This window comes from Methylibium sp. (assembly GCF_013817345.1).
Classification (GTDB): Bacteria; Pseudomonadota; Gammaproteobacteria; order Burkholderiales; family Burkholderiaceae_C; genus Methylibium.
The window spans coordinates 1-55,721 of the sequence record NZ_JACDCW010000015.1 but is presented as its reverse complement, the minus strand read 5'-3'; the positions used below and the strand labels follow the sequence as shown (position 1 = coordinate 55,721).

Below are 55,721 nucleotides of genomic sequence, written 5' to 3'. Positions count from 1 at the left end.
AGCCTGCCTTGCTCCGTCTCCTCTCCATAGAGAGCGAGCGCTGCCTGAGCAAAGCCGCGGGCGGGCGGCGGGCGCAGCGCCTGTGCGGCGGCGAGCAGCGCAGGGCTCGTGGCTGCGCGCGCAGCGCGCTTCGTGATCTGACTCGTCGCAGTTGTTTGAGCGCAGTGAGCAAAGCGAACGCAGCGAGTTCTGCGACGCAGCCACGAGCCCGAGCAGCACAGCGCAGTCGGCCCGCAGGGCCGACCGCCGCACTGAAGCGAAGCCCGCCGCCCGCCCGCGGCTTTGCTCATCACGCCAAACAACCGCATGACATTGCGGACTGACGGCCCCCAACGAGCCGAGAACAGACAGTCGTTTCATCTCAGGCATGCACCTGCGCCTGTCCCGCCGGCAGCGCCGAACGACGCACCAGGCTCAACACCCGCGCAGCGCGGGCGGGTTCCACGTTCTTCGGCGCCACGGCCGCATACACCTCCGCCAGTTCGCGGGCCACCCGCTCCCAGGTAAACAGGGAGCGCACGCGGCGGATGCCGGCACGACCCAGCGCCTGCGCCAGCGCCGGGTTGGCATGCAGATGCACCAGCCGCTCGGCCAGGGCCTGAGGGTCCTTGGGCGGCACCAGGTAGCCGGTCACGCCGTCGGCCACGGAATGCTGTATGCCGCCGACCGCACTGCCCACCACCGGCGTGCCGCAGGCCATGGCTTCGAGCGGGGTGATGCCGAAGGGCTCGTACCACGGCGTGGTCACGAACACGTCGGCGGCAGCGTAATAGTTGGCCAGTTCGTCGCGCCGCCGCTGGCCGGTGAACGTGACGCGGTCCGTCACGCCGCACTCGTCTGCCACGCCGCGCAGCCGGGCGATCTCCGGCGTCTTGCGGTCGTCGGGGTCGCGCGATTCGCCGCCCACCACGAGCAGCCGCACCCGCATTTCAGGGGGCAGCAGCGCCATCGAGCGAATCACGTTGTCAATGCCTTTGCGCGGCACCAGCCGGCCAAGCTGCAGCACCACGAATTCGTCGTCGCTCAGTCCCAGTGCACGGCGCGCGGCTGCCTTGGAGCCCGGCGAAAACTCGGTCAGATCGACCCCGCAAGGCACGGTCGAGATGGCGCGCGGGTGCGCGCCGTACAGCCGCACCAGATCGGCCTCGTCCTGCGGGCATTCGGCGATGACGCGGTCGGCGCGCCGCACGATGCGTTTTTCGATGGCGATGCGCGCCGGCGGGAAAGCGTCGGCCGCCTTCTGATGCTCGCGGCGCACCAGCCCCAGCGCATGAAACGTCATGACCAGCGGCAGGCCGAACAACTCCTTCAGGCGCATTCCCACGAGGCCCGACATGAAGAAGTTGGCATGCACCACGTCGTAGCGCGCGCTGTGCTGCACGAGCCGGCGCGCCGAGCCGGTGAACGACGGCATGTGCGGGAGCAGCTCTTCCTTGGGCACGAAAGCGGCCGGCCCCGCGTCGATGTGCAACACGCGCAGGCCCGAACGCACGTCCACCGTGCTGGGCAGTTGCGGGTCGTCGCGCCGCGTGAACACGTCGACCTGGTGCCCGGCGCCGGCCAAGCAGCGGGCGACGTTGGCCACGTAGATGTTCTGACCGCCGGCATCGACGCTGCCAACCGTCGCCAGAGGCGACGCGTGTTCGCTGATCAGCGCAATGCGCAGGGGCTCTGGGCACATGGTGAGAGTCGCCGAAGTTTGATGAGCAGCGTTCGGCAAGCCGCGTGCCGAAGCGCTTCTCGCCCGCCGGCGCGAGAAGCGCTTCTCGGCTCGCCGCCTTCGACCGCGCCCGGCCGCGCCGGGCGGCTTGCGGCAACTTCGTTTGCCGGGCGGCAAAAGCTGCCGTGAGGGCGCCAGAGCCAGCGCAAGCTGTGGCAGAGTCACCGAACACAAGACGCGGTTCGAATCCACCGCACCGGAGGGGACACCTTGATGACGGAGAAGCAGCGATCCGCCGCAGCCGAAGGCAGCCGGCCGCTCGCCGTGCCGCGCGCGATCACGCTTCGCTCGCACCTCGTTCGGCTCACCCTGGCCACCTTGCTGCCGGTGATCGCGCTGGCCGTCCTCGGCGCGCTCTTGTTTGCGCAGCACGCCAAGCAGACCTTTGAGCGCGGGGCGCGTGATCGCACCCTGGCGCTGGTGACCGCCGTCGACGCCGAACTCCGCAGCTCGATTTCGGTGCTGGCCGGGCTGGCGCAATCGGCGCACATCGACGCCGGCAATCTGCAGGCCTTCCACGACCAGGCGGCTCGGGTCGCTGCCAGCCGGCCCGACTGGCTCACAGTGAACCTCGCGCCCCCTTCCGGCCAGCAGATCATCAATGTGCTGCGTCCTTATCCGAGCGATCTGCCGTCGATCGCGGAACGCAGCAGCTTCGACCGCGTGCTTGCGACCGGCCGTCCAGCGGTCGGCGACACCGTGTTCGGCAATCTGACCCGACAGATCGACTTTCCCGTGCGCGTGCCGGTGCTGCGCGACGGCCGGGTCGAATACGTGCTGAGCGCGGTCGTGCGGCCGGAGGCGATCACTCAGCTTCTACAGGCGCAGCGCCTGCCTGCGGACTGGATCGGGGCCGTGTTCGACGGCAGCCGGCGCATCGTCGCACGCACGACCGACGCACCCGCCAGCGTGGGACGGCCGGCCGCACCGACGATGCAGGCCGCGCTCGACCGCGGCTCGGAAGGCTGGTTCCTCGGCCGCACGCGCGAAGGCATCAGCATGTACACGCCCTTCAACCGCTCTTCGGTGAGCGGCTGGACGGTCGCCATCGGCATCCCCGAGGGGCAGGTGGACCGCGCGGCCACGCGAGCGATGGGCTTCGTGGCGCTCGGCGCCGTTGCCGCCTTGCTGCTGGCGGTGATGCTGGCCACCCTGTTTGGCCGGCGGCTCGCCCAGCCGATCGCCGAGCTGGCCCACGCGGCGCGCCACCTCGGTGAGTCAGGCCACGAAGAAGGCCACCCGGAAGGCCACGGCATCGACACCGGCACGCCGGTGCGCGAAGTGGCCGAACTCGAGCGCGCCTTCGCGAGCGCAGCGCAAGCCGCCCTCGACAGGGAAGAAACGCGCCAGCGACTCCTCGCCATCACCGGCAACGCCACCGTCGCCTTGTTCGTGATGGACACCCGCCAGCACTGCACGTTCATGAACCCGGCCGCCGAGCAGATGAGCGGCTTTACGCTCGTCGAGCTGACCGGCCGCCCGCTGCACGAAGTCATCCACCACAGCCATGCCGATGGGCGCCCTTACCCGATCGAAGAGTGCCCGATCGATCGCGCCATGCCGCTGAACGACCGGCAGCAGGGCGAGGACTGTTTCATCCACAAGAGCGGGCGCTTCTACCCCGTGGCCTACACGGCCAGCCCCATCCACCAGGACGACGAGAACGGCGTGGCCGTCGGCACCATCGTCGAGGTGCGCGACATCACCGCCCAGAAGGAAGCCGAGGCGGCGCGGCGCGAGCTCCTGGAACGCGAGCAGCACGCGCGCACCGACGCCGAGGAAGCCAATCGCGCCAAGGACGAGTTCCTCGCCATGCTGGGCCATGAGCTGCGCAACCCGCTCAGCGCCATAGGCAACGCCTCGCACCTGCTGGAGCGGGAACCCGGCGGCGAACACGCCGAGCGGGCGCGCGGCGTGATCAGGCGCCAGGTCGACCACCTCGCGCGCCTGGTCGACGACCTGCTCGACGCCGGCCGCGTGGCCACCGGCAAGATCATCGTGGCACGTTCGCCGCTCGATCTGGCCGAACTCGTGCGGCGCACCGTCGCGGTGGTCGGCGCCGACGGCCGGGCCGAGCAGCACCGGCTGAGCGTCGAGCTTGAGCCGGTGTGGGTCGATGGCGACGAGACGCGGCTCGAGCAGGTGGTGAGCAACCTGCTAACCAATGCCCTGCGCTACACGCCGGCCGGCGGCAGCGTGCGCATCGCGCTCGCCGCCGAGAACGCCGAAGCGGTGCTGACGGTGGCCGATTCCGGCATCGGCATCGCACCGGCCATGCTGGAGCGCGTCTTCGACCTGTTCGTGCAGGGCGAGCGCGGCATCGAGCGGCGCCAGGGCGGCCTGGGCATCGGCCTGACCCTCGTGCGCCGGCTGGTCGATCTGCACGGCGGCAGTTGCCGGGCGGCCAGCGCCGGCCCGGACTGCGGCAGCACGTTCACGGTGCGGCTGCCGCGCATCGGCGCGCTGCACCGCACGCCGGAACCGGCATCGCCACCCGTGTCCGGACCGCGCCGCGTGCTGGTCATCGAGGACAACGACGACGCCCGCGAAATGCTCGCCGCCACGCTCGAGCTGGCGGGCCACGAGGTGCTGCAGCGCGCCGACGGCGTCAATGGCGTGGCCGCGGCGTGCGCGCTGCGCCCGGACGCGGCGCTGGTGGACATCGGCCTGCCCGGCCTCGATGGGCACGACGTGGCCCGGCAGATCCGCGCCAGCGACGCCGGCGGCGACATGCTGTTGATCGCCCTGACGGGCTACGGCCAGGACGAGGACATGCGCAAGGCGCTGCAGGCCGGCTTCGATGCGCACCTCGCGAAGCCGGCCGATGCCGACCGGCTGCTGCACCTCATCGCGGCAGGCCGCGGCTCTTCAGCGGGCGGAGTTCGGTGCGAATGAAGCGGCTCGGGAATCAGCGCAATGCGCTGTTGCGGGAGGCCGCATCGCCGAGCGCCGTGGCCGTGCTGCTGTCGCGCAGGCTCGCCGGGCTGCCGTCTGCGGGGCCAGGCGCCGTGTCTTCGCGATAGCCGGGCCGCTCCTGCGGCTCTACCTGCGAGGCGATGTGGTGGGCATCGACCGGCACGCCGCCGCCCTCGCCTTCCCAAGTCTGCAAGTGTTCGGGTTTGGCGGCCGGGCGCGACGAGAGCGCCTGCGAGCGGCGAAAGCCGGCGTAGCAGCCGGCGGCCAGGGCGCCCAGCGCCATGGTGATGGCGAGTTTGCGATTGCGCATGGAATCTTTCCGAAGTTCGAGCGGGCTCCAGCATGGCACGCCCGGGCGCCGGCGTCGGTGGCGCGACACACCGCTGGCGGGTGCGTGAGGCCCCCCAGTAGCCATCGGGCGCCCGCCCATCAATCCCAGTACGGTATCGATCCGTAGTGGCGATGCACGTCACGGTGCCACTGAGCATCGGGCGTGCTGGGCCAGTGTTGCTTGTCGAAGGCCGGGGCGGTGTCGAAAGTCGAACGCTCGGCGTCGAGGATCAGCCAGCCGCGTTCGACGTTCAGTTCGAGCGCGCTCCATGGCAGCGCGAACAGGCGCTCGCCCAAGCCCATGAAACCGCCATAGGCCATGACCACGTAGGCGATGCAGCCGCGGTCGACGTCGAGCAGCAGTTCGCTCACCGTGCCGAGCAGTTCGCCGCCGCGGTTGACGACCCGGTCGCCGCACAGCGTGCCTGCGCTCATCAGACGCTCACCAGGGCCGTTGGGCCGCTGCGGCGACCGCGCCGCACCGTGGGCGCGGTCGGTTTGCGGGCTCGATGTGGTCGCCATCGCCATCGCCAGCAGTGGTCGGGCGATGCCGAAGCGGCTCACGGCCACGCTCGGCAAGCCGGCGCAGCACGGCCCGGCCCTCTTCGATCGGGTCTTGTGTCGACAGGCGAAGGATTCATGGAGAGCTCCAGGATGACAAGGCGCGCGTCTCGCCGCACCGTTTCAAGAAGCCTCAGCAATCTGCATTCCCGTACGTCAGCCCACCGATGCTGCGGGTTTCGCCGCGCCGGCGTGCAGCAGCGAACCGAGGCGTGGGTTCGGCTGGTTCGGCATGCCACCCATTTCCAGCTTCGGGTGCTTTTCTTGCCTATGGCCCGACATGACGTTCCCACGGCCCGACCGATTCAAACTCCGCTGGCCCACCGCATCGCTCGGCATCTGGCTCGTGGCGGTGGTTCTGCTCGCCACGCTGCCGATCACCGGACTGATGGCCTGGCAGCTCGCCAAGACGGCGCACACAGCGCAGGAGCGCGTCAACGACGAACTGAAGCTCGCGGCGCACTCGGTGGCCGACGCTGTCGAGCGCGAGCTCGCCGCATCGGTCGATGCGCTGGAGAGCCTCGGTCATTCCGACGCCCTGCAACGCGGCGACGTGGCGCAGTTCCAGCGCACCGTTGCCACGCATCCGCAGCAGCGGCCGGGCTGGATGAGCATCTACCTCATCGACCGCGAGGGCGCCCTTCTGTTCGATACGCGAGAGCCGGCCCTGCGCCCGGACCAACGCCAAGCCGACCCGCTTGGCCTGGAGCGCGTGCTGCAAGCCCGCGAAGCTCAGATCTCCAACCTCGTGACCGGGCGCTTCCCGGGCGCCAATGCAACCGCCATCGAAGTGCCGGTCCTGGTGAACGGCGCACCCCGCTACGTGCTCGGCGCGTGGATCGACGCGGCGGTCTGGCAGCAACTCATCGAAACCGGCAGCGGCACGGTCGGCAGCTTCACCAACCTGTTCGACCGCAACAACCGGCTGATCGCCCGCACGCTCTCGCCGAGCACCAGCGTCGGCAAGCCGCTGCCGGCCGGCACGGCGGCCACCATGCGCAGCAAGCTCTCCGGGGTGAAGCGCGTGGCCATGCTGAACGGCGGCGAAGCCTATGCCGCCTGGCGCCAGGTGCAGCTCGCGCGCTGGGGAGTGAGCGTCGCCGTGCGCGCCGAGCCGCTCGACCGCACTCACCGCGAGGCGCTGAACACGGCCATCGCCATCGCCCTGGTCTGCCTGATGCTGGGCATCGGGCTGGCCTTGCTCCTGGCGCGGCGCATGACACGGCCGCTGCACCGGCTGGTCAGCCATGGCGCGGCAACGCCTTTCGAGCCGATTGCCGTGCGCGAGATCGCGCAGCTGCGCGATTCGCTGCTGTTCGCGAAGGCGCAGGACGCTCTGGCCCGCGACCGGCTGCGCGCCAAGGCCGACGAGTTCGAGACCTTGTTCGAGAGCAGCCCCGTCGGGCTGGCCTTCGCGCAGGACCCGCAATGCCGCGTGGTGCTTCACAACGCCGCGATGAGCCGGCTGTTCGGCGACTCGACGGCGCCGCAGGCCGCCGCGGTGCAGGTGCTGCAGCAAGGCCGCCTGCTCGGCCACGCCGAGCAGCCACTGCAGGTGGCGGCCGCCGAAGGCAGCACGATCAGCGACTGCGAACTCGAGATCCGCATCGAAGGGGCCGAGCCCCGGTTCGTGATCGCGCACGCCTTGCCGCTGCTCGATGCCCAGGGACGCCCACGCGGCGCCATCGGAGCGGTGGTCGACATCACCGAGCGCATGCGCGCCGAGGCGCGCCTGATGGAAGCCGACCGGCGCCTGCGCGAGAGCCAGCGCCTGGTCGATCTGGCCCAGGAAGCGGGCCATGTCGGCTTCTTCCACTACGAGTTCGAACGCGACGCCCTGGCCTGGACGCCCGGGCAGGCGATGCTGTTCGGCCTGGACAAGACGCCGCCTTTCGAAAGCAGCCTGGGCGACTGGGTGCAGCGCATCGACGCCGAAGACCGCGGCCCGGTGCAGGACACGCTGCGCGCGATGCTCGCCGCGAAGCAGGAGAACGAGACGGTCGAATTCCGCGTCGCGCTGCCCGGCGGCCATTTGCGCTGGCTGTCGAGCCGCCTGCTGATGAGCTACGACAGCCGCGGCCGGCCCGAACAGATGGTCGGCGTGAGCGTGGACATGACCGACCAGAAGGACGCCGAGCGCGAGCGGGCGCTGCTCATCGAGAGCGAGCGCGCCGCGCGCCTGCTGGCCGAGCAGGCCAGCCGCGCGAAAGACGAATTCCTCGCCATGCTCGGCCATGAACTGCGCAACCCGATGAGCGCCATCGGCTCGGCGGTCGAACTGCTCAACCGCGTGGACGCGGGCAGCGAGGTGGGCGTGAACGCGCGCAACATCATCGAGCGCCAGACCCGCCACCTGGCCCGCCTGCTCGACGATCTGCTCGACGTGGGGCGCGTCATCTCCGGCAAGATCCTGCTGTCCAAACACGCCATGGACCTGTGCACGCTGGTGCAAAGGCAGGTCGCCACGCTGCAGATGAGCGGCGTTTTCGAGAAGCACGATCTGCAGCTCGACCTGCAGGAGGCCTGGACGCTCGCCGATGCCACGCGCATCGAGCAGGTGATCAGCAACCTGCTCACCAACGCTGCGAAGTACACGCCCACCGGCGGGCGCATCGAGGTCGGCGTGCGGGTCGAAGGCGACGTGGCGCTGCTCGAAGTGCGCGACACCGGCGTCGGCATTCCGGCGGAGCTGTTGCCGCGCATCTTCGACCTGTTCGTGCAGGGCGAACGTTCGCTCGACCGCCGCGCAGGCGGGCTCGGCGTGGGCCTGACGCTCGTGCGCCGGTTGGTCGAACTACACGAAGGCCGCATCGAAGCGGAAAGCTCGCCCGACGGCAGCGTGTTCCGCGTTCGCCTGCCGGGCATCGCCGCGCCCGTGCGAGCCGCCCCGAGTGCTGCGCTGCCACCCTCGCGGCGGCGTCGCATCGTGGTGGTGGAAGACAACGAGGATGCGCTCGAAGCACTGCGCGGTCTGCTCGAGCTCGACGGTCACACCATCTCCACTGCGCGCGACGGCGAGCAAGGCCTGGCGGTGGTGCTCGACGAAAGGCCCGACGTCGCCATCGTCGACATCGGCCTGCCCCGACTGACCGGCTTCGAAGTCGCCCTGCGCAGCCGCGCTGGCGGTTACGCCGGACAGATGATCGCCGTGTCGGGCTACGGCCAGGGCAGCGACGTGGAGCAGGCGCTGAAGGCCGGGTTCGACGCGCACCTGGTCAAGCCGGTGGATGCGGAGGCCTTGCGCAAGTTGCTGGTGCACGGCTGAGCACAAGACGAGATCATCGACGCGGTCGCGGGCCTTTCGGCCAAGTCGAAGGCATACCCGTGGCAGGCGCACGCGCGCGGTCTGGTGGCTCACCTGGTGCTGGGCACGGCCACCGAGCTCGCTCTCAACGCAATGGAATCGCCGGGGCGCGCCGAGCGCCCGGCTCGCCTTATCTCGATCACTGGACCAAGCCGCACCCGATGAAGATTTCGGCAAACGGGTCGTCGTGACCACCGGCGCGTCGAGCGGCATCGGCAGCGCGACGGCGCTTGTCACGCCTTTGCGCTAGGGCGAGAGCCGGCCGGAATCCTCGTCCTCCGCATCGTCCACGCCGTCCTCGTCTTCGTCTTGCGCATCCGCCGCCAGAAGATCCAGGTCATCGCCCTCGCCGCGACGGGCGCTGCCGTCGGCGAGCAGGTCTTCGTGCGCACTGCTCTCCCCGGTCATGCCACCCGGATCGCTGACGATGCTGTCGGGCGCGATGTCGGCCGCCTCGCGCCGGCCGGCATCGCCCGCCGCACTGCGCCGCTCGCCTGTGCCTGTGTGATCGCTGTCGGCGCCAGGCGAGAACGCATCGGCCACGGTGTCCGAACGCCGGCTGTCCGGATCGGTTGCTACATCGACGGGCACGCCGGGATCGCCCTCGTCCAGATCGCCGAGGCCGGCCACATCGCTGCCGCTGTCGGAGGTGTCGCTGGGGCCGAGGTCGGCCGCGTCGTGGCCGCGGGGTGTGGAAGGGGCCCGGGTGGTGCCGAGCAGGCTGCTGGTGGCCATGTGAACTGCTCCTTGTGAGTGGTCCCGGCTGCGGACGTTGCTCGCCCCGGCGAACCCCTTGCGGCAAGCGATATGCCGGCGCGCTATCTCGCCCCGAACGCCTGCGTCCAGTAGATGGTCGCGGCGCTGGCCGGCTCGACGGCATACGCGGCGCCCATCTCGGTAAAACGGCCGCTCATGATGTTGCTGCAGTGGCCCGGGCTCGCAAGCCAGCTGGCCATCACCTGCCCGGGCGACCCCTGCCCGGCAGCGATGTTTTCGCCGACGGCGCGCCAGCCATAGCCTTCACGCCGGGCCCGGTCGCCGACCTGCGTGCCGCCCTGGCCTTCGTGCGCGAAATAATTGCGGCTGGCCATGTCGCGGCTGTGGGCCAACGATGCCGCCGCGAGCTCCGCGTTCCATTGCACGGGCGCCGCCGCCTCGAAGCGCTCATCCCCGCAGACCCGCGGCTCGGCACGCGCGTCGTTGACGAGTTCGAGGATGCGCCGTCCTGCCGCTCGCCAGTCACCCAGATCCGGCGACAAGACCGGCTGCGCGAGCACGACGCGCCAGCGCGGGCCCTCGCGCGCAACCCCGATCTCCGAATACAGCGGGCTCGACAAGACGCTGCAGTAGCGCTGCTCGAGCAGCCTCATGGCCGCCTGCGCATCGCCCGGCCCGGCCAGCGTGATCAGCACCGACCGGGACGCGGCATACCCCGCCGCTTTCAACGCATCCTGCAACTCGGCCCCCGCGCTCGCGGGCACGCTGGCCAGCACGGGTGCGGGAGCCAGCGGTCCGGCCATGGCGGTGCGCTGGCCTTCGCAGTCCTGCGGCGAACTGCGATGGGCATTGATGAGGCCGACCAGCGCGCCTGCATCCTGAGCTTGCGCCGCCGCGGCGGAGACGCCGGCGCCGAAGCACAAGGCGGCGACCGCCAGCGCTTCAGCCCGCTTCCACATAGGCCGCATGAAGCTGCGCCGGCATGATTGCCCGGGAATGGACGAGCTGCAGCGCGCGGAGTTCGGTGAAGCCATGTTCGGATGCTTTTCGCCATCGGCAATGCGCACAGCCAAGCACGCCGCGCGCCCGGTGTCGGGTATGCACCTTGCCACTTTCGCTGCAGTGCGGCTGAACGGCTCGCACGCTCACCTTTCAAAAGGAGGTCCCGATGAACCAGTCCAAGAACACCCCGTCGTCCAACCCGCAAAGCGGTCAGCAAGACCAGTCCGGACAAGGCTCCGGGCGCGAAGGCGGCGAGGCCGGCCGGGCCGGCGCAATGCAGCAGGGCGACAGCCAGACCGGCCAGAGCGGTCAGCAAAAGCAGGGCATGCAAAGCGGCAGCCGGCAGCAGGACGTCAGCGGTACGAGTGGGCAAGGTCAGCAGGACCTGCAGCAAGACAACCCCGCCGGACGAGGCGGCCAAGCCGGGAAGCAGCAGCAACCGGGCGGGCAATCCGGCCTGCAGACGGGTGGCGCCTCGGCTCAGGAGGACGATTCCAACCGCACCGGCCTGAGACGGCCGGCGGGCGGCTCGCCGAATACACCGAAGCAGTAAGAGCAAGGCGGTGAGCTAGCACGCCTCGCTCACTGCTTGTCTCATCGGTGCAGGCCTCGCTAGAGCGTCGGCGGCCTTTTGCGCGGTTTTTGCGATTCGCCCGATTTCAACTTGATGACGCTTATCTGCCCGTCGCTTTCCATGAAGGCCTTCTTCACACCAGACCAATCCTCCATGCCTTGCCGCCGCAGTTCTGACTTCAGCTCTTCCACCGACAGCCGCTCGCGGCGCAAGTTGCGGCCCTGCAATTGCCCGTCGCGCACGAGCAGCAGAGGCGACGGCTCGACAATGCTGCGCACACGGTCGAAGCGAAAAGCCGCCCAGTCGAGCAGGTAGTTCCAGCCTGCGATGGTGGCCACAAGGATGAAGCCGTCGGTGATCGATTCGTAGCCGCCGGCCATCGCGTTCTGAGCGGCGTCGGCAATCAGCACGAGCAGCAGCACGTCGGCGATGCCGATCGAGCCGACGTCGCGGCGCATCACGAAGCGAAACAGCACGAACAGGAACCAGTACATCGCGCTGCCGCGAATCATCAGTTCGAGCGGTGGGACCGACAGGCTAAACAGCTCGGCGATGTCGAGGGCCATCACGGCAACTCAGCGGCGATGGAGATCCGCCGCTGAACGGGGCTCAGCCTTGCTGCCGTGTGAGAGTCAGCCGGTCGGAGTCGTAACCCTTGAGCCGTGCGTGATCGACCAGGCGCTGGTAGCGCTCGCCCGCCAGAAACGGCGCTCGCGAGAGCAGCCACAGGTGCTTGCGGTCGGGCGTGCCCACCAAAGCGCTTTCGTAGTCGGCATCGACGTGCAGGATCCAGTAGTCGGCCCACACGAAAGGCAGAAAACGCATCCACTCCGGCGCGAAGCTCACCTCGAGCTTGGCAGGATCGTCGGGGTCGGTCATGCGAGCCTCGCCCTGCACCACTGCCGCGCTGCCGTCTTCGCGCAGGCACTGGTTGATGACCGCGATGCCGTCGTTGTTCAGCAGGTAGGTGGCCGACACGTCGCTCTCGCATTTGGCCTCGCTACGCAAGGGCATGCGGGCGATCTCGAACCAGCGGCCGGTGTAGCGAGGCAGGTCGAGGTTCGTGGCGGTGGAAGGATCGGGCGCGGAGGCGGTGGCTTTCAAGCCGGCCAGAAGCGGCAGGCCGATGCTGACCAACGACAGCATTTGCGGACTGATCCGCTGGCGCAGCGACACCGGCAACAACGGCCAGGCCATCGTCATCAGCCGCGTGAACATGATCGGCCGGCGACGGGTGGCGCCCGCCAGCGCTGCGGCGCCCAGGCCGGCGCGAGCCAATCCTGGTCGGCTGCCCCGCTTGGCGCCGCGAAACAGCAGAAACAGCCCCGCCACGGCGCCCACGCCGATGGCGACACTGCGTCCGGCATGAGCTTTGACTCGCCTCACCGCCCCCTGCGTGCGATCACGAACGCGGCGGTCGCGGTCGATCACGGCGAGTTCGGCGGCATCGATTTGTTCGTCGAGGTCGAGCACCCCGGCGTCGGCGGAGGCAGCGTTCATGGCATCGGCCTCGGTTCGGGTTGGGGCGTCATGGGAGTGCTTGTCGGACCCGGCTGCACAAAGGCCGGCGCACTCGCACTCGCACCCGGCGGCGCCGGCGCGGGCGGTGGGGGCGGCACGGTAAGGCGGCGCATGGTCGCCGGCAGCTTGAGGAACTTTACGAGCGCAAGGGCGCGTTGGACGAGCACGAAGGCAACACCTAGGTTGAGCACGAGCACGATGACCCACGCCCAACCCCACGGCATGCCGAAATGGATCGCGGCTGCCGCCAGGCCGATCCACAGGGCCAGCCAGGCGGTGAAGCCGAGCACCGCCGCAGCAACGCCCAGGGCGATCATCTGGCCGAGCGCGAGGCCCGCGCGTTTCAACTCGAGCGAGAGCAGGTGGACCCGGTCGCTGACCAGCCCCGGCAGATCCTTGATGAGCGCGCGCAGCATCTGCAGCACGCTCTCGCCCTCGCCGCTGCGCGCGGCCTCCGGCGGCGCCGCGCTCATGGCCCGGCCCGTCCGGCCACCCGCAGGGCGCGCGATGCGGCCGCGGGAAGCCTCGAGTGAAGTGAACGGGCGCGCATCGGTTTAACGCGACAGGCGGCTGAGCAACATGCCGACCGCGACAGCGGCAGCCAGCGAAGCCAGCGGGTGCTCGCGCACCGTGGTACGGGCGCTCTCGACCCACTCTTCCTGCATGGCGGTGAGCTGGTCCGCGCGGTCGTGCATCTGCCCGCTGGCGCCGTCGATACCGTTGCTGAAGCGATCGACCAGGGGAGCGGCCTTGGCGGCGAGCGTATCGACCGCCTGGTGCGCGCTTTGAACCACGCGCTCCATGCGCTCGTTGCGGCCCATGCTGTCCGAATTGCCCATCGAGTTGCTGCTGCTGCCGCTGCTGCCCGCGCCGCTCGTCGCTCCGCCGCCCGAGCCGCTGCTTGTGGCGCCGGAGCCGCTGCCGATGCTGCTCCCGGTGAGGCTGCTGCTACCAGGGGTCGATCCGGTGGAGGAAGTGGAAGACGTCGGGGACGTGGACGAAGTGGGGAACGGCGTCTGGGTGGTGGCCATGTGATCTCCTGATGTGTTGGGTGTTTGAAGTGCGAAACCGATCATGCCGGCTCGCACTGGATGCGAAGTCAACAGTAAGTCTTGCCGCAAGCCTTGCGGCTGGCGGCTCGGGCGTGATCAGCGGGCGCTGCCGCGGCGGAACAGGTTGACGATGGCCAGCAGGATCACCGCTCCGATCAGCGAGACGAGTAGCGCGCCGATGCTGAAGGCGCCATCGTTGATGGAGGGCAAACCGAGCAGCGGCGAAATAAGCCAGCCACCCAGAGCCGCACCGACGATGCCGACCACGACGTTGAGGAACATGCCTTGTTGCCCGTCCGTGCGCATGATCATGCTGGCAACCCAGCCGATGATGCCGCCGACGATCAGCCAAACGATGAGGTTGATCATGGTGAGCTCCTTGAGTTGAGATTGATCGGGAGTCGCACCGCCAATCGACGCGCTCCGCAGCGACCCAGAGGCAAGTACTGTGCCGACGGTCGCTTCGTTAGCGCTCCATCCCGGCGCTACAGCCGGCACAGTGCCCTGCGGATCGCACATTGCGCGCCGCTTTGCGAGGGCGCGGTGCGCGCCCGGCGCTTCGCTGCCGTTTTGTGCTTGTTGCAGCAACGAGGCGCTTCGCGCGCTATCCTTGCTGGGTGCCGGTGCGCCTCGCGCGTACCGGGCCGGCATGCTTGCGCCCGTCGCCGTCCGCGCAGTACGACGAGCACGAGCCGGCCGGATCGCAACCGCGCAACTCCCGCTGTTCCCATTTGCCGAAGCGGCAAGCGAGATGCTCCTCCTTGCTCGCCGCCCCCGAGGAAAAAGACCTTGAGTCATGCCCTGATCGTCGAAGACGAGCCCGACGCGGCCGAAATGATGGCCGCGCTGATCGCCACCGAGGATTTCACGGTGGCGACTGCCAACACGCTGCGCGACGCGCGGCGCCAGATCGCGCTGCAGCAGCCCGACATCGTGCTGCTCGACCTGCAGTTGCCCGACGGCAGCGGCATGGAACTGTTCGAGGACGCCGAGCTGATCGCCCACTCGGAAGTTGTGCTGATCACCGGCCACGCCAGCCTGGAGACCTCGATTCAGGCGCTGCGCCTGGGCGCCGCCGACTACCTCATCAAGCCGGTCAACATCAAGCAGCTGCAGGGCATCCTGTCGCGCGTGATGCGGCCTTCGGCGCTAAAGGCCGAGCTGCAGACACTCACCAAGGAGTGGGAAAAGACCGGCCACTTCGGCCAGCTCTGGGGCCGCTCGGCGCCCATGCAGCGCATCTACGAACAGGTAGCGCGCGTGGCCGGCACGGCGGTGTCGGTGTTCATCACCGGCGAGAGCGGCACGGGCAAGGAGGTCGTGGCGCAGACGGTGCACGATCTGAGCCGGCGCCGCAAGCGCCCCTTCCTCGCGGTGAACTGCGGCGCCATCTCGCCCAACCTTATCGAAAGCGAAATCTTCGGCCACGAGAAAGGCAGCTTCACGGGCGCCGAGCGCCAGCACCAGGGCTTCTTCGAGCGAGCCCATGGCGGCACCCTCTTCCTCGACGAGATCACCGAGATGCCGCTCGACCTGCAGGTCAAGCTGCTGCGCGTGCTCGAGACCGGCACCTTCATGCGCGTGGGCTCCACGACGAGCCAGCAGTCCGACGTGCGCGTCATTGCCGCCACCAACCGCCTGCCTGACCAGGCCGTGGCCTCGGGCAAGCTGCGCGAAGACCTGATGTACCGGCTGAACGTGTTCCCGATCGACATGCCGCCGCTGCGCGACCGCGGCGAAGACGTCGGGCTGCTTGCCGAGCATTTCCTCCACGAGGTCTGCCAGCGCGAAGGCCAGAACAAGCGCTTCACGCCAGCCGCGCTGCAGCGCCTGTCGCGCTACCGCTGGCCGGGCAACGTGCGCGAACTGCGCAACGTGGTGCAGCGCGCCTACGTCATGGCTGCGGCCGAAACCATCACCGACGAATGGCTGCCCAACGAGTCGGCGGGCGCCGGCAGCAACGGCGGCGCCGTGCAGGACATCGGCGGCGCGGCATCGATCCGCCTGCCGCTCGGCACCTCGCTGGCCGCGGCGGAACGGCTCCTGATCCTGGCGACCTTGGCGCACTTCAACAACCACAAGGAGCGCACCGCGGCCGTTCTCGGGGTGAGCCTGAAGACGCTCTACAACCGGCTCAAGGAATACGCCAGCGAAGACGAGTCCAGCGACGAGGCGACGCCCGAGCGCTGAGGGCTTGCTCCCTCTCCCTCAGGGAGAGAGCGGGGGTGAGGGCTCGTCGGAACGCCCGGCGCCCCGGTTCTTTCCCGAAGGGGCGAGGAGCGGAAGAACCGCATCCCGTCGCAATTCGGACCACGGCGGTAAATCTGCCGGCAGCAACTGCCGGTAACGGCGCCGGCACGGCAGCAATGACGGGCCGGCGTTCTTGCGTCCGCCTAGCAGGGCGGCAGCGGTTTCGCCGCTCGCCTGCCCCGCTTGCGCCGTTCTGCAACAAACCGGTGGTCCAAAAGAAAAACGGCTGAGCACCGCTGCGACAGGCTCCCCCTCATTCAGGGGGCGACCCCCTAGAACGGCGCCTCGCTTGCCCTTCTTGCAGGCCGAAACCCCAGACGTCCTGCCGATCGACGCCTCGCCTCTGCTGCGAGGGGCAACCCGGGGCTGGGTTCGAAGGCTCCTTACGCCGTGCGCGGCGTGCCCGACCGACCTACCTTCTGGAGACCACCATGCCCTCTCACGTTAATGCCCGCCGATCCGGTCGCCTCGCGCTGACCGCCACAGCGCTCGCGCTGGCCGCCATCGGCACCAGCGCCCTGGCCTCGAGCCACCGCGAAGCGCCCTTTCTCGCCATGAGCGGCCGCGCCGTCGACGGCACCGACCTCTACATGTTCCGCAGCTACGAAGGGGGCCGCCAGGACTATGTGACGGTGATCGCCAACTACATCCCCTTCCACGATCCGCAGGGCGGGCCGAACTTCTACCAGTTCGACCCGGACGCGGTCTACGAGATCCACTTCGACAACAACGGCGACGCCAAGGAAGACCTGACCTTCCAGTTCCGTTTCGACAGCACCTCCAAGTCGACGGCGCTCTCGGTCGGCGGCAAGCAGATCAAGATCCCGGTCATCAACTCGGGGCCGATCGACAGCGTGAACCCGGACACGCTCAACGTGCGAGAAACCTACAGCATCGACGTGGTGCGCGGCGACCGCCGTTCCGGCGAGCGCGGCCAGGTGACCCAGGCGGGCGGCGGCGAGGTGTTCGACAAGCCGGTCGACAACATCGGCACCAAAAGCTTCCCCGGCGGCTACGAGGCCTACGCCGACCTGCACATGTACGACGTCGCCATCCCCGGCTGCGGCAACGGCCGCGTGTTCGTCGGCCAGCGCCAGGAGCCCTTCTACATCGCGGTGGGCAAGATCTTCGACCTCATCAACCTCGACCCCCTCGGCCCGGAAGTGGGAGGCAACCCGAACGACCTCGAGTTCAAGAACATCAGCTCGGTGGTGATGGAGCTGCCCATTGCGTGCGTGGCCTCCGCCGGCGATCCTGTGGTCGGCGCCTACACCACATCCAGCCTTCGCCAGGGCCGGCTGCTCAATCCATCCCCGCCCTCGCGCATCGGCGCTGCGGCGATCTACGCCGGCCCGCTGGCGCAGGTCTCGCGGCTGGGCATGCCGCTCGTCAATGAGGTGATCATCGGCCTGGAAGACAAGGACCGGTTCAACGCCTCCAAGCCGATGAACGACACCGCCTTCCTGGACTATGTGACGAACCCGGCCTTGCCGGCGTTCATCGAGTCGCTGTTCCCGGTTCAGGCGCCCACCAACTTCCCGCGCACCGACCTCGTGACGGCCTTCCTGACCGGGCTCGAAGGCGTCAACCAGCCGCAGAACGTGGTGGCTTCGGAGATGCTCCGGCTGAACACCTCGATCCCCGCCAACCTCGGCACGCAGAACCCGCTCGGCGTGGCCGGCGGCGACAACGCCGGCTTCCCGAACGGGCGCCGGCCGGGTGACGACGTGGTCGACGTGTCGCTTCGCGTAGCGATGGGCGCGCTGTGCGTACTGACCGGTGCCGAGGACACGCTCAACGTCGGCTGCACGCCGGCGGATGCGCCCTCCGGCGGGCTGGCCTTCACCGACGGCGTGCGCCGCACGGCCGCCGAATTCCCGAACGCGTTCCCTTACCTGAACACGCCGATCCCCGGCTCGTTCAACGACTGAAGGGGCACGCCATGACCCAGCACTCTCACAACCGACCGGCCGGCTGGACGGCCGCCACGCTGCTCGCAGCGACCGTTGCCCTTTCCGCCTGCGGCGGCGGGGGCGGCGGTGGCAGCGGCAGCAATGGCGGTGGCACCGCCGGGCCTTCGGAGCCCGGTGCCACCGTGCCCGACAGCGCCATGTCCTCGACTGCCAACCTGCTGCGTTTCATGAGGTCGTGGGCGGTGGACGACACCATCGAGCCCTACGCCCTCAGCGACCAGCCGCCGCCCCGCGACGAGGGCGATGCGGTGTCGGTCAACTGAAGCCTGCTTTCGACGCACGCACTCATGCACCGACATCACTGTTCAAGAACAAGGAGTTTTCATGAAATTCAAACCTCTGGCACTGGCCGCAGCGGTCGCGCTGCCGTCGTCGCTCGCCTTCGGCGCGGACCTCTCGCAAACGCTGGTACTCACGCCCGACAACGGCTCGTTCTCGGCAGGCTTGACGGCCACCCACCTGGAAAGCGCCTTCTTCGTCGATACCTTCAGCTTCGAGCTGCCCGCCATGCAGACGGGCACGGTGACGGCGGAGTTCTTCTCCACCGATCCCAATCTCGATCTGCTCTTCGGCTTCCTCGAAGGCGAGGGCTACTTTTTCGACGGCTTGCCGGGCGCGCAGACGGCTTCGGTCACGGTACCCGGTCTCAGCGGGCTGCAGACCGTGAGCGTGTCCGGCACGGCAGGTGATGCGTTCGGTCCGCCGACCTCGCTTTCGGCCAGCTACACGGGCAGCATCACTTTCACGCCGGATGCGGTGGGCGTGATCCCCGAGCCCGAGACCTACGCGCTGATGCTGGCCGGCCTGGGCCTCGTCGGCTTCATGGCGCGCCGCCGCGGCAAGGCTTGAAGACTAGCGTCTGAAGAAAGCTCAGCGAGCCTGCGGCTCGCTGAGCGGCGCTTCTTCGGCGCTGTCTCTGACGAGTGGCGCGAAGTCGGTCACGTCGGGCAAGTCGGCACGCCAGCAGACGAGCCGGTTGCGCCCGCTCCGCTTTGCGGCGTAGAGCGCCATGTCGGCACGGCGCAGCAGCGTTTCGTGCGGCCCGCTTTCCAGGTCGGCCACGCCGATCGACACCGTTACCGTGTCGAGGGCACGCTCGTCGTGTGTCAGGTGCAGCGCAGCAATCTGCTCGCGCAAATGCTCGAGCCGAGCACTGCTTTCTTCCAGGCGGGCATTCGGCAGCAGCACCGTCAGCTCCTCGCCACCGACGCGGCAGGCCGTGTCGTAGGAGCGTACGAAGCCGAGCAGTTCGTGCGCCACAGCCTTGATAACCTCGTCGCCGGCCTCGTGACCGAAGGTGTCGTTGAAGGTCTTGAAGTGGTCGATGTCGAACAAGGCCAGCACCAAGTTGCCCCCGGACCGTTCGGCACGGCTGATTTCCAGCGCCATCACCTGATCGAAGTGACGGCGGTTGAAAAGCCCCGTCATCGCGTCGCGCACCGCCTGCTCGCGCAGCGACACGCGCAGGTCTAGGTTGACGAGCGACAGCTCGAGCGCATGGGACAGCGTCTCCCCGGCCCAGGTTGCGGTGGCCAGGGCATCTTCATCGAGCGGCGCGTGGGTCACGAGGTGCAGCAGCACGGGCGGCTGCGATGGCGCCATCAGCGGCACGCAGATCGCGTGCGTCATGCCAGGGGGAAGCTGCGAGCCGCTGCCGAAGTGGCCGCACACGGGGCTGACGCGCCGGGTCGCACCGTCGGCGCCGGTCACGTGCACGCGGTTGCGGCGCACCGCCCAGCAGTCGGCCGCCTTGCCGCGCTCGGTCTCGAAGAACTCGCCCCATCGCGCCGCGATGCCGGCGCTGCCGTCGTCGTCGGCCACGCAGATCGCGCCGTCCCAGCGCGGGAACAAAGCCGGGCCGCCTTGCGCGATCACGTCCAGGCCCTGGCCGCGCGTTTCGCACTGCTGCAGCAGTTCGGTGAGCTGTTGCAGGCTCTCCATGAAACGCTGGCCGGCGCTCATGGTCCTGACCAAGTTCTGCAGGTCGTCGCTGCGCGCCTGAGGTTGCGGCTCGACGGCCGCACCGTGCGGCTCGTGCAGCGGTGCCCAATAGCCGAGGGCCACACGCTGGTCCTGCGCAACCGGATCCACGCGCAACTGCAGCAGGCGCCGTTCGCCACTGCCGCCGGCCACTCGCAACTCGCAGGCCTGCGCAAGGCCCGGCTCGGCTCGGGCCTGCTCGACGCAGGCCGCCAACGTCGCGTGGTCTTCGGTGTCGATCCACGCGAGTAGCGTTTCGCCCGACATGCGGCCGTCCGCAACCGGCGCCGGCATTTCCTCGCCGAACGCCAGCGACAGCCCGTTTGCAGGGGCCGTGTACGACTGCGCCTGGGAACTGCCCGACAGATCGGGTCGCAAACGATAAGGCGGCTCGAGCCCGAAACCGAAGCGGCGCACCGGGCCACTGGCAAAGAGCGCGTGCTCGTTGTGCAACGCCTGCTCGGCCTGCCGCAGGGCCTGCTCGGCACTGGCTCGCGCCGCGCTCAGCGTGCGCTCGCGCGCTGCCTGTGCATGGCTCGCGGCCAACGCCCGCTCGCCTTCCAGCCGTTCCAGGCGCTGAGCCAGTTCCACATTGGCGCGTCGCAACACGAGCAGTTCCGCGTGTCGGCGTTGCCGCCGCATGCGCAGGCGCAGGACGCCGAAGACCAACAGCGCCAGCAGCAGTGCAAGGCCGGAACCCACGCCCCATGACACCGCCGCGGTGCTGTCGCCCGGAAGCGCTGCGGCGCAAACGCCCTCAACCGCACTGCCAAACGCCAGCCCCGCTACGAGCCGCGGGCATCGCCCGGGAAGGCGCGGGCCTTGCTTCAGCCGGCCAGAGATCGGCTCAGCCGCGGTCGGCGGGCATCCGGATGTCGATGGCCATTGCGCCTCTTGAGAACCCCGCACGCCGTCCCCCAAATTAAATTGCGTCATGAGGCAAGCGGTGTACCACGCCAGCGGATGCGGTCGAGAGCGGCACGACGGGGCGAATGCCGCGAGCCGGACACCGAGCCGCGCGCCGCGCGAAGATGGGTGCCTGCAGGCAACCCGAGCCCTGGCGCCGAACGACCTGCCCGCGACGAACCAAAGGACCTGCCATGACCTCCCCGCTTCCCGTCCGAACCGAGCGCGACAGCCTCGGCGAAGTGAGCGTTGCCGCCGATGCGCTCTACGGCGCGCAGACCCAGCGCGCCATCGACAACTTCCGCCTGAGCGGCGAGCCGATGCCGCGGCGCCTGATCACGGCGCTGCTGCTCGTCAAGGCCGCGGCGGCGCGCGCCAACCAGCAGTGCAACAGCATGGAGCCAGCACTCACCGAGGCCATCGAGCAGTCCTGCGAGCAGCTACTCGCAGAGGACGGCGAAAAAGCGGGCTTCATGACGCACTTTCCGATCGACGTGTTCCAGACCGGCTCGGGCACCAGCTCTCACATGAACGCCAACGAGGTCGTCGCCACTCTGGCGGCACGCCGCCTCGGCAAGCCGGTGAGCGCGAACGACGACGTCAATCGCGCGCAAAGCAGCAACGACGCCATTCCCTCGGCGATCCACATCGCCGCCGCGCTGGCGCTCATGCACGAGTTGCTGCCGGCGCTGGACCGTCTGCACGCCGTGCTGCGCGAGCGTGCGCCGGGCCTGCGAGAACATGTCAAGACCGGTCGCACCCACCTGATGGACGCGATGCCGGTACGCCTGGACCAGGTGCTCGGCGGCTGGGCCAGCCAGATCGAGGCGGACATCGCCCGGCTGCGCGAGCAACTGCCCGCGCTGCTGCGCCTGGCGCAGGGCGGCACGGCGGTGGGCACCGGCGTGAACGCGCCTCCCGAATTCGCGGCCCTGTTCTGCGCGGCGCTGAACGCACGCACCGGCCTGGCCTTCGAGCCCGCGCCCGACTTCTTTGCCGCGATGGGCGCGCAGGACACGGCCGCATCGCTTTCGGGCCAGCTCAAGACCTGCGCGGTCAGCCTGATGAAGATCGCCAACGATCTGCGCTGGATGAACTCGGGCCCGCTCGCCGGCTTGGGCGAGATCGAACTGCCGGCGCTGCAGCCGGGCTCGTCGATCATGCCCGGCAAGGTCAACCCGGTCATTCCGGAAGCGGTGGCGATGATCGCGGCCCAGGTCATCGGCAACGACACCACCGTCACCATCGCTGCGCAGTCGGGCAACTTCGAGCTCAACACCATGCTGCCGGTCATTGCACGCAACCTGCTGGAAAGCATCGTGCTGCTGGCCAACGGCAGCCGCGCGCTGGCCGACAAGGCGATCGCCGGCTTTCGCGTGAACGACGCCCGGATGCACGAGAGCCTGGCGCGCAACCCGGTGCTGGTGACAGCGCTCAACCCCATCGTCGGCTACGCCAAGGCGGCCGAGATCGCCAAGACCGCCTACCGCGAAGGCCGACCGATCCTCGACGTGGCCGACGAGCTCACCGACCTCGGCCGCGAGCGGCTGGCCGAGCTGCTCGACTCGGCGCGGCTCACGCACGGAGGCCTGTGACGCAGCCGTTGCCCGCGCCCCGATTGCTCTGAACGGCGCGGGACTGCATTGCTGGGCCAGCCCAGCTTGCCGCAGTGTGGCGTAGTGCTCGGTTGAGCCTGGACGGGTCATCCGTCCAGGCTCAGCGCCGTCTACCCTCGCACGACCCGCCGAAAGCGGGGTTTGTCATTCCACGCTTCTTGAAGGCGCAGAGATCCGAAAACCATGAAGATCAACTTCGTCTTGCCCACAGTCAACATGAGTGGCGGTATTCGCGTCGTCGCAATCTACGCGCGAATGCTTGCACAACGCGGGCATGACGTGGTGCTGGTTTCGCCGCCGCAGGCAGTCAAGCGCGCATCGCTCAAGGCCCGCCTCCGGCAGCTGGTCGCTTGGCGCCGACCGACCGCGGCCGGGCCCACCAAATCTCACCTCGACGACTCAGGTCTCGACCACCGGATCCTGGAGCAATGGCGGCCCGTGCAAGACGGCGACCTTCCGGACGCCGATGTCGTCATCGCGACATGGTGGGAGACAGCCGAGTGGGTCGCCGCGCTCGCCCCCGCCAAAGGCAAGAAAGTGTATTTCGTGCAGGGCCACGAGGTGTTTCCGTGGCTGCCGCAGGAGCGCTGTCGCGCGACTTACCGCTTGCCGCTGCGCAAGATCGCCGTGGCGCGCTGGCTCGCCCGCGTCATGCACGAGGAGTACGAGGACGCCGCCGTGCACGTCGTGCCCAACAGCGTCGACCACGACCAGTTCTTCGCCCCGTTGCGTAGCAAGCAGAGTCGCCCCACGATCGGTTTCCTTTGCTCGAACGTCCCGATCAAGGGCATGGACGTCGCGCTCCACGCGATCGAGCTGATCCGCAAGCGCCTGCCGGATCTGCGTGTGCTGTCGTTCGGGAATCACCGATCCGCGCAAGCCTTGCCGCACTTTATCGAGTTCGCATTCGATCCCCCGCAGGACCGACTTCGCGATCTCTACGCGGCCTGCGACGTGTGGCTTACCGCCAGTCGCAGCGAAGGCTTCAACCTGACGGCGATGGAGGCGATGGCGTGCCGCACGCCGGTGGTATCGACACGCACCGGCTGGCCGGAAGAGTCGCTGATCAACGGCATCAACGGCGCCTGCGTGGCAATCGACGATGCCGAGGGCCTGGCCGCCGAGTCGACGAGCCTGCTCGAACTGCCCGACGCGTCGTGGCGCCGCGTCTCGCAAGCCGCATTCGACACGGTCAGCGCATGCTCATGGGAAAAGTCGGCTGATCTATTCGAATCGGCTCTGGCCGATATTGCTCACGTGCATTCCATCGCCGATGAGCCAGCAGCCGCGTAGGAACACCGCTCGTCGGCACCAGCGGACGCGCCCGCTGCCCACCTTGAACGGCGCTTGCGTCGCTACAGCCGGGCGGCGCCTTTGCTTTCACGCCAACAGCCGCGCCAACAGCTCGGCGTCGACCGGCTTGACCAGGTGGGCGTCGAAGCCGGCGTCGCTCGAGCGCTGGCGGTCGCTGTCCTGTCCGTAGCCGGTGAGTGCGATCAGGCGCAGCGCCAGCCAGGCCGGCTCGGCGCGGATGAGCCGGGCGAGCTCGTGGCCGTCCATGACCGGCAGGCCGATGTCGATCAGGGCCACGTCGATGCGCTCCTCGCGCAGCAGCTGCAGCGCCTGTGGCCCGTCGTGTGCAATGCAGGCGCGGTGGCCCCACGCTTCGAGCAGGGTGGCGAGCATGTCGGCGGCATCGGTGTTGTCGTCGACCACGAGCACGCAGCGCGCGTCTTGGGCGTGCGGCGCGGCGGCGCGCTCGACGGGCGGCGCCGTCGGCATGCCCTCCGGCAGCACCGGCAACTCCAGCGTGAAGCAGCAGCCCTGCCCGCGGCCCGCGCTGTGGGCGTGCAATTCACCGTCGTGCAGCCGCGCGAGGCTTTGCGCAATGGTCAGGCCCAGACCGAGGCCGCCGTGCGGGCGGTCCGGGCTCTGCTGTCCCTGCGAGAACAACTCGAAGGCGCTGGTCAGCTCTTCGCGGCTCATGCCGGCGCCGTTGTCGGTGACACACAGATGCAGCCGCTCGCCGACGCGCCGAACCTCGACCTCGATGTTGCCGCCGAGGTCGGTGAACTTCGCAGCATTGGTCAGCAGGTTGGAGACGATCTGTACCAGCCGAACCTCGTCGCCCTGCACCTTGCAGCCCTGGGCCGGCACGCGCACGCCGAGCTGGTGGCGGCGCTGCTCGATCAACGGGCTGGCGGTCTCGACCGCCTTGGCGACCACGCCCCATAGCTCCAACGGCACGCGCTTGAGCTGCACCGTGCCGCGCGTGATGCGCGCCACGTCGAGCAGGTCGTCGATCAGGGCAACCATGTGCTGCACCTGACGCTCGATGATGGCGCGCTCGCGCACAGCCACGTCGCCGCTCTGCAGGCGCATGAGGTGCAAGGCCGTGACGATGGGTGCCAGGGGGTTGCGCAACTCGTGGCCGAGCATGGCGATGAACTCGTCCTTGGTGCGCGTGGCTGTCTCGGCAGCGCGGCGCGCGCCGACCAGCGCGCTCACGTCGTAGGCGACCACCGCAATGCCGCTCACGCTGCCTTCGGTGTCGGTCATCGGCTGGTAGACGAACGCAAAGAAATGCTCCTGGAGCCGGCCGCTGGCCGCTTCGCGCAACTCGATCCTCAACGCGTCGCCGCTGACCGATTCGCCGCTGCGGTACACGCCGTCGAGCAGCTCGAGAATGCCCTGCCCCACGAGTTCCGGAAAGACTTCGACCATCCTGCGCCCGATGGGTACGCGACGGCCGGCCAGTTTTTCGTAAGCCGGGTTGGCGAACTCGAAGCGGTGCTCCGGGCCGACGAGCAGCGCCACCGCAGCCGGCACCTGCTGGAACACCCGGCTCAGCCGCCGGTTGATGGCATCGTCGATCTGATGCAGCTTGGCGCGCATGAGCTGGTTCTCGACCCGCGCCACCAGCTCGCGCGCCGAGAACGGCTTGACCAGATAGTCGTCGGCACCTGCGGCCAGGCCGTCGAGCCGCGCCTCTTCGCCCGAGAAGGCCGACAGAAGCAGCGCCGGCACCGCGCGCAGTTCGGGATCGGCGCGCAGCGAGCGGATCAGCGCCAGGCCGTCCTGTCCGGGCAAAGACACGTCGCTGATGACGAGATCGAACGGGCGCTCGCGCAGCGCCGCCAGCGCCTGCACGGCGTCGGTGGCGAACTGCACCTGCCAGCGCGGCGCCAGCAGGCGGGCCACGTAAGAACGCATGTCGGCGTTGTCGTCGACCACCAGCACGCAGGTCGCCGCCGCGGCCGGGGGCAGCTCCAGATCGAGCTGGGCACCCGCGACGGCCGCAGCACTGCCCGCCAGGCGCTCCAGTTCGTCGAGTCCGGCGTGTACCGAACCGTGCCAGGGCCGCACGTTGTCGTCGCCCGGCACCGTTCCGAATTCGTCGTCGGCGTTGGCGAGCGGCAGCACAACGGTGAAGACGCTGCCCTCGCCGGGCTCGCTGGCCACGTCGATGGCGCCGTCGTGTAGCTGCACCAACTCCCGGACCAGCGCCAGGCCGATGCCCGAGCCTTCGTCGGTGCGGCCGCGTGCGCCCTCCACGCGGTAGAAGCGGTCGAAGATGCGCGGCAAATGCCGAGGCGCGATGCCGCAGCCCGTGTCGCGCACCTGAAGCACCACGCAGTCGTCCTGGTGCTGCAACCGGACCTCGATCTCGCCGTGCTCGGTGTACTTGTAGGCGTTGGAGAGGAAATTGACGACGATCTTCTCCCACATCGTGCGGTCCACCCAGGCCGCGCGCGGCTGGGGCGGGCAATCAATCACCAAGCGAAGGCCGGCGTCTTCGATCGCCGAGCGGAACATCGCGGCAATCTCGGCGGTCGCCGCAGCCAGGTCGGTCGGCTCCAGGCGCGGCTGCATGCCGCCGGCCTCGATGCGGGAAAAGTCGAGCAGGCGGTTGATGAGTTCGCGCAAGCGCAGCGCATTGCGGTGGGCCATGCGCAGCGTCTCCATTTCGCTGCCATCGGCCCGGCCCTGCAGCAGCAGCTCGAGCGGCCCGACCATCAGCGCGAGCGGCGTGCGCAGCTCGTGCGAGATGTCGGAGAAGAAGTCGGTTTTGGCGCGGTCGAGCTCGGCCAGCGCCGCCACGCGCTGGCGCTCGATCTCGTGCGCCTGGGCATTGGTGAGTGCTGCGCCGAGGTGGCTGGCGATGGCCGCGATGAAGCCGCGGTAGCCGACGTCATCGGTGCGCATGGGGTTCAGCCCCGCCACCAGCAGCGCGGCCGGCAGCACGCGCTGGCCGATGCGCACCGGGATGACCACCGCACGTGCGCCGCTCGCCGTTGCACCGCCCGCCGGCAGTACGAGGCTTTGCGCTTCACCGCTTTCCAGCACTCGCTGCACCGCCCGCGCGAGCGGGTCGTCGGCGCCGGGCACGAGCCGCATGGCGCCGCCGCTGCCGGCGGGCAGTGAGCCGCTCGAGGCCAGGAAGTCGGCGCGCACGGCGCTCGCGTCCAGGCCGTAGATCAGGCTGAACGGAAGATCGTTGGGGTTGCGCGCCAGCACCTCGGCGGCGGCACGGCAGATCGCGGCGCCCTCGCCCAGGCCCACCAGCGCATCGGCGAGTTCGTTCAGGGTGCGCAAGCGGCGCTCGTTGAGAACGCGGTCGGTCGTTTCGGTGGTCGCCGTGAACACGCCGCCGATGCCGCCAGACTCGTTGTGGATCGGGCTGAAGGAGAAGGTGAAGTAGCACTCCTCCGGATAGCCGTTGCGCTCGAGCAGGAGGAGCTGGTCGGCCGACCAGGTGGATTGGCCGTGCTGCACGTTGGAAAGCAACGGGCCGATGACCGGCCAGATCTCGCGCCAGCAGTCTTCGCCGCTCTGGCCCAGGGCCCACGGGTGCTTGGCACCGAGGATCGGCCGGTAAGCGTCGTTGTAGAGCACGGTCAACGCCGGGCCCCACCAGATGAACATCGGGAAGCGCGAATGCAGGCAGATGCCGGCGGCGGTCTTCAGGCTCTGCGGCCACTGCGCCGGCGGGCCGAGCGGAGTCGTTTCCCAACGGAAAGCACGCATCAACGCGCCCATCTCGCCCTGCGCAGCCAGGAAATGCGGATTTGCCGACTCGACTGCAGGGTCCGGCATGCAGGCCACGAAGGAGAAGAGGGGAAGCGGAAGATACCGCGCGCCTCCACCCCCCGCAAACAAGAGGTCGCCGATTCGGGTTGTTGGCGTTACCGGACGTAGCGCAAACGGCGACCGTTCAAGGCCACGAGCTTTCGCGCATGGGCAGCACCATCACCTCCGGGATCACCGTTTCCTCGGGCTGCGTGAGCACGAAGCGCACGGTGCGCGCCACGTTGGCCGGGTCTTGCAGCACGCCGGGATCGATGTCGCTGAAACGGTCGAGCAAAAACGGCGTGCGCATGCCGCCAGCCACGACGGCCGAAACCTTGATGCCGCGCGGGCGCAATTCCGCGTGAAGCGCATGCGACAGGCCGAGCAGTCCCCACTTGGTGGCGTGGTAGGCGGCAGCGTTGGGCCAGGCGCGCTTGGACGCGGTCGAGGCAATGTTCACGATGTGCCCGCCGCTCCCGCCGGCGCTGCGATCGCCCATTGCCGCCGCGGCGTACTTGGAGAGGAAGAACGGCCCGGTCAGGTTGGTGCGCACCACGCGCTCCCAGTCGGCGCCCTCCAGTTCGGCGATCGGCACGGTGATGTCGATGGCGGCGTTGTTGACGAGCACGTCGAAGCGGCCGTAGCGCTCGCGCACCTCGGCCACCACCCGCTCGCACTGCTTCTCGTCGCCCACGTCGAGCGCCATCGCCACCGCGTCGATGCCCTGCTCGCGCAACGCGGCGGCCTGCGCCTCGGCGCGCTCCGCAGCCAGGTCGGCCAGCACCGGACAGGCGCCCTCTTCACCAAGCAGCTTGGCGATGGCCGCGCCCAGCCCGCGCGAGCCGCCCGTGATGAGCACCGCCTTGCCGCGCAGCGAAGTGCCGTCGTCGGACGAGGCCGGGTTCGCGGTAGCCGTCGCGGTGTGGGCTGGGGTGGGTGTCATCGGTGGGCTCCCTGTGATTCGGTTGGTGATGCGGGGTGTCGATGCAGGCCGGTCGATGAACTGCCCGAGCAGCGGTTCGCAAAGAGCAGGCGGTGTGCCAGGGGCGTATCGCCTTTCCCCTCGGAGTTGTGTTGCCTCCCTCTCGCTCTGCGAGACGGAGCGACTCAAAAGAAGGGCGCAATTCAATAGAAAAGGAACTCAGGCACTCAGCCGATCCGCCTCTCGCGCCTGCGCATGCCGCCCCTTTGCAATCGCCCGCAGATTGGCCGCAATGCACATCGCGAACGCCTCGTCGTACCACGGGTGAGCCCCGCTGACCGCCACGACGATCCCGTCCAGGCACACGCTGCCCCACAGCAGGCTGTCGCCCGCGCGCAGGGATTGAGGCTGCGCCGTCTGCACGCGGTGGCTGTCCTGGCCGCTGCGCCAGCTCACGCGCGCCTTGGCAAGGGCGAAAGCGGCGTAATCGGCATCCCAGCGCGTGCGATCGCCGACAGCATGCTCGAGCAGCACGGCGGCTTCGAAGCGCGCGTCGGCCGGCGCGAGAGCCGGATCCATGATCACGATGTAGAGAAAGCCGCTGCCGCAGATGGTCTCGTCGCTCATCAGCGGCTCGATCATCGGCAGCGCCAGCCGCAGCGCTTCGCGTGCAGCGTCGGCGTCGGCATAGCGGCTGCCGACAACGGGCGCTTCGTGATCGCGGCTGCCCGCAGCAGTCACTTCGGAATCGCTGCCGATGGCGGTATGGCTTCGGGTCGTCGTGGTCATGAACAGTCTTTCATGGAAAACGTGCGGAGGGCAAGCCGGCCGGCACCTCAGCCTGCCGGCAGGATCGGCTGGCCGGCCGCGTTGCGGCCCGACCGCGCCAGCGTGAAGATCGTTGCGATGAACTCGTCGGGGTTGACCGGCTTGGCCAGGTGCACCTGAAAGCCGGCCTGCAGTGCACGCACGCGGTCGTCGCCGCGGGCCAGGCCGCTGAGCGCGATGGCGGGCACCCTCTCGCTGGGCGGCACGCCGCGTTCGGCTTCGATCTCGCGCACGCGGCGGATCACCGCATGGCCGTCTTCCTGGCCGAGCGCGATGTCGCAGACCAGGAGTTGGGGCCACTGCGGTCGCGGCTGTGCGCCGAGCCAGCCCAGCGCTTCCGCGCCGCTCATGAACGACAGCACTTGCGCCCCTTCGAGCTCGAGTAGATGGCGGATCACTTCGCGCGCGTCGGCGTCGTCGTCGATGGCGAACACGCGCAGGCCGGCCAGCGGCCGGCTGGGCCGCTGCGCGTACGGCACGGTGGCGATCTGCTCGCCGGACTGACTGCCGTGCAGCAGGGACGCCGGCACCACCACCGCGCGCAGCGGCAGCTCGATCACGTAGCGCATGCCGTGGGTGGATGACGGCGCCTCGATGGTGAAGCTGCCGCCCTGGCGCTCGATGGTGCTGCGCAGTTCGAGCGGATCGAGCGGCGTCTCGGTGCCGCGCGGCGGCGTGCCCGTCGAGGCGCCGGCGCCAACTGGCGGCGTCACGGCAGGCGCATGAGCCGCGAGGCCGTGGCGGCCGTCGGTCACGCTCAGGCGCGCATTGGCGCCGTCGCGCTCAAGTTTGAGTTCGATGCGCCCGCCGGGCGGCGTGCCCGCCAAGGCCCACATGCACAACTCACGCATCGCCTGCGCGAGCGTGCTGGGGTCGCCAGTGACGCTGGCGTTCTCGAAATCGACTTCGCTGACCAAGCGCACCTGCCGCGACTCGATCTGCTCGCGCAGGCCGTCGATGGTCTGTGCGAGCAGCACGGCCAGGTTGACCGGCTGGCGCGCGAGCGCGCGCTCGAGCCGCTCGAACTGCTGCTGCTGGCGCTGCAGGTTCCAGAGTTGCGCATACAGGCCCGCGCGTTCGAGCAGCGCTTCGTGGCGGCCGCGCTCGACGATGCGGCCCTTGTCGAGCACGACGATCTCGTCGGCGTTGACGATGGTCGAGAGGCGGTGCGCAATGATCAGCGTGGTGCGGCCCTCGGCGATGCGGTCGAGCTCGCTCTGGATGGCCCGCTCGGCCCGAGTGTCAAGCGCCGAGGTGGCCTCGTCGAAGATCATGATCGGCGGGTTCTTGAGGAACGCGCGGGCAATGGCCACGCGCTGCTTCTCGCCGCCGGAGAGCTTGAGGCCGCGCTCGCCGACTATGGTCTCGTAGGCTTCGGGCAGCGACATGATGAATTCGTGCACCTGCGCGGCCTGCGCCGCGGCGATGATCTCGGCCATGCCGGCGTTGGTGCGCCCATAGCCGATGTTGTGCGCGATGGTGTCGTTGAACAGCACCGTGTCCTGCGGCACCACGCCCATCGCCTCGCGCAACGTCGCCAGGGTAATGCTGCGCAGATCCTGGCCGTCGACCGTGATGCGCCCGCCGTCCACGTCGTAAAGGCGCAGCAACAGGCGCGCCAGCGTCGACTTGCCCGAGCCGCTGCCACCGACGACGGCCACCGTCTGGCCGGCGGGGATGCTCAGGTCCAGATCCCACAGGATCTGGCGGCCGGCTTCGTAAGAGAAATCGACGTGCTCGAAAGCGACCGTGCCGCCGCGCACCTGCAGCGCCTGGCTGGTTGGGCGGTCTTCGATCTCGGCCTTCTGTTCGAGCAGCGCAAACAGCTTTTCGGTGGCCACCAGCGCGTCGCGCCCCTGGCGAAACACGTAGCCCAGCGCGTTGAGGGGCAGGCAGATCTGGATCACGTAGGCGTTGACCAGCACCAGGTCGCCGACCGTCATGCGGCCCTGCACGGTCTGCTCCCCGGCCAGCAGCATCACGGCGGCCACGCCGGCGGCAATGATCGCGCTCTGGCCGATGTGCAGGGCCGAAAGCGCACGCTGGTTGGCCAGACTGCTGTCGACCCACTGGCCGAGCACGGTGGCGTAACGCGTGCGCTCGTAGCCTTCGCGCGCATGGGTCTTCACCGTTTCGAAATTCAGCAGGCTGTCGACCATGCGCCCGTTGGCGTGCGAGTCCAGCTCGTTGAGCTTGCGCTGCTGCAGGGCGCGCTTGCCGGTCATCGCCACGGTGAAGCCGGCGTAGACGAAGAAGGTGACCATGATGACCAGCGTGAACCACAGGCTGTAGCCGATGGCCATCACCGCGAGCACCGCCAGAAACTCGACGAGCGTGGGCACCACCGTGAAGAGCCCCGCGCCGAGCAGGAAGCCGATGCCGGCATTGCCCCGCTCGACGTCGCGGATGAGCGAGCCGGTGTTGCGCTGCACGTGGAAGCGCGGCGACAGAGACATCAGGTGCGCGAAGGTCCGTTCGGCGAACGCGGTCACGGTGCGCTGGGTGACGCGTGCGAACACCAGGTCGCGCAGTTCGGTGAACAGCGTGCCGGCGAAGCGCAGCAGTGCGTAACCGAGCAGCAGGAACACCGGCAGCACCAGCAGCAGCGGCACGGAGCCCGGCGCGGCTTCGGGGCCCACGCTCTGCGCGGCGCTGAAACGATCGACGATGGCCTTGAGCACCAGGGGCACCATCACACCCGCGGCCTTGGCCAACACCAGCAACAGGAGTGCTGCGAGCGTGCGGCGCCGGTAGCGCCACACCGATTGCCACAGGCCGGCGAAGACGGTGGATGGGTTGATGCTGTCGGCCGACATCGCAGGCCAAAGGCAAGCCGTGTGCCCAAAGGAGCGTACCTTCCGGGCCGGTGGTCCTGCGGCTCGACAGGGTTCGAGCCATACGGGAAGGCCGGGCTGAGCCTTAGACTCCGGCACTTTCAGCCGCTAGCGCAGCATGCCGGCGTGACCGGCTCATGACTTTGAAACCAGCAGCAAGCCTGATGTCCATTGCCCAAGGGGTACTGCGTGCTGCGGCGGCCCGGGGGGGGCACGGCCTGCAGCGCCTGGCGACGCCTCGCCTCCTGCGCGCCTGGGCCGGCCTGCCGGCCGGCGTGCTCGCCCTTGCGGCGGCCGTTGCTGCGCCGCCGGCCGGGGGCGCGGCACTGGCCGACCTGTCGCTCGAGCAGCTGAGCGAGATCGTCGTGACCTCGGTTTCCCTGCGCAGCGAACCGCTGCAGGACGTGGCCGCCTCGGTATACGTGATCCGCGCCGATGACATCCGCCGCTCAGGCGCCACCACCCTGACCGAGGCGCTGCGCCTGGCGCCGACGCTCGACGTGGCCCGCGTCGACGCGTCCGGCTATGCGATCAGCGCGCGTGGCTTCAATAACCCGCTGGCCAACAAGATGCTCGTCATGATCGACGGTCGAAGCATCTACACGCCACTCTTCGCGGGCGTGTTCTGGGACGCGCAGGACGTGCTGCTCAGCGAGGTCGATCGCATAGAGGTGATCACCGGGCCCAGCACCGCGCAGTGGGGCACCAATGCGGTCAATGGGCTCATCCACGTCATCACCCGCTCGGCCGCCGAGACGCAGGGCACCGCCGTGCACGCCCACGCCGGCAACCGCGAGCGCGGCGGCTCGGTACGCTGGGGCGGTGCCTTGGCCGGCAACGACGACGAGATCAGCGGCCATTACCGCGTCTATGCCAAGGCCTTCGACCGCTCCAACAGCACGAATGCCGACGGCAGCCCGGTGAACGACCAGGCCGACGGTCAGCAGGCCGGTTTTCGGGCGGACTGGTCGCGCCGCGGCGACCAGATCACGCTGCAGGGGGACCTTTACCGCAACCTGATCGACTCGGCGGCAAACCCCACCGAAGTGGAAGGCGCCAACGTGCTCGGCCGCTGGCAACGCACGATGGCGGATGGCGCACAGGCCAGCGTGCAGGCCTATGTGGAGCGCACCGAGCGGCTGCAGGTGCTGGGCTTTTCCGAAACGCTCGACACGGTCGATGCGGTGGCGCAGTACGGCTTTGCGCCGGCGCCCCGCCACCGTGTGCTGCTCGGCGCCGGTTTCCGCCATTCGCGCGACGAGACCACCGGCAATGCCCGAGTGAGCTTCCGGCCCAACGACCGCACGCTCAACTGGAGCCGACTGTTCATCCAGGACCAGATCGAGCTGCATCCCCGCCTGACGCTCACGCTCGCCGGTAGCCTCGAGCACAACCCCTACACCGGCCTGGAAACGCTGCCCAGCGTGCGCCTGGCCTGGCGAGCCACCGAGTCCAGCCTGTTCTGGGGTTCGGTGCAACGCGCGGTCCGCGCGCCCTCGCGCATCGACCGCGAGTTTTTCTCGCCGGCCGAGCCCAACGCAGACGGCACGTTCAACATCGCCGGCGGGCCGGATTTCGAGTCGGAAGTCTCTGATGTCTTGGAACTGGGCCACCGCGGTCAACTGACGGAAACCTTTTCGTACTCGCTCACCTTTTTCTATCACGACCACGACGATCTGCGCAGCGTGACGCCGACGCCGCGCGGCCAGGTGCTCGAGAACAACATCGAGGGCTCGACCCGCGGCCTGGAGGCCACTGCAACCTGGCGCGTGAGTCCGCGCTGGCGCCTCACCGCCGGCGGCGTTTCGCTGGATCAGCGGCTGCGCGTGAAGCAAGGCGAGGTCGACACGATCGGCCTGAACGCGCTGGGCAACGACCCCAACGGCTGGTGGCAACTGCGCTCCGCGCTCGACCTGACGCCGCGCCACAGCTGGGACCTGAGCGTGCGCCGCGTGGCCTCGCGGCCGCAGTTCGACGTGTCGTCCTACACCGCAGTCGACACCCGGCTGGCCTGGCGCGTGAACCCCAAGGTGGAAGTGTCGCTGCTGGTCAAGGACCTGCTCGACGCCGATCAGGTCGAGTGGGCCACGGCGAGCCGCCGCGTCGAGCACGGCCGTGCCGCCTCGCTGCAGCTGCACGCCGAGTTCTAGCGCGTCGGCTGCCGATTCGACGTGCACGAAGCCCAGCACAATACCGCGATGGAGTTGCGCTGCCCTTCCCGCCGAGCCGTCCTGCGTGCGCTCGTGCAGGCAGCGCTGGCCGGGTGGCTCACCGTTGCTGCCGTCGGGCCGGCCGTCGCGGCCACGCTGGAGGCCAGCGTCAAGGCGGCCTACCTCTACAAGTTCACCGGCTTCGTCGAATGGCCGCCGCGGGCGTTCGCCGCCACCGACGCGCCGATCATCATCGGCGTGGTCGACGCGCCCGAGGTGCTGGCCGAGCTGACGCCGGTGCTCGCCGGACGCAGCGTTCATGGTCGGCCCCTTCGTGCAAGGCGGGTGATGCCCGGCGAAACACTCGAAGGCGTGCACATGCTCTACGTGCCGGCGCCCGACGGATTGCCGAGCGCCTGGCTCGCATCGGCCCGCGCACTGCCCCTCCTGCTGGTCACCGACCAGCCCGGCGGCCTGGCCAGCGGCGGCATGCTGAACTTCCTGCTCCATGAAGGGCGTGTACGGTTCGAAGCCTCTCCGCCGGCCGCCGAGCGCGCCGGCATCCGGCTCAGCGCGCGGCTGCTGGCGGTGGCGGAGCGGGTGGTGCCATGAGCCTCCGCCCGGCCGCTCCGAAGGAGGCTCGCTCCCGCTCGGCGGGACGGCGCGCAGCGCCCAGGGTGCACAAATGAGCGACAAATTGACGCTGCGCCGCAAGCTGATGCTGGTCGTCATGCTGACCACTGGCCTGGCGCTGCTGCTCAGCGCGCTGGCACTGCTGACCTACGACCTGCGCGCCTACCGCAGCGCCTCGGTGGACGACCTGCAGACGCAGGCAGAACTGATGGCCAGCTCCAGCGCATCGGCGCTGGCCTTCGACGACCCCAAGGTGGCGCGCGAGAACCTCGCGACCTTGCAGCAGCGCCCGCAGATTCGCTCGGCGGCCTTCTACAGCCCCGAAGGCAAGCTGTTCGTGACTTACCGCTCCCCTGCCCAGGGCTCCGCGCCGGTGCCGGCCAAGCCGCAGCCCACCGGTTATCGCTTCGACGGGGACGATCTCGAGGTGTTCCAGACCATCGACGTGAACGGCCAGATGGCGGGCACCGTCTACCTTCGCGCTCGCTACGACTACGGCGACCGCCTGCGCGACTACGCGTTGATCCTCGCGCTGATCATGCTGGGGAGCCTGGGCTTGTCGGCATTGATCTTCCAGCGGCTGCAGCGCGCCGTGACCGAGCCGATCGAGCAGGTGGCCAACGTGGCACGCGAGGTGGTGGATCGGCGCAACTACGGCTTGCGCGTGCCCAAGACCAGCTCCGACGAGATCGGCGTGCTGGTCGATGCCTTCAACGCCATGCTCGCCGAAGTGGGCCGGCGCACCGACGCGCTCGAGCGCGCCAACGCGGACCTGTCGATCGAAATGCGCGAGCGCCAGAAGGTCGAGGATGCGCTGCGCACCGCCGACCGGCGCAAGGACGAGTTCCTGGCCACGCTGGCGCACGAACTGCGCAATCCGCTGGCGCCACTCGCCAACGGGCTGGAGATCCTCAAGCGCGGCGATGCCGACGCCACCATGCGCCAGCGTGCCCGCGTCATCATGGAGCGCCAACTCAAGCAGATGGTCCGGCTGATCGACGACCTGCTCGAGCTCTCGCGCATGAGCACCGGCAAGCTCGAGCTGCGCCGCGCCAGCCTGGACCTGGTGGCGGTGCTGAGGAGCGCGGTCGAACATACCGAGCCGCAGATGCGCGCGCATGGCCAGACGCTGGCGACGCACCTGCCGCGCGAGCCGGTCTGGCTCGACGCCGACGCCATGCGCCTGGCGCAGGTGTTCGTCAACCTGCTGACCAATGCAGCCAAGTACACCGATCCCGATGGCCACATCACGGTCGAGCTGGCCATCGAGAACGGCAACGCCGTGGTGCACGTCACCGACAACGGCATCGGCATCGAGCCGGCGATGCAGGAAAAGATCTTCGAAATGTTCACGCAGGTCGACCAGTCGCTCGAGCGTGGACGCGCCGGGCTCGGCGTGGGGCTGACCCTGGCTCGGCAGTTGGTCGAGCTGCACGGCGGGCGCCTCTCGGTGGCCAGCGCCGGGCTCGGGCAGGGCTCGCGCTTTTCGGTCTCGCTGCGCCTGGCCGAGCATCCGCCGGCCGCCGTGCCGCAGCCCGACGCTTCGATGCCGCCGCCCCCGCACGCCCGCCGTGCGGGCGACGGCGCCGACGAAGCCGACAGGCTGCCGCTGCAGGTGCTGGTCGCCGACGACAACGCCGACTTCGCCAGCAGCCTGTCGAGCATGCTGCAGGCGCAGGGCCACCAGGTGCAGGTGGTGTTCGACGGCCTGACCGCCTTCGAGGCCGCCACGGCGCGGCGGCCCGACGTCGGCTTCTTCGACATCGGCATGCCTGGCCTCAACGGCTACGAGCTCGCGCAGCGATTGCGAATGCAGCCGCGCATGCAGGGTGTGATGCTGGTGGCGATTACCGGCTGGGGCCAGGACAGCGATCGCCTGCGCTCGCGGCAGGCGGGGTTCGACCACCACCTGGTGAAACCGGTCGATCTGGACCAGGTGTTGCACCTGCTCCAGGAACGCGCTCGCAGTTGAAGCACGAGTCGCCGAGCATGCACGGGGCACTGCGAGTGGCGTGGCGACTGGGGCCGTCCCATCGGCGCTGATCCGCTACGTGCGCCTCTAAAGCACGGCATGCTGCTTGCACCGTGCGGCGGCACTCCTTTGCGGAACTTGCGTTTCACTGCGCTGCTAAGGCCCGCGGCAGTAGGAGGAGCAACACAGGCGTAGCAAGCCCGTAGGGTTTGCCGTGCTCGAGAACAGTTTGCGGTAGAAATTTCCGCGCAGGAGTTCCCGCTGCCTTACGGGACGGTCAAAAGCTGGCAATCGGAATGCCCGGCTTATTCGGGGACATCGGATGAAAGTACTGGACGACCCGGGCGTTGCCGCCTCCACGGACGAGCTCAAGGCGCTGCTGCAGGCGCTGACCTCGCTCAAGCGCGGCGATGCCAGCGTGCGATTGCCGCTGCACTGGAACGGCATGGCCGGCAAGGTGGCCGATGTCTTCAACGACGTGGTCGAGCAGAACGCCGCCATGGCGAGCGAGCTGGCGCGCATGCGACAGGTCGTCGGCAAGGAAGGCAAGCTCAAGCAGCGCGCCGCGCTGCCGCAGGCCCGGGGTTTCTGGGGCGAGTCGATCGACAACGTCAACGCACTGATCGACGACCTGGTGCACCCGACCAGCGAAGTGGCGCGCGTGATCGGCGCGGTGGCGCAGGGCGATCTGTCCAAGAGCATGGCGCTGGACGTCGAGGGCCGGGCGCTGGAAGGCGAGTTCCTGCGCACCGCCAAGACCATCAACACCATGGTCGATCAGCTCGGCAACTTCTCGGCCGAGGTGACGCGCGTGGCGCGCGAGGTCGGCACCGAAGGCAAGCTGGGGGGGCAGGCACGCGTGAAGGGCGTGGCCGGCACGTGGAAGGACCTCACCGACTCGGTCAACTCGATGGCCGGCAACCTGACCGACCAGGTGCGCAACATCGCCGACGTGACCACCGCGGTGGCCAAGGGCGACCTCTCGAAGAAGATCGACGTGGACGTGAAGGGCGAGTTCCTCACGCTCAAGAACACCATCAACACCATGGTGGACCAATTGCGCAGCTTCGCCTCCGAGGTGACGCGGGTGGCGCGCGAGGTCGGCACCGAAGGCTCGCTCGGCGGGCAGGCGCGGGTGGAAGGCGTGTCGGGCACCTGGAAGGACCTGACCGATTCCGTGAACTCGATGGCCGGCAACCTGACCTCGCAGGTGCGCAACATCGCCGACGTGACCAAGGCGGTGGCCGCCGGTGATCTCTCCAAGAAGATCACGGTCGATGGCAAGGGCGAAATTCTCGAACTCAAGAACACGGTCAACACGCTGGTCGATCAACTGCGCTCCTTCGCGGCAGAAGTGACGCGCGTGGCGCGCGAGGTGGGCACCGAAGGCAAGCTCGGCGGCCAGGCCGACGTGCAGGGCGTCGCCGGCACGTGGAAGGACCTCACCGAGTCGGTCAACTCGATGGCGTCGAACCTCACGTCCCAGGTGCGCAACATCGCCGACGTGACCACGGCGGTGGCGGCGGGCGACCTGTCCAAGAAGATCACGGTCGATGTGAAGGGCGAGATCCAGGAGCTCAAGACCACCATCAACACGATGGTCGACCAGCTGCGGTCCTTCGCCGCCGAAGTGACGCGCGTGGCGCGCGAGGTGGGCACCGAAGGCAAGCTCGGCGGCCAGGCCGACGTGCAGGGCGTGGCCGGCACGTGGAAGGACCTCACCGAGTCGGTCAACTTCATGGCCGGCAACCTGACCAGCCAGGTGCGCAACATCGCCGAGGTGACCACCGCGGTGGCGGCGGGCGATCTCTCCAAGAAGATCACGGTGGACGTGAAGGGCGAAATCTCCGAGCTCAAGAACACCATCAACACCATGGTGGACCAGTTGCGATCCTTCGCCGCCGAAGTGACGCGCGTGGCGCGCGAGGTGGGCACCGAAGGCAAGCTCGGCGGCCAGGCCGACGTGCAGGGCGTGGCCGGCACGTGGAAGGACCTCACCGAGTCGGTCAACTTCATGGCCGGCAACCTGACCAGCCAGGTGCGCAACATCGCCGAGGTGACCACCGCGGTGGCGGCGGGCGATCTCTCCAAGAAGATCACGGTGGACGTGAAGGGCGAGATCTCCGAGCTCAAGAACACCATCAACACCATGGTGGACCAGCTCTCCTCCTTCGCGGCGGAAGTGACGCGCGTCGCGCGCGAGGTGGGCACCGAAGGCATGCTCGGCGGTCAGGCCGATGTGAAGGGCGTGGCCGGGACGTGGAAGGATCTGACCGACTCGGTCAACTCCATGGCGAGCAACCTCACCTCCCAGGTGCGCAACATCGCCGACGTGACCAAGGCCGTGGCGGCGGGCAACCTGTCCGAGAAGATCACGGTCGACGTGAAGGGCGAAATCCTCGAGCTGAAGAACACCGTGAACACCATGGTGGACCAGCTCCGCTCCTTTGCTGCCGAAGTGACGCGCGTGGCGCGCGAGGTCGGCACCGAAGGCAAACTCGGCGGCCAGGCCGACGTGCAGGGTGTCGCCGGCACGTGGAAAGACCTGACCGATTCGGTCAACTCGATGGCGTCGAACCTCACCTCGCAGGTGCGCAACATCGCCGACGTGACCAAGGCCGTGGCGGCGGGCAACCTGTCCGAGAAGATCACGGTCGACGTGAAAGGCGAGATCGCCGAGCTCAAGGCCACCATCAACACGATGGTCGATCAGCTCTCCTCCTTCGCCGCCGAAGTGACGCGCGTCGCGCGAGAGGTCGGCACCGAAGGCATGCTCGGCGGCCAGGCCGACGTGAAGGGCGTCTCGGGCACTTGGAAAGACCTGACGGATTCGGTGAACTCGATGGCCGGCAACCTGACCAGCCAGGTGCGCAACATCGCCGACGTGACCAAGGCGGTGGCGGCCGGCGACCTGTCCAAGAAGATCACGGTGGACGTGAAGGGCGAGATCCTCGAGCTCAAGGCCACCATCAACACCATGGTGGACCAGCTACGCAGCTTCGCCGCCGAGGTGACGCGCGTGGCGCGAGAAGTGGGCACCGAAGGCAAGCTCGGCGGCCAGGCCGATGTGCAGGGCGTGGCCGGGACCTGGAAGGACCTGACCGACTCGGTCAACCTGATGGCGAGCAACCTCACCTCTCAGGTGCGCAACATCGCCGACGTGACCAAGGCGGTGGCGGCGGGCAACTTGTCCGAGAAGATCACGGTGGACGTGAAGGGCGAGATCCTCGAGCTCAAGGCCACCATCAACACCATGGTGGACCAGCTTTCCTCCTTCGCGGCGGAAGTGACACGCGTGGCGCGCGAGGTGGGCACCGAAGGGCGACTGGGCGGACAGGCGCAAGTGCGCGGTGTGTCGGGCACCTGGAAGGACCTCACCGACAACGTGAACTTCATGGCCGGCAACCTGACCGGCCAGGTGCGCGGCATCGCCAAGGTCGTGACAGCGGTGGCCAACGGCGACCTCAAGCAAAAGCTCACCGTGGAAGCCAAGGGCGAGATCGCCGCGCTGGCCGACACCATCAACAGCATGACCGACACGCTGGCGATCTTCGCCGACCAGGTGACGACCGTGGCGCGCGAGGTCGGCGTGGAAGGCAAGCTCGGCGGCCAGGCCAAGGTGCCGGGCGCCTCGGGCACGTGGAAAGGCCTCACGGAAAACGTAAATGAGCTGGCGGCCAACCTCACCACGCAGGTGCGCGCCATCGCCGAGGTAGCAACGGCCGTGACGCAAGGCGACCTGACGCGCTCGATCACGGTGGAAACGCAGGGCGAGGTGGCGGCGCTCAAGGACACCATCAACGAGATGATCCGCAACCTCAAGGACACCACGCAGAAGAACACCCAGCAGGACTGGCTCAAGACCAACCTCGCCAAGTTCAGCCGCATGCTGCAGGGTCAGAAGGATCTGGTCACCGTGGGCCAGTTGATCCTCTCGGAGCTCGCGCCCGTGGTCGGTGCGCAGCAGGCCGAGTTCTATGTGATGAGCTACACGGCCGACGACTCGCCGATGCTGGAGTTGTTCGCCAGCTACGCGTCCGGCGGCCAGCAAACGCACGGCAAGCAGATTGCGCTGGGCCAGGGCCTGGTGGGCCAGTGCGCGCTGGACGCCGAGAAGATCCTGCTCACCAATGTGCCCTCGCAGGCGTTCCGCATCGCCTCGGGCCTCGCCGAAAACACGGCGATGGACGTGCTGGTGCTGCCGGTCATCTTCGAGAACCAGGTGCGCGGCGTGCTCGAGCTCGCTTCGCTGGAACGCTTCAACCCGGCGCACGAGGCCTTCCTGGAGCAGCTCACCGAATCGATCGGCATCGTCATCAACACCATCGACGCCAACTCCCGCACCGAGCACCTGCTGACGCAATCGCAGTCGCTCGCCGAGGAGCTGCAAAGCCGCCAGCAGGAGTTGCAGCAGACCAACCAGGAACTGCAGGACAAGGCCCGCCTGCTGGCCCATCAGAACGAGGAAGTCGAGCGCAAGAATCAGGAGGTCGAGCAGGCCCGTCAGGCGCTGGAAGAAAAGGCCGAACAGCTCGCGCTGACGTCCAAGTACAAGTCCGAATTCCTGGCCAACATGTCGCACGAGCTGCGCACGCCGCTCAACTCGCTGCTGATCCTCTCGGACCAGCTCTGCAAGAACCCGGGCGGCAACCTTTCCCCGAAGCAGGTGGAGTTCTCCAAGACCATCCACTCCTCGGGCAACGACCTGCTGATGCTCATCAACGACATCCTCGATCTCTCCAAGATCGAGTCGGGCACGGTCGCGGTCGATGTGAGCGAGCTGCGCCTGGACGACCTGCACCGCTCGGTGGAGCGGAGCTTTCGGCACTTCGCCGAATCCAAGCACGTGGACTTCGTCGTCGACGTGGAGCAGCCGCTGCCGCGCACCATGGTCACCGACGTCAAGCGCCTGCAGCAGATCGTCAAGAACCTGCTGTCCAACGCCTTCAAGTTCACGCACCAGGGCCAGGTGGCCTTCTCTATCGCGGTGGCCGAGAGCGGCTGGTCGCTCGACAACGAGGAACTGGGCCGCGCCAGCCAGGTGATCGCGTTTTCGGTCAGCGACACCGGCATCGGCATCTCGCCCGACAAGCAGCAGATCATCTTCGAGGCCTTCCAGCAGGCCGACGGCTCCACCTCGCGCAAGTACGGCGGTACCGGCCTGGGCCTGGCCATCAGCCGCGAACTGGCGCGCCTGCTCGGCGGCGAGATCCGGCTGGCCAGCGCGCCCGGCAAGGGCAGCACCTTCACGCTGTACCTGCCGCAAAGCTACAACCCCTCTCGCAGTGCTCGCCATGTGCGTCTGATCGGCGGTGATGAGTTCCGCGACTCGGGCCTGGCGCCGCTGGCTGAAAGCGGCCGCAAGGAACTTCGCCGTCTGACGCCCAGCGCCCTGGCGATCTCGCCCGACGAGGCCTTCGACAACGAAGCCGGCAACGCCGACGCGATGGCCGCGCTCAACGTCGCCGACGACGACCGCAGCGGCATCAGCACCGGCGACCGCGTATTGCTGATCATCGAGAACGAGCTCAGCTTCGCCAAGGTACTGCTCGAGGCGGCGCGCCAGAACGGTTTCAAGGGCCTGGTCGCCACCACCGGCGCCGGCGCGCTGACCATGACGCGCGAGTTCCACCCTTCTGTGATCACGCTCGACATTCACTTGCCCGACATGCAGGGCTGGCGCATCCTCGACCGACTGAAGGGCGACCTGGTCACCCGCCACATCCCGATCTGCGTGGTCTCGACCGACGACTCGCGCGAACGCGCCCTGCAGGCCGGTGCCATCGGCTTCCTGGCCAAGCCGCTGCAGTCCCGGGATGCGGTCGACGCCGCCATTGCCGAACTGCACCGCTATGTGGAGACCACCACGAAGAAGCTGCTGGTCGTGATGCCCGCCGGCCCCCTGCGCGACCGCTACGTGGCCGCCCTCGAAGCCGAGGTCGAAGCCACCGTCGTGGACGACGCCGCTGCCGCGAAAGAGCTGCTGCACCAGGCGGATTGCGTGGTGATCGACGAGAGCATCGGCGGTCTGGTGCCCGAAGACATCCGCGAAGCCACCGAGCAGCGCGCCGGTTGCTGCCAGCTCCCGGTGCTGCTGCACTCGAGCCTCAACAGCCCCGACAGCCCCTGGCGCAACCACCGCGGCGGCTTCGTGCTGCGCGAGGCGGAGAACCTGGAAGCGCTGCTGGCCGAGAGCGCCTTCCTGCTGCACCGCAGCCCGGCGTCCATCTCCGATGAAGAGCGTCTTGCCGTGGAGGCAGTGCACCGCCGCAAGCACCCGCTGGCGGGCAAGAAGGCGCTGATCGTGGACGACGACATGCGCAACATCTTCGCGCTGGCCACGGTGCTGGACGACGAGGGCATGCTCATCGTTTCGGCCGACAACGGCCGCGACGCGATCCGCATCGTTCAGGAGGATGCGACGATCGACATTGTGCTTATGGACATCATGATGCCGGAGATGGACGGCATCGCCACCATGCAAGCCATCCGCAAACTGCCGCGGGGCCGAGAGCTGCCGATGGTGGCCGTGACCGCCAAGGCCATGAAGGGCGATCGCCAGAAATGCATCGAGGCAGGCGCGTGGGATTACCTCAGCAAACCGGTCGAGCCGGCCAACCTGCTGGCAGTGTTGAGAGGATGGCTGTGTCGTTGACTACCGCCGGGTCGATCTCCGGTTTCGGCGAACTCGACCCGGAAGCGGGCGAGAAAACCAACATCCTCATCGTCGACGACCTGCCCGAAAAGCTGCTCGTCTTCGAGACCATGCTCGAGGAGCTGGACCAGAACCTGGTGTTCGTGCGCTCGGGCAACGCGGCGCTGCGCGAGGTGCTGCGGCAGGAGTTCGCCGTGATCCTGCTCGACGTCAACATGCCCGACATCGACGGATTCGAGACCGCCAAGCTGATCCGCCGCTACCGGCGCTCGGCGCACACGCCCATCGTCTTCATCACGGCGTACGCCGACGAGATGCAGACCGCGCGCGGTTATGCGCTGGGCGCAGTCGACTACATCATGTCGCCGGTGATCCCGGAGGTGCTGCGCTCGAAGATCCGCGTCTTCGTCGAACTGCACAGCATGCAAAAGCGCCTGCGCCGCCGCGCAGAGGAAAGGGTCGCGCTGGCGGCGGCCGAGGCGGGGCGCTTTGCTGCCGAAGAGAGCACGCGTCGCTCGAACTTCCTCTCGCAGGCCAGCGCCGAGCTGGGCGGCTCGCTCGACATCGACGTGCGCATGCGCAAGCTGCTCAGCCTGGTCACGCCGCAGCTGGCCGCAAGCAGCACCCTGGTGATGCGCGACGAACATGCCGATCACGACCGCCTGCTCAGCTGCACCGCGGGTGAGCCCGGCGCCGCGCCGGTGTTCGTGCCGCGCCGCTTCGAGCAGCTCTCGCCGGCGGCCCAGCTGGCCTTCTGCCGCTGCCTGGAAACACGCCTGCCGGTCGCGCTACCGCCCAGGCCGGCGCCGGACGGCACGCCGGGCGTGCGAGCCGGCACGGTGCTGCCGCTCGCGGTGGGCGAACGCGTGCTCGGCGCGTTGATCGTCGACGACGAAGCGGCCGGCGTCGATCAAGCGCTGCTCGAGGACCTGGCCGCGCGCGCCGCCATCGCGTTCGAGAACTCGCGCCTGTACCGCAGCCTGGAGGCCGAGCTGGTAGTGCGGCGCCAGGCAGAGCAACGCCTGCACGACTCCAACCAGCGCAAGGACGAGTTCCTCGCCATGCTCTCGCACGAGCTGCGCAACCCGCTGGCGCCGATCAGGAACGCGATCGAGCTGATCCGCCGCCTGGCGCCGGCCGATGCCAAGCTCACCTGGGCCACCGATGTCGCGGACCGCCAGGTCGCGCACATGAACCGGCTGGTCGAAGAACTGCTCGACGTGGCACGCATCAGCCAGGGCAAGATCGTGTTGCAGATGGAGCCGCTCGATCTGCTGATCGTCATCCACCACGCGGTCGAGACGGTGCGGCACTTCATCGACGAGCGCAAGCACGCGCTCACGCTGCGCCTGCCCGACGCCCCCGTGTGGCTGCGCGGTGACCCGGCCCGGCTCTCGCAGGTGATCGGCAACCTGCTCAACAACTCGGCCAAGTACACCGACGAAGGCGGCGCCATCGGTCTTTCGCTGGTGCTCGACAACGGCGAGGCGCTGCTCACCGTCACCGACAACGGCATCGGCATCGAGGCCGACCTTCTGCCCAATGTGTTCGAGCTGTTCGAACAGGGACGCCGCCCGCTCGACCGCAGCCAGGGGGGCCTGGGCGTCGGCCTGACGCTGGTTCAGCGCCTGGTCCAACTCCACAATGGCAGCGTCGACGTGTCAAGCCGGGGCAGCGGCCTCGGTGCGGAATTCAATGTACGCCTGCCCTGCCTGAGAGAGGTCAAACCCGTGGAAGAGCCCTTGACGAATCCCCCGGAAGTAGCGAGTAGTGGGGGCTGCCGCGTGCTGGTGGTCGACGACAACCGCGACGCCGCCGAGACGGTGGCGCTCTACCTCGAGCTGGCCGGCCACGAGGTCAAGACCGTCGGCGACGGCATGCAGGCCATGGCCAGCGCGCCGGTCTACGCGCCCGACGTGGTGGTGCTCGACATCGGCCTTCCCGGTCTCGACGGCTACGAAGTCGCCCGGCGGCTGCGCCAGACCCCGCAGACCCGCGACGCCCTGATCTTGGCTCTGACCGGCTACGGTCAGAAGGGCGACCAGCAACAGGCGATCGACGCCGGCTTCGATGCCCATTTCGTAAAGCCGGCCGATCCGGAATTGCTCGTCAAGCGGATTGCCGAATGGCGGGAAACCGCCGCGGGCGCACCCGGCGCCTCGCGACGCGAAATGCGGCGTCAGTCGCCCTGACCCGAGTGCCACGGGCTGCGGGCCGCATGCCATTTGCAAGCGCTTCACTATTCGGAAACGCTTGGCTATTTGCAAGCATTTGCAAGAAGCGCCCGCAAAGCTGCCGGTTGTGAAGAACAAATTACCGGTGCGGCGCCTTGCGCACTGCCCGACTGCCCTGTGTGCCTCACCCGGCAGCGGGCTGGCATGAGCATTGCAACGTGCCCGCCTGGGTCACCTTGCTGTCACGGTGCCCGGCGAGCGCTCCGTAGCGCGTATCGACACCGGATAGACCGGATAGAGCAACGAAAGACCACCATGCAGGCGCGCAAATCGACCTCGGACCGTGCCCACCCTGCTCGGAGCCTGCCCGCGACGGGCGGTGACGATCCCCGCGAGCGCTACGCCACGGACGCCGCGCGCCCTACTGTGCCGCAGCCTCCGAGCGAACGCCTGGCCGGCCCGTTTCGGGTAAAGACGGGTTACCTTGAGCGACGCGCCTGGCCCTTCGAGGCCCCAGGCTGAGGCCGTTTCCTCAAGCCACCGAGTCGGCGTCGCCACGGCGGCGCTGACGGGCTGCCAAGCCCAGCACGCCCAGGCCCATGAGCAGCATCGCGGCAATGCGCGGCTCCGGGATCGGTGCCGTGGCTGCCGCGAGTTGGCCTCGAATTTCTCCGCTGCGAATCAATTCCGAATGCAGGTTGAAATAAGCCAGGCCAGAACTCAAACCGTTGACCAAAATCGCCTCGGCGTTGGGCACCGACCCTCCAGCGACGTCGTTCAGGAATCCCGCTGAGAAGCTGGTTGCCGACGTCAGGTCATAGATCTCGGAGTCGTCTCCGCCCGCGGTGTCGCCCAGCGGCATACCTCTGAAAGGCACCGCAACGCCGGCGTTGCCGCTGGCCGTGGTGCAACAGTGAATGTGCCCGTCGAACAACCCCGAGGTGAGATCGGCGAAGCTGTAGCTGACGGTGAGCGTTTGCGCCAGCGTGTCGTGAACGACTGTCGCCGCTCCGCTGCCCGGCGACGCGTTGGGCGGCACCTCATTGGTTCCGGCAAGGGTGGCCGAGTAGACGATCTGGACGGCTTGGCTCGGCGCGGCGAGCGTTGCAGCGAGCGCCAATCCAGCCACGGCGGGAAGCAGTTTCATGACCGAACTCCTTGCATGGGGTGAATGGGCGTTGAGAGGCGGGCGGTAAGAGACGGCACTGGCAGCGGTTTGCGCAGCGCGTGCCATCAAGGCCACCGAGCTGTTTGGCGAGCGCGTCGCCCGCTCCTCTTGAAGATAGGCGCTCGGTGCCGCCTGGCCAACCGTCGCATCGCCCTTGTGTTCGCGGTCACACACGGGTTCTTGGAGTGCGTCGGCGCCACGTTTGTAGGACGAGTCCTACAGCCGGTCGAGCCGATCACGCAGCCCGGGTGAGCCGGCGCCTGCACGACTTGCGGACTCGTCCCACGTCCGAATCCATCGTTGCCGACAAGACACGGCCCATCGCCGTGCGTACCGTTGACTCCAATGCGCCACCGGATCGAAGTGCTCCGTGCAAGCCACGGAGAAAGCATGACGAACGGCGCGACGGAGCTCCAGCATGGTCGTGCGGATGCAGTGCGATGAACGTCAGGCCACCCGGGTCGCGCTGTGTTACCTGTGCGCAGCCATCGCGCATCTGGAAAGCGAACAGGGCTTCTCGCTGCCCAAGTCGCGCCGGCTGTCGAGCCGGTGGCTGCGCTGGCTGCGCGCCGCCGATCACCGCGCGAGTGCCGCGGCCATCGCATCGTCGCATCCGCTTGGCGATCTTTCCGCCGACGCGCGCATCGAGGCGGGTGATCTGAGCGCCCCGTCCGCGGCGGACGTGACCATCGCCGCCACCGATCTCCTTGTGAGCGCCTTCCGCGAATCCTGCGGGAAGGCCGTGCTGAAAGACGGCTCGCGCGACGCCGCGCTGGACTGCGTCGTCGTGTTGGCCCTGGAGCGGGCGCACGAGACATGCGCCGCCGTTGTTGTCTTCGAACAAAAAGGTGAACAACATGAAGCCGAACGCAGAGCAAGCTGAGTCCCCGCTGCCGCCTCTGGCGGCCCCGAAGCGGCGCGACTTCTTCAAGACAGCGGCGCTGGGCGGGGTCTGCATGGCCGCCCCCTGGGTGGCGCAGGCCCAGACCACGACGACGACGCCCCAGAGCCCCTACACCGAACCCTGGCGCGACGAACTGGAGCCGCAAAAGCCTCTGCAACCGGTGGCCAGCCTGAGCCCCGCGCCGGGAAAGCTGCCGGTGGCCGGGGAAGTAGGTCGCGCCGCCCACCAGGCCTGGGACCGCTTTCCGCCGCAAAAGCTCTACGACATGCACGCCGGCGAGTACCCGCTGAAATGGCACAAGGATTTGCCGGAGGTGACGACCTGGGGCTTCAACGACCAATGCCCCGGGCCGATGATCCACGCACGCTACGGCGAGCCGATCCTGGTGCGCATGGGCAATGAGCTGCGGCAGCTCGGCCAGGGCTACGGCTCGCCCGAGATCTCGATCCACTTGCACAACATGCACACGCCGTCCGAGAGCGACGGCTTTCCGATCGACTGGTGGAGCCCCACCGACCACGGGCCCACGCTCACCGGGCCCGGCCACTTCAAGGACCACCACTATCCGATGGTCTATGCGGGTGTCGACCAGTACGGCGGCATCGGCGATGAGCGCGAGGCCCTCGGCACGCTGTGGTACCACGACCACCGCATCGACTTCACCGCGCAGAACACCTACCGGGGGCTCAGCGGCTTCTTCCTCGCCTACGACCACATCGACAACGGCGACGAGCACGACCTGTCCTCCCCGACCGCGCTGCGCCTGCCGAGCGGCGACTTCGATCAGCCTTTCGTGCTGGCCGACAAGCGCTTCACGCCCGACGGCGTGGCGCTGTCGTTCGACCCGTTCGACAACGACGGCTTCGTGGGCGACAAGATGACCGTGAACGGCCGCATCCAGCCCTTCTACAACGCCGCGCGCCGCAAGTACCGCTTGCGCCTCCTCAATGCCGGGCCAGCCCGCAATTACGACCTGCAGCTGCGCCTGGGAAGCCCGACGGGCCCGGTGCAGAAGTTCCAGTACATCGCCAACGACGGCAACCTGCTGCCCGCGCCGCTGACGATGAGCAGCGTGCGGTTGGCCGTCGCCGAGCGCGCCGACATCGTTTTCGATTTCTCGCTCTTCCAGAAAGGCAGCGAGGTTTTCCTCGTCAATCGCCTGAACCAACTCGACGGCCGCAAGCCCGAGAAGGATTTCCTGAGGACGCCGGTGCCGATCCTCAAGTTCGAAGTCGACCGCGATGCGCAGGGCAACGAGGAGGACGAGAGCCGCGTGCCGGCCCTGCTGCGCCCGCTGCCCAACATGGACCAGCCGGTGGAGGAAAGGCGCACCTTCACGTTCGACCGCACCAACGGTGCGTGGGCCGTCAACAGCAGGCTGTTCAAGAACAGGCCGGTGGCCTTCCCGAAAAAGGGGACCGCCGAGATCTGGAAGCTGCGCAACGACAGCGGCGGCTGGGCGCACCCGATCCACATCCACCTCGAAGAGGGCCGGATCCTCAAGCGCAACGGCAAGCTGCCCCCGCCCCACGAGCGCGGGCGCAAGGACGTTTTCTACCTGGGCCCGAACGAGACCCTGGAGGTGTATCTGCGCTTCCGCGATTTCACCGGCAAGTACGTCATGCACTGCCACAACACCGTGCATGAAGACCACTCAATGATGGTGCGCTATGACATCGTCTAACCCACTCCAAGCGGGGGACGACGGTCGTCGTGTCCCTGAAGAACCGGCCCGGCGCCAGGCATTGGCGGGCATCGGTCCCGGCCTGCTGGCCGCCGGCATGTTCTCCACTGCTGGGCTGGCCGCCTGGACGGCCGAAGGCAAGCCCAAAAGATACGCCGGGACGCCGCTCGCGGGCAGACGCCGCTTGCCGAACCCGATCGTGCTCACCCACGACGGCCGGCGCCTGCGCTTCTACGACGACCTGGTGCGCGGGCGCATCGTGCTGCTCAACATGACGTACACGCAGTGCAGCAACATCTGCCCGCCGATGACGGCCAACCTGCTGAACGTGCAGCGCATGCTCGGCCCGCGCGCCGGCCGCGACGTGTTCATGATCTCGATCACCCTGCTGCCCGAGCACGACACGCCGCAGGCCTTGGCCGAGTACATGCAGCGCTACCGCATCGGCCCCGGCTGGACTTTCGTGACCGGCCGACCGGCGGACATCGAGCAACTGCGCCGCGGCTTCGGCTTTTTCGACCTCGACCCGGTGGTCGATGCCGACCGCTCCCAGCACACCGGCATGGTGCGCATCGGCAACGACGCGCTCGACCGCTGGTGCATGAACCCCGCATTGGCCGAACCCGAACAGATCTGTGAATCGATCCGCGCCGTCGATCCGCACAAGCGCCCCATCCCCGGCTACCAGCGGCGCCTCGAGCTCTGAAGCCCCGCGCCTCTCGCCTCTCAAACATCGAACCACCTTACGGAGACACTGCCATGAACATCAACCTCGCAGACCTCGAATTCATCCTTGAACAGATCAAGACCGGCGAGGCTCATGCCGCCGGCACGCCGCAATCGATCCGCACGCTGGTCGGCGACCCGTTGCTGCCCTTCGGCGTGCGCACGGTCGACGGCAGCTACAACAACCTCGTTGCGGGGCGCGAGAACTGGGGCGCGGCGGACCAACTCTTCCCCCTGTTGACCAAGCAACACTTCCTGCCCGGCGAGGCCGTGTCGCTCTTCGACCCCGACGGGCCCGGCCCGCAAGCGATCGGCACCGCCACCAACTACTGGCAGACCAGCGGCTCGGTGTTCGACTCGCAGCCGCGCGTCATCAGCAACCTGATCGCAACGCAGACCGAGGAAAACCCGGCCGCGGTCTCGGCCTGGAACCCCGCCGACTTGAAAGAACTCGACGGAGACACTTTGGTGATGCCCAACGTGTCGCCCGACCTGGGCCTGTCGTCGCCCTTCAATTCCTGGTTCACCCTGTTCGGCCAGTTCTTCGACCACGGCCTGGACCTCGCCAACAAGGGCGGCGGCACGATCTTCATCCCGCTGAAGGACGACGACCCCTTGATGACGGGCCCCAACGGCCCCCTGCCGCCTAATCAGGCCTTCATGCCGCTGACCCGGCTGTCCAACACCCAGGTGCTGCCCGGCCCCGATGGCCAGGTGGGCACCGCCGACGACATCCACCGTCACACCAACCAGACGACGCCCCACGTCGACCAGAACCAGACCTACACCTCGCACCCCTCGCACCAGGTCTTCCTGCGCGAATACGAACTCAATGCGGCCGGGGACCCGGTGGCCACCGGCCACATGCTCGACGGCGCCGGCGGTGGCCTGGCGACGTGGGCCGACATCAAGCAACAGGCGCGCGAGATGCTCGGCATCGCGCTCACCGATGCCGACGTGCTGAACGTGCCGCAGGTCGTCACCGACGAGTACGGCCGCTTCGCCCGCGGGCCGAACGGCTACGCGCAGCTCGTCACCACGGAGGGCGTTATCGAAGGCAACCCCGCCGCGCCCATCAGCACCGTCAACGCGCTGCGCACCAACCACGCCTTCCTCGACGACATCGCGCACACCGCCAATCCGGCCGACAACCGCGGGGCCTTGAAAACGGCCGACGGCGACACCGGCATCAACGCGGCGAACGAGCCGCCGCTGGCCGGCCAGTACGACAACGAATTGCTCGAGGCGCACTACATCACCGGCGACGGCCGCGGCAACGAAAACATCGGCCTGACCACGGTGCACCACGTGTTTCACGCCGAGCACAACCGGTTGGTCGAGCAGATCAAGGCCGACCTGCTGGCCACCAACGACCCGACGCTGCTCGCGGAGTGGCAGCTCTCGCCCACCACCGAAACTTCGCCCGCCGTATGGAACGGCGAGCGCCTGTTCCAAGCCGCCCGCTTCGGCAACGAGATGCAGTACCAGCACCTTGTGTTCGAGGAGTTCGCGCGCAAGATCCAGCCGCAGGTCGACATCTTCGCCGGCTACGACGTGACGATCAACCCGGCCATCACCGCCGAGTTCGCGCACACCGTCTACCGATTCGGCCACTCGATGCTCACGGGCGAGGTGGACCGGGTCAACGACGCCGGCGTGTCGTCGGACCTCACCCTGATCCAGGCCTTCCTCAACCCCGTTGAATTCGCCAACAGCGGTATCGACTCGATCGACGCGGCCGAAGCCATCGTGCGCGGCATGACGCGCCAGACCGGCAACGCGATCGACGAGTTCGTCGCCGAGGGCGTGCGCAGCAACCTGGTCGGCTTGCCGCTCGACCTGGGCGCGATCAACATCGCGCGCGGCCGCGACGCCGGCGTGCCGAGCCTGAACGTGGCGCGCAAGCAGTTCTTCGACGCCACCACCGATTCAGCGCTGGCCCCCTACACCAGCTGGAACGACTTCCAGACCGGCATCAAGCATCCAGCGTCGCTCGTCAACTTCATTGCCGCCTACGGCACGCACGCCAGCATCATCGGCGCGACCACCATGGAGGCCAAGCGCGCCGCCGCCCAGACGCTGGTCTTCGACGGCAAGGCCAGCAACGGCACCGATGGCAACACCGATGCCTACGATTTCCTCAATGCCCGCGGCGACCTCTACGGGGGGGGCAGCCTGGGCGGGCTGAACAACGTCGACTTCTGGATCGGCGGCCTGGCCGAGAAGACGGCGCCCTTCGGCGGCATGCTCGGCTCCAGCTTCAACTTCGTCTTCGAGACGCAGATGGAGAAGCTGCAGGACGGCGACCGCATGTACTACCTGGCGCGCACCGCCGGCCAGAACTTTTTGGTGGAACTGGAGAACAACACTTTCTCCGACATCGTGATGCGCAACCTGCCGGGCGTGAAGCACCTGCCGGCCGACATCTTCATCGTGCCCGACCAGAGCTTCGAGCTGGACGACCCGAGCACCTGGACCGCGGGCGTCACCAGCGACGGCGTCAACCTGCGCTACGTGGGCGGGGAGCACGTCGTCATCGGCGGCACCGACGCAAACAACGACCTGCGCGCCGACGAAGGCGACGACACCGTCTACGGCGATGGCGGCAACGACCGCATCGAAGGAGGCGCCGGCAACGACTCGCTGGTGGGCGGCGACGGCGACGACATCATCACGGACAGCTTCGGCGACGACAACATCAAGGGCGGCACCGGCGACGACGCCATCAACGCCGGCCTGGGCGCCGACCTGGTGATCGCCGGGCCCGGCGGCGACTTCGTGGTTGCCGCGGGCGGCCTGCAGGAAACCTTTGCCGGCGCCGGCAACGACTTCGTCCGCGGCGGCACCTCGACCGACACCATCTTCGGCGGCGAAGGCCACGACTGGATCGAAGGCGGCGGCTCCGCCGACCTGCTGCAGGGCGACAACGGCGACCCGTTCCAGGCCAGCAAGGTCCGCGGCAACGACGTCATCAAGGGCGACGGCGGCAACGACGACTACGACTCGGAGTCGGGCGACGACATCATGGTCAGTGGCAGCGGCGTCGAGCGCTTCGAAGGCATGCTCGGCTTCGACTGGGTCACGCACTACCTCGAGCCGAATGCAGCCGACGCCGACCTGCTGTTCGACGTGCTGCCGCCGAACGTGCCGATTCCGCCAGCGGAGGCTAACGCGGACCGCTTCGACTCGGTCGAGGGCATCTCGGGCTGGAACCTCGACGACACCCTGCGCGGCGACGACCGGGTATCGGCGGACCTGACGACACTCGACGTGACGACCGGCTTCAACAATGCGCTCAACGACGCACCGCAGATCAGCCTCATCGACGGCCTGGGCGCTCTGCTCGGCGGCCCCGGGGTGACAAGCTTCAGCGGCGGCAACATCATGCTGGGCGGCGGCGGCAGCGACTTCATCGAGGGCCGCGCGGGCGACGACCTGCTCAACGGCGACGCCTGGCTGCGCGTGCAGCTCGAACACGGCGGTCTGCGCTACGACAGCATGTCGCAACTGCAGGCCGGCGTGTTCGCCAGGACCATCCTGCCCCGCGACATCAGCATCGTGCGCGAGATCGTGTTCGCCAGCGGCGCAGCGGCCGGTGACGACCGGCTCGACGGCGGCCTGGGCAACGACACCCTCAATGCCGGCGAAGGCCAGAACGTGGTGATCGGCGGTGCAGGCGACGACCGCATCGACGTCTCGGCCGGCAACGACACGATCGTGTTGGCGACCGGCTTCGGCGCCGACACGGTGACCGGCTTCGATGCCGAGGGCGACTCGGCGACGACCCAGGACCTGATCGACGTGAGCAGCTACACCGGGGCGGACGACATCACCGCCGCCAACTTCGCCGAGCGGGTCACCATCGAAGCCCTAGGGGCCGACACCTTGGTCACGATCGACGGCGACACGGTCACGCTGCAAGGCGTCGCGGCCGCCGGCATTGGGGTGGCCGACTTCATCCTCGAGGGCCCACCGGCGCCGGAGCCCCCGCCCCCGCCGCCCACCACGGTCGAGAGCTCCACCAGCTACGGCCTGCTTGCCGACGACCCGCCGAACCTCACCCTGACCGGCACCGGCAACATCACCGGCGTGGGCGACGCGCGCGACAACATCCTCACCGGCAACAGCGGCAACAACCAGCTTCACGGCCTGGCGGGCAGTGACGAGCTGATCGACAACGCGGGCAACGACCTCCTCAATGGCGGCACCGGCGTCGACATCATGAGCGGCGGCGTGGGCAACGACACCTACGTCATCGACAACATCGCCGACGTCGTCAACGAACTCGCCAACGAAGGCACCGACACGATCCAGAGCACGATCACCGTCGAATCGCTCGTCACCAACATCGAGAACTTGACCCTGACCGGCACCGCGAGCATCGACGGCACCGGCAACGCCGGCGACAACGTCATCACCGGCAACAGCGGGGTCAACGTGCTGCGCGGCGGCATCGGCAACGACACGCTCAACGGCGCCGGCGGCAACGACACGCTGATCGGCGGCGGCGGCAACGACACGCTGAACGTGACGACCGGCAACGACACGATCGAGTTCCTGGCCGCCGGCTTCGGCGCCGACACGGTGGTGGGCTTCGATGCCGTCTCGGAAACGGCGGGCGCGCAGGACCGCATCGACGTGCGCGGCTTTACCGGGGCCGACGACATCACGGTCGACAACTTCGGGGACCGCGTCGTCATCGGCGCGGATGGTGCGGACACGCTGGTCACGATCGGCGTCGACACCATCCGGCTCACCGGCGTGGCCGCCGCCACGGTCAACGGCGCCGACTTCCTCGTCGACGGCGGCAGCATTCCGGAGCCGCCGTCGGGCACGGTCGAAAGCTCGGAGAGCCGCGTCCTCGCCGAAGGCGAAGGGCCCGACCTCACCTTGACCGGCACCGGCAACATCGACGGCACCGGTAACTCCGCCGCCAACGTCATCACCGGCAACAGCGGCAACAACCTGCTGGCCGGCCTGGGCGGCGCCGACACGTTCGCCTTGGTCAACGGCGGCAACGACACGATCGTTCTGGGCGCCGGCTCCGGGGCCGACCTCGTGACCGGCTTCGACGCGGAAGGCGGCACGGACTTGCAGGACCTCATCGACCTGCGCGGCTTCGCCGACATCACCACGACCAACTTCGCGACCAGCGTGACCTTCTCGCCCACCGGCACCGGCAGCGCGGACACCCTCGTCACGATCGCCGGCGGCAGCACCGTTACGCTGGCCGGCATCGCCCAGGCGAACGTGAGCATCACCGACTTCATCGTCAATGCCGGCGTCATCGACCCACCACCGCCGCCCCTGAACCCGGTCGAGAGCGACACGACCCGCACCCTGGCCGAAGACGAAGGGCCCGACCTCACCCTGACCGGCACCGCCAACATCAACGGCACCGGCAACTCGGTCGCCAACATCATCACCGGCAACGTCGGCAACAACGTGCTGACCGGCCTGGGCGGCGCCGACACGTTCGCCTTGGTCAACGGCGGCAACGACACGATCGTTCTGGGCGCCGGCTCCGGGGCCGACCTCGTGACCGGCTTCGACGCGGAAGGCGGCACGGACTTGCAGGA

The 55,721-nt window shown here is 68.4% G+C and carries 35 protein-coding genes; 19 read left to right on the top strand and 16 right to left on the bottom strand.

Annotated features, from left to right (window positions below):
- Positions 1 to 361: 361 nt before the first annotated feature.
- A complete protein-coding gene (locus tag H0W40_RS04725; protein WP_292443755.1) occupies positions 362 to 1,681 on the bottom strand; it encodes a glycosyltransferase family 1 protein in 1,320 nt (439 codons plus the stop codon).
- Positions 1,682 to 1,933: 252 nt separating this feature from the next.
- On the opposite strand from H0W40_RS04725, the gene H0W40_RS04720 reads away from it, so the two are divergent.
- Positions 1,934 to 4,615 carry an ATP-binding protein gene (locus H0W40_RS04720; protein WP_292443761.1) on the top strand — a complete coding sequence of 894 codons (2,682 nt, stop codon included), beginning with the start codon at positions 1,934 to 1,936 and terminating at the stop codon, positions 4,613 to 4,615.
- A gap of 13 nt (positions 4,616 to 4,628) precedes the next feature.
- Here the strand turns inward: H0W40_RS04720 and H0W40_RS04715 are convergent, their stop codons facing one another.
- Both H0W40_RS04715 and H0W40_RS04710 read right to left on the bottom strand, forming a co-directional pair.
- Positions 4,629 to 4,946, bottom strand: a complete 318-nt coding sequence (locus H0W40_RS04715; RefSeq protein WP_292443753.1) for a hypothetical protein — start codon at positions 4,944 to 4,946, stop codon at positions 4,629 to 4,631.
- 119 nt (positions 4,947 to 5,065) lie between these two features.
- Complete coding sequence (locus H0W40_RS04710; RefSeq protein WP_292443751.1) at positions 5,066 to 5,530, bottom strand: PRC-barrel domain-containing protein; 465 nt, start codon at positions 5,528 to 5,530, stop codon at positions 5,066 to 5,068.
- Between the two features lie 277 nt (positions 5,531 to 5,807).
- On the opposite strand from H0W40_RS04710, the gene H0W40_RS04705 reads away from it, so the two are divergent.
- On the top strand, positions 5,808 to 8,792 hold the full coding sequence (locus H0W40_RS04705; RefSeq protein ID WP_292443749.1) for an ATP-binding protein: 2,985 nt from the start codon (positions 5,808 to 5,810) through the stop codon (positions 8,790 to 8,792).
- 285 nt (positions 8,793 to 9,077) lie between these two features.
- On the opposite strand, the gene H0W40_RS04700 is transcribed toward H0W40_RS04705, so the two are convergent.
- Together H0W40_RS04700 and H0W40_RS04695 are read right to left on the bottom strand one after the other, a co-directional pair.
- The gene (locus H0W40_RS04700; RefSeq protein ID WP_292443747.1) at positions 9,078 to 9,566 is read right to left on the bottom strand and encodes a hypothetical protein; all 489 of its coding nucleotides are present in this window, start codon (positions 9,564 to 9,566) and stop codon (positions 9,078 to 9,080) included.
- An 83-nt stretch (positions 9,567 to 9,649) separates the two neighbouring features.
- Positions 9,650 to 10,516: a CAP domain-containing protein gene (locus H0W40_RS04695; RefSeq protein ID WP_292443746.1), complete on the bottom strand. Its 867-nt coding sequence runs from the start codon at positions 10,514 to 10,516 to the stop codon at positions 9,650 to 9,652.
- 200 nt (positions 10,517 to 10,716) lie between these two features.
- Here H0W40_RS04695 and H0W40_RS04690 point away from each other — a divergent pair, with 200 nt between their 5' ends.
- Positions 10,717 to 11,103 carry a hypothetical protein gene (locus tag H0W40_RS04690; RefSeq protein WP_292443744.1) on the top strand — a complete coding sequence of 129 codons (387 nt, stop codon included), beginning with the start codon at positions 10,717 to 10,719 and terminating at the stop codon, positions 11,101 to 11,103.
- Between the two features lie 59 nt (positions 11,104 to 11,162).
- Here the strand turns inward: H0W40_RS04690 and H0W40_RS04685 are convergent, their stop codons facing one another.
- From H0W40_RS04685 to H0W40_RS04670, 4 genes are all read right to left on the bottom strand, one after another.
- The gene (locus H0W40_RS04685) at positions 11,163 to 11,690 is read right to left on the bottom strand and encodes a DUF421 domain-containing protein (RefSeq protein ID WP_292443742.1); all 528 of its coding nucleotides are present in this window, start codon (positions 11,688 to 11,690) and stop codon (positions 11,163 to 11,165) included.
- 43 nt (positions 11,691 to 11,733) lie between these two features.
- Complete coding sequence (locus H0W40_RS04680) at positions 11,734 to 12,624, bottom strand: lipocalin family protein (RefSeq protein WP_292443740.1); 891 nt, start codon at positions 12,622 to 12,624, stop codon at positions 11,734 to 11,736.
- The gene (locus tag H0W40_RS04675; RefSeq protein ID WP_292443738.1) at positions 12,621 to 13,118 is read right to left on the bottom strand and encodes a phage holin family protein; all 498 of its coding nucleotides are present in this window, start codon (positions 13,116 to 13,118) and stop codon (positions 12,621 to 12,623) included. The genes H0W40_RS04680 and H0W40_RS04675 overlap by 4 nt, the downstream gene beginning before the upstream one ends.
- A gap of 81 nt (positions 13,119 to 13,199) precedes the next feature.
- A complete protein-coding gene (locus H0W40_RS04670; RefSeq protein ID WP_292443736.1) occupies positions 13,200 to 13,484 on the bottom strand; it encodes a hypothetical protein in 285 nt (94 codons plus the stop codon).
- On the opposite strand from H0W40_RS04670, the gene H0W40_RS04665 reads away from it, so the two are divergent.
- Positions 13,465 to 13,680, top strand: coding sequence for a hypothetical protein (locus tag H0W40_RS04665; RefSeq protein WP_292443734.1), 216 nt, complete (start codon positions 13,465 to 13,467; stop codon positions 13,678 to 13,680). The genes H0W40_RS04670 and H0W40_RS04665 overlap by 20 nt on opposite strands.
- Before the next feature lie 113 nt (positions 13,681 to 13,793).
- Here H0W40_RS04665 and H0W40_RS04660 read toward each other — a convergent pair whose 3' ends face one another.
- The gene (locus tag H0W40_RS04660; RefSeq protein ID WP_292443760.1) at positions 13,794 to 14,063 is read right to left on the bottom strand and encodes a GlsB/YeaQ/YmgE family stress response membrane protein; all 270 of its coding nucleotides are present in this window, start codon (positions 14,061 to 14,063) and stop codon (positions 13,794 to 13,796) included.
- Positions 14,064 to 14,486: 423 nt separating this feature from the next.
- Between H0W40_RS04660 and H0W40_RS04655 the strand changes: the two genes are divergently transcribed.
- From H0W40_RS04655 to H0W40_RS04640, 4 genes are all read left to right on the top strand, one after another.
- On the top strand, positions 14,487 to 15,887 hold the full coding sequence (locus H0W40_RS04655; protein WP_292443732.1) for a sigma-54 dependent transcriptional regulator: 1,401 nt from the start codon (positions 14,487 to 14,489) through the stop codon (positions 15,885 to 15,887).
- A gap of 491 nt (positions 15,888 to 16,378) precedes the next feature.
- On the top strand, positions 16,379 to 17,878 hold the full coding sequence (locus tag H0W40_RS04650) for a DUF4331 domain-containing protein (protein WP_292443730.1): 1,500 nt from the start codon (positions 16,379 to 16,381) through the stop codon (positions 17,876 to 17,878).
- 11 nt (positions 17,879 to 17,889) lie between these two features.
- On the top strand, positions 17,890 to 18,183 hold the full coding sequence (locus tag H0W40_RS04645) for a hypothetical protein (protein WP_292443728.1): 294 nt from the start codon (positions 17,890 to 17,892) through the stop codon (positions 18,181 to 18,183).
- A gap of 61 nt (positions 18,184 to 18,244) precedes the next feature.
- Positions 18,245 to 18,769, top strand: a complete 525-nt coding sequence (locus tag H0W40_RS04640) for an FxDxF family PEP-CTERM protein (protein WP_292443726.1) — start codon at positions 18,245 to 18,247, stop codon at positions 18,767 to 18,769.
- 21 nt (positions 18,770 to 18,790) lie between these two features.
- On the opposite strand, the gene H0W40_RS04635 is transcribed toward H0W40_RS04640, so the two are convergent.
- Positions 18,791 to 20,602 (bottom strand): GGDEF domain-containing protein, encoded by a 1,812-nt coding sequence (locus H0W40_RS04635; RefSeq protein ID WP_292443724.1) that lies wholly within the window; start codon positions 20,600 to 20,602, stop codon positions 18,791 to 18,793.
- A gap of 398 nt (positions 20,603 to 21,000) precedes the next feature.
- Here H0W40_RS04635 and H0W40_RS04630 point away from each other — a divergent pair, with 398 nt between their 5' ends.
- Together H0W40_RS04630 and H0W40_RS04625 are read left to right on the top strand one after the other, a co-directional pair.
- On the top strand, positions 21,001 to 22,401 hold the full coding sequence (locus H0W40_RS04630) for a lyase family protein (protein WP_292443723.1): 1,401 nt from the start codon (positions 21,001 to 21,003) through the stop codon (positions 22,399 to 22,401).
- Positions 22,402 to 22,605: 204 nt separating this feature from the next.
- Positions 22,606 to 23,715 (top strand): glycosyltransferase family 4 protein, encoded by a 1,110-nt coding sequence (locus H0W40_RS04625; protein ID WP_292443721.1) that lies wholly within the window; start codon positions 22,606 to 22,608, stop codon positions 23,713 to 23,715.
- 87 nt (positions 23,716 to 23,802) lie between these two features.
- Here H0W40_RS04625 and H0W40_RS04620 read toward each other — a convergent pair whose 3' ends face one another.
- The 4 genes from H0W40_RS04620 to H0W40_RS04605 all read right to left on the bottom strand — a co-directional run bounded on the left by H0W40_RS04620 (position 23,803) and on the right by H0W40_RS04605 (position 32,058).
- Entirely contained in the window at positions 23,803 to 27,519 is a 3,717-nt protein-coding gene (locus H0W40_RS04620) for an ATP-binding protein (protein ID WP_292443719.1), read from the bottom strand.
- 118 nt (positions 27,520 to 27,637) lie between these two features.
- On the bottom strand, positions 27,638 to 28,435 hold the full coding sequence (locus tag H0W40_RS04615) for an SDR family oxidoreductase (protein ID WP_292443717.1): 798 nt from the start codon (positions 28,433 to 28,435) through the stop codon (positions 27,638 to 27,640).
- A gap of 198 nt (positions 28,436 to 28,633) precedes the next feature.
- Positions 28,634 to 29,056, bottom strand: a complete 423-nt coding sequence (locus tag H0W40_RS04610; protein WP_292443758.1) for a hypothetical protein — start codon at positions 29,054 to 29,056, stop codon at positions 28,634 to 28,636.
- A 194-nt stretch (positions 29,057 to 29,250) separates the two neighbouring features.
- Complete coding sequence (locus H0W40_RS04605) at positions 29,251 to 32,058, bottom strand: ATP-binding cassette domain-containing protein (protein WP_292443715.1); 2,808 nt, start codon at positions 32,056 to 32,058, stop codon at positions 29,251 to 29,253.
- A gap of 182 nt (positions 32,059 to 32,240) precedes the next feature.
- Here H0W40_RS04605 and H0W40_RS04600 point away from each other — a divergent pair, with 182 nt between their 5' ends.
- The 5 genes from H0W40_RS04600 (at position 32,241) to H0W40_RS04580 (ending at position 45,678) form a co-directional block, all read left to right on the top strand.
- On the top strand, positions 32,241 to 34,226 hold the full coding sequence (locus H0W40_RS04600) for a TonB-dependent siderophore receptor (RefSeq protein ID WP_292443713.1): 1,986 nt from the start codon (positions 32,241 to 32,243) through the stop codon (positions 34,224 to 34,226).
- Between the two features lie 48 nt (positions 34,227 to 34,274).
- Entirely contained in the window at positions 34,275 to 34,838 is a 564-nt protein-coding gene (locus H0W40_RS04595) for a YfiR family protein (RefSeq protein ID WP_292443712.1), read from the top strand.
- 73 nt (positions 34,839 to 34,911) lie between these two features.
- Positions 34,912 to 36,831, top strand: a complete 1,920-nt coding sequence (locus tag H0W40_RS04590) for an ATP-binding protein (protein ID WP_292443710.1) — start codon at positions 34,912 to 34,914, stop codon at positions 36,829 to 36,831.
- 322 nt (positions 36,832 to 37,153) lie between these two features.
- A complete protein-coding gene (locus H0W40_RS04585; protein ID WP_367153735.1) occupies positions 37,154 to 43,486 on the top strand; it encodes a HAMP domain-containing protein in 6,333 nt (2,110 codons plus the stop codon).
- Entirely contained in the window at positions 43,483 to 45,678 is a 2,196-nt protein-coding gene (locus H0W40_RS04580) for a response regulator (RefSeq protein ID WP_292443709.1), read from the top strand. Before H0W40_RS04585 ends, H0W40_RS04580 begins: the two co-directional genes overlap by 4 nt.
- A 514-nt stretch (positions 45,679 to 46,192) precedes the next feature.
- Here the strand turns inward: H0W40_RS04580 and H0W40_RS04575 are convergent.
- Entirely contained in the window at positions 46,193 to 46,807 is a 615-nt protein-coding gene (locus H0W40_RS04575; protein WP_292443708.1) for a CHRD domain-containing protein, read from the bottom strand.
- A gap of 439 nt (positions 46,808 to 47,246) precedes the next feature.
- Here H0W40_RS04575 and H0W40_RS04570 point away from each other — a divergent pair, with 439 nt between their 5' ends.
- The 4 genes from H0W40_RS04570 to H0W40_RS04555 form a co-directional block, all read left to right on the top strand.
- On the top strand, positions 47,247 to 47,711 hold the full coding sequence (locus H0W40_RS04570; RefSeq protein ID WP_292443706.1) for a hypothetical protein: 465 nt from the start codon (positions 47,247 to 47,249) through the stop codon (positions 47,709 to 47,711).
- A complete protein-coding gene (locus H0W40_RS04565; protein ID WP_292443704.1) occupies positions 47,686 to 49,416 on the top strand; it encodes a multicopper oxidase family protein in 1,731 nt (576 codons plus the stop codon). Before H0W40_RS04570 ends, H0W40_RS04565 begins: the two co-directional genes overlap by 26 nt.
- Positions 49,417 to 49,513: 97 nt before the next feature.
- A complete protein-coding gene (locus H0W40_RS04560; protein ID WP_292443702.1) occupies positions 49,514 to 50,122 on the top strand; it encodes an SCO family protein in 609 nt (202 codons plus the stop codon).
- Positions 50,123 to 50,175: 53 nt separating this feature from the next.
- Positions 50,176 to 55,721 (top strand): peroxidase family protein (locus H0W40_RS04555; protein ID WP_292443700.1); only part of this gene is annotated, 5,546 nt, incomplete at its 3' end.

Coding starts and splice junctions, on each gene's coding strand:
- H0W40_RS04725 (WP_292443755.1), bottom strand. CDS start 1,681: ATGTGCCCAGAGCCCCTGCGCATTGCGCTGATCAGCGAACACGCGTCG.
- H0W40_RS04720 (WP_292443761.1), top strand. CDS start 1,934: ATGACGGAGAAGCAGCGATCCGCCGCAGCCGAAGGCAGCCGGCCGCTC.
- H0W40_RS04715 (WP_292443753.1), bottom strand. CDS start 4,946: ATGCGCAATCGCAAACTCGCCATCACCATGGCGCTGGGCGCCCTGGCC.
- H0W40_RS04705 (WP_292443749.1), top strand. CDS start 5,808: ATGACGTTCCCACGGCCCGACCGATTCAAACTCCGCTGGCCCACCGCA.
- H0W40_RS04700 (WP_292443747.1), bottom strand. CDS start 9,566: ATGGCCACCAGCAGCCTGCTCGGCACCACCCGGGCCCCTTCCACACCC.
- H0W40_RS04695 (WP_292443746.1), bottom strand. CDS start 10,516: ATGCGGCCTATGTGGAAGCGGGCTGAAGCGCTGGCGGTCGCCGCCTTG.
- H0W40_RS04690 (WP_292443744.1), top strand. CDS start 10,717: ATGAACCAGTCCAAGAACACCCCGTCGTCCAACCCGCAAAGCGGTCAG.
- H0W40_RS04685 (WP_292443742.1), bottom strand. CDS start 11,690: ATGGCCCTCGACATCGCCGAGCTGTTTAGCCTGTCGGTCCCACCGCTC.
- H0W40_RS04680 (WP_292443740.1), bottom strand. CDS start 12,624: ATGAACGCTGCCTCCGCCGACGCCGGGGTGCTCGACCTCGACGAACAA.
- H0W40_RS04675 (WP_292443738.1), bottom strand. CDS start 13,118: ATGAGCGCGGCGCCGCCGGAGGCCGCGCGCAGCGGCGAGGGCGAGAGC.
- H0W40_RS04665 (WP_292443734.1), top strand. CDS start 13,465: ATGCTGTCCGAATTGCCCATCGAGTTGCTGCTGCTGCCGCTGCTGCCC.
- H0W40_RS04670 (WP_292443736.1), bottom strand. CDS start 13,484: ATGGGCAATTCGGACAGCATGGGCCGCAACGAGCGCATGGAGCGCGTG.
- H0W40_RS04650 (WP_292443730.1), top strand. CDS start 16,379: ATGCCCTCTCACGTTAATGCCCGCCGATCCGGTCGCCTCGCGCTGACC.
- H0W40_RS04645 (WP_292443728.1), top strand. CDS start 17,890: ATGACCCAGCACTCTCACAACCGACCGGCCGGCTGGACGGCCGCCACG.
- H0W40_RS04640 (WP_292443726.1), top strand. CDS start 18,245: ATGAAATTCAAACCTCTGGCACTGGCCGCAGCGGTCGCGCTGCCGTCG.
- H0W40_RS04630 (WP_292443723.1), top strand. CDS start 21,001: ATGACCTCCCCGCTTCCCGTCCGAACCGAGCGCGACAGCCTCGGCGAA.
- H0W40_RS04625 (WP_292443721.1), top strand. CDS start 22,606: ATGAAGATCAACTTCGTCTTGCCCACAGTCAACATGAGTGGCGGTATT.
- H0W40_RS04620 (WP_292443719.1), bottom strand. CDS start 27,519: ATGCCGGACCCTGCAGTCGAGTCGGCAAATCCGCATTTCCTGGCTGCG.
- H0W40_RS04615 (WP_292443717.1), bottom strand. CDS start 28,435: ATGACACCCACCCCAGCCCACACCGCGACGGCTACCGCGAACCCGGCC.
- H0W40_RS04610 (WP_292443758.1), bottom strand. CDS start 29,056: ATGATCGAGCCGCTGATGAGCGACGAGACCATCTGCGGCAGCGGCTTT.
- H0W40_RS04605 (WP_292443715.1), bottom strand. CDS start 32,058: ATGTCGGCCGACAGCATCAACCCATCCACCGTCTTCGCCGGCCTGTGG.
- H0W40_RS04600 (WP_292443713.1), top strand. CDS start 32,241: ATGTCCATTGCCCAAGGGGTACTGCGTGCTGCGGCGGCCCGGGGGGGG.
- H0W40_RS04595 (WP_292443712.1), top strand. CDS start 34,275: ATGGAGTTGCGCTGCCCTTCCCGCCGAGCCGTCCTGCGTGCGCTCGTG.
- H0W40_RS04590 (WP_292443710.1), top strand. CDS start 34,912: ATGAGCGACAAATTGACGCTGCGCCGCAAGCTGATGCTGGTCGTCATG.
- H0W40_RS04585 (WP_367153735.1), top strand. CDS start 37,154: ATGAAAGTACTGGACGACCCGGGCGTTGCCGCCTCCACGGACGAGCTC.
- H0W40_RS04575 (WP_292443708.1), bottom strand. CDS start 46,807: ATGAAACTGCTTCCCGCCGTGGCTGGATTGGCGCTCGCTGCAACGCTC.
- H0W40_RS04570 (WP_292443706.1), top strand. CDS start 47,247: ATGGTCGTGCGGATGCAGTGCGATGAACGTCAGGCCACCCGGGTCGCG.
- H0W40_RS04565 (WP_292443704.1), top strand. CDS start 47,686: ATGAAGCCGAACGCAGAGCAAGCTGAGTCCCCGCTGCCGCCTCTGGCG.
- H0W40_RS04560 (WP_292443702.1), top strand. CDS start 49,514: ATGTTCTCCACTGCTGGGCTGGCCGCCTGGACGGCCGAAGGCAAGCCC.